The organism is Xanthomonas sp. F10 (assembly GCF_014206815.1).
GTDB classification, from domain to species: Bacteria; Pseudomonadota; Gammaproteobacteria; order Xanthomonadales; family Xanthomonadaceae; genus Xanthomonas_A; species Xanthomonas_A indica.
The window spans coordinates 394,505-448,366 of sequence record NZ_JACHNP010000001.1; the positions used below are offsets into that span (position 1 = coordinate 394,505).

Sequence of the window (53,862 nt, forward strand, 5' to 3'; positions counted from 1 at the left end):
AAGACGGTCGCACCGCTCGCCCTCACTTCGAACCCCTTCTCCTCGATGCCGCCTTGCGAATCCCTAATCCCGAATGCCGAATCCCGGCTCTTACGCCTTCTCGGCCATCTTCTTGGCCTTCTCGACCGCTTCCTCGATGCCGCCGACCATGTAGAAGGCCTGCTCCGGCAGGTGGTCGTATTCGCCGTCGACGATGGCCTTGAAGCCGCGGATGGTGTCCTTCAGCGACACGTACTTGCCCGGCGAACCGGTGAACACCTCGGCCACGTGGAACGGCTGGCTGAAGAAGCGCTCGATCTTGCGCGCGCGCGACACGGCCTGCTTGTCCTCTTCGGACAGTTCGTCCATGCCCAGGATCGCGATGATGTCCTTCAGTTCCTTGTACTTCTGCAAGGTGGACTGCACGCGGCGGGCGGTGTCGTAGTGCTCGTGGCCGATCACGTTCGGGTCCAGCTGGCGGCTGGTCGAGTCGAGCGGATCCACCGCGGGGTAGATACCCAGCGAGGCGATGTTACGCGACAGCACGACGGTGGCGTCGAGGTGGGCGAAGGTGGTCGCCGGCGACGGGTCGGTCAGGTCGTCCGCGGGCACGTACACGGCCTGGATCGAGGTGATCGAGCCGGACTTGGTCGAGGTAATGCGCTCCTGCAGCACGCCCATTTCCTCGGCCAGGGTCGGCTGGTAGCCCACCGCCGACGGCATGCGGCCCAGCAGCGCCGACACTTCGGTACCGGCCAGGGTGTAGCGGTAGATGTTGTCGACGAACAGCAGCACGTCCTTGCCCTTGCCCGAGGCGTCCTTCTCGTCGCGGAAGTACTCGGCCATGGTCAGGCCGGTCAGCGCGACGCGCAGGCGGTTGCCCGGCGGCTCGTTCATCTGGCCGTACACCATCGCCACCTTGTCCAGGACGTTGGAGTCCTTCATCTCGTGGTAGAAGTCGTTGCCCTCGCGGGTACGCTCGCCCACGCCGGCGAACACGGACAGACCCGAGTGCGCCTTGGCGATGTTGTTGATCAGTTCCATCATGTTGACGGTCTTGCCGACGCCGGCGCCGCCGAACAGGCCGACCTTGCCGCCCTTGGCGAACGGGCACATCAGGTCGATGACCTTGATGCCGGTCTCCAGCAGCTCGGTGGCCGAGGACTGGTCTTCGTAGGTCGGCGCCGCGCGATGGATTTCCCAATGGTCGGTGGCCTGCACGTCGCCGGCCTCGTCGATCGGGCGACCCAGCACGTCCATGATGCGGCCCAGCGTGCCGGCGCCGACCGGCACCGAGATCGCACGGCCGGTGTTGGTGGCGACCAGGTTGCGCTTGAGGCCGTCGGTGGAGCCGAGGGCGATCGTGCGCACGACGCCGTCGCCCAACTGCTGCTGCACTTCCAGCGTGATGGCGGTGCCGTCGACCTTCAGTGCGTCGTACACCTTCGGCACATCGGCACGCGCGAATTCGACGTCGACGACCGCGCCGATGATCTGAACGATCTTGCCCTGACTCATTTTGCTGCTCCGGTTAGCTTTAGTTCTGTCCGGATGGCCTGCGCCATCCCATGGATTTCGTGTTGGGGATTCGCGATTCGGGATTCGCAAAAGCGCGCTTCGCTGCTCTTGCCGGTCCCGATTCTCCAATCCCGAATCCCGGCACTTACACCGCCGCCGCGCCGCCGACGATTTCGGAAATTTCCTGGGTGATCGCGGCCTGGCGCGCCTTGTTGTAGACCAACTGCAAGGTGCTGATCAGCTTGCTGGCGTTGTCGCTGGCCGCCTTCATCGCGACCATGCGCGCCGCATGCTCGGAGGCCACGTTCTCCAGCACCGCCTGGTACACCAGCGACTCGATGTAGCGCGTCATCACGTGCTCGAGCACGCTCGCGGCATCGGGTTCGTACAGGTAGTCCCAGTCGTGGTGCGCGACCTGGCTCTCGGCCGCCGGCAGCGGCAGCAGCTGGTCGAAGCTGGCCTTCTGCGTCATCGTGTTGACGAAGCGGTTGTAGACCAGATACACGCGGTCCAGCTTGCCTTCGGTGAACGCATCCAGCATCACCTTGATCACGCCGATCAGCTGCTCCACGCGCGGCTGGTCGCCCAGGTGGCTGACGCTGCCGACCATGTCCACCTTGAGCCGGCGGAAGAACACCGAGGCCTTCTGGCCGATGGTGACCACGTCCACGCCCGCGCCCTGGTCCTGCCACTGGCGCACTTCGCCCAGCATCTTGCGGAACAGGTTGTTGTTCAGGCCGCCGGCCAGGCCGCGATCGGAGGAGATCACGATGTAGCCGACGCGCTTGACCGACTCGCGCTGCACCAGGAACGGATGGGTGTAGTCGGTGCTGGCCTGCGCCAGATGCCCGATCACCTGCTTCATCGCCTGCGCGTACGGACGCGAGGTCTTCATCCGATCCTGCGCCTTGCGGATCTTGGAGGCCGAGACCATCTCGAGCGCGCGCGTCACCTTGCGGGTGTTCTGCACGCTCTTGATCTTGGATTTGATTTCGCGTCCGCCTGCCATTGCTCTTCTCGGGACTCGGGACCCGGGACCCGGGACCCGTTAAGGCCCTGAATCACGGCTCGTTATTGTCACCCGGCGCCCAGGCCGAGGTCCCAGGGACCCCGCTTTCGCGGGTCCCGGGCCCCGGGTCCCGGGTCCCGGCTCTTACCAGCTACCGGTGGTCTTGAACTCGCCGATGCCCTTCTTGAACGCGGCCTCGATGTCGCCGTTCCAGTCGCCGGTGTCGTTGACCTTGGCGATCAGCTCGCCCTGGGTGTTGGCGAAGTGGGCGTGCAGGCCCTCTTCGAACGCCAGCAGCTTGTTGACCGGCACGTCGTCGAGGTAGCCCTCGTTGACCGCGTAGATCGACAGCGCCTGGTTGGCGATGGACATCGGCATGTACTGCTTCTGCTTCATCAGCTCGGTGACGCGCTGGCCGCGCTCGAGCTGCTTGCGGGTGGCTTCGTCCAGGTCCGAGGCGAACTGCGCGAACGCCGCCAGCTCGCGGTACTGCGCCAGCGAGATGCGGATGCCGCCGGAGAGCTTCTTGATGATCTTGGTCTGCGCGGCGCCACCGACGCGCGACACCGAGATACCGGCGTTCACCGCCGGGCGGATGCCGGCATTGAACAGGTCGGTTTCCAGGAAGATCTGGCCGTCGGTGATCGAGATCACGTTGGTCGGCACGAACGCGGACACGTCGCCGGCCTGGGTCTCGATGATCGGCAGCGCGGTCAGCGAACCGGTCTTGCCCTTGACCTCGCCCTTGGTGAACTGCTCCACGTACTCCTCGGACACGCGCGCGGCGCGCTCCAGCAGGCGGCTGTGCAGGTAGAACACGTCGCCCGGGTAGGCTTCGCGGCCCGGCGGGCGCTTCAGCAGCAGCGAGATCTGGCGGTAGGCCACGGCCTGCTTGGACAGATCGTCGTACACGATCAGCGCGTCTTCGCCGCGGTCCATGAAGTACTCGCCCATGGTGCAGCCGGCGTAGGCGCTGATGTACTGCATCGCCGCCGATTCGGAGGCGGTCGCGGCGACCACGATGGTGTGCGCCAGCGCGCCGTTCTCTTCCAGCTTGCGCACGATGTTGGCGACGGTCGAGGCCTTCTGCCCGATCGCCACGTACACGCACTTGATGCCGGTGTTCTTCTGGTTGATCACCGCGTCGATGGCCAGCGCGGTCTTGCCGGTCTGGCGGTCGCCGATGACCAGCTCGCGCTGGCCGCGGCCGATCGGGATCATCGCGTCGACCGACTTGTAGCCGGTCTGCACCGGCTGGTCGACCGACTTGCGCCAGATCACGCCCGGCGCCACGCGCTCCACCGGCGCGGTCTGGCTGGTGCCCAGCGGGCCCTTGCCGTCGATCGGCTCGCCCAGCGCGTTGACCACGCGGCCCAGCAGTTCCTTGCCCACCGGCACTTCCAGGATGCGGCCAGTGGTCTTGGCCACGTCGCCTTCGCGCAGGTTCTCGTAGTCGCCGAGCACCACGGCGCCGACCGAGTCGCGCTCCAGGTTCAGCGCCAGGGCGTAGGTGTCGTTCGGCAGTTCGATCATTTCGCCCTGCATCACGTCGGCCAGGCCGAAGATGCGCACGATGCCGTCGGACACGCTGGTGACCGTACCTTCGTTGCGCGACTCCGCGGCCAGCTTGACCTGCTCGATGCGGTTCTTGATCAGTTCGCTGATTTCGGAGGGGTTGAGCGTGGTTGCCATCTTGGTTTCCTTCGGATCGTCCATCGCGCAACGGCGGATGGCGACGTGTGGTTAGCTTCTTTGAGAATCGGGAATGGGGAATCGGGAATCGCGGGTGGCGTCGCCGCCGGGCCGGGTTCTCTCCTCTCTATTCGCCATTCCCGTTTCTTAGTGGGCCAGTGCGGACTGCAGACGCGAGAGCTTGCCTTTCAACGAACCGTCGATGACCACGTCGCCGGCATCGATCACCGCGCCGCCGATCAGCGAAGCGTCCACCGCCGTGGTGATCTCGACCTCGCGGCCGAAGCGCTGCTTCAGCGCCACCTTCAGCGAGGCCACCTCGGCATCGCTCAGCGCCGTCGCGGAGGTCACGTTGGCCTGCACCACGCGCTCGGCCTCGGCTCGCAGCTGGTCGTACAGACCGGCGATCTCCGGCAGCAGCGGCAACCGCTGGCCTTCGGCCAGCAGGCTCAGGAAGCGCTGGTACTGCTCGTCGGACGCTTCCGGCGCCAGCAGCGACACCGCCTGCTCCCGCTGCAGCAGCGGGTTGTGCAGCAGCGCGGCCACGCGCGGGTCGGCCGCGACCTGGGCGGAGAACGCCAGCGCCTGCGACCAGGGCGCGAGCTTGCCGGCGTCGCTGGCCGCGGCGAACGCGGCGCGAGCGTAGGGACGCGCCAGTGTGAGGGCCTGGCTCATCTCAGATCTCCGCCGCCAGCTCGTCGAGCAGCGCCTTATGGGCGTTGGCGTCGATTTCGCGCTTGAGCAGCTTCTCGGCGCCGCTCACCGCCAGCAGCGACACCTGGCGACGCAGGTCCTCGCGCGCGCGGTTGGCCGCGGCGTCGATCTCGGCCTGGGCCAGTTCCTTCTGCCGGTTGGCTTCGACGATCGCCTCGTGCTTGGCCGCCTCGACGATCTGGTTGGCGCGCGCATGCGCCTGGTCGATGATCTCGTTGGCCTTGATGCGGGCGTCCTTCAACGCTTCGTTGACCTTTTCCTGCGCCTGCGCCAGATCCTTCTGGCTGCGATCGGCGGCGGCCAGGCCTTCGGCGATCTTCTGTTGGCGCTCTTCGATGGCCTGCATCAGCGGCGGCCAGATCTTGGTCGCGACGATCCAGATCAGACCGGCGAACGCCAGCGCCTGGGCAAAGAGGGTGAGACCGATATTCATGGGGTACGCTCAGCCAATGGTGACGGGGTGGACGCGCCGCCAGCACGGCGACGCGTCCGAACCTTCATCCGTAGCGGCGGCCGCCGGTGGCGACCGCACGCCGGTACGACGGGATCAACCGCCCTGCGGCAGACGCGCGACGAACTCGCCGATCATCGGGTTGGCGAACGCGAACAGCAGGCCGACCGCGACGCTGATGATGAACGCGGCGTCGATCAGGCCGGCGGTGATGAACATGCGGACCTGCAGCACCGGGATCAGTTCCGGCTGGCGCGCGGCCGATTCCAGGAACTTGCCGGCCATGATGGCCAGACCGAGGCCGGCGCCCAGCGCGGCCAGGCCGATCATGATGCCGACGGCGAGGACGGTGGAGCTCTGGACTTGGGCGAGGTTGGTCAGGACGGCGAAGTACATGGTTTTCTCCAGGAACAAAGTTGCTTGAGGATGGTGAATCGAACGAAGGGTTGCTTAGAACGCGTGAAACAGAAACGTCAGTGGCTGTCTTCCGCCAGGCTCAGGTACACGATGGACAGCATCATGAAAATGAACGCCTGCAGCGGAATCACCAGCAGGTGGAACAGCATCCAGCCGAAGCCGAACGCGCCGCCGGCCAGCGCACCGAGGATGCCGGCACCGCCCAGCACCCAGATCAGCAGGAACACGATCTCGCCGCCGAACATGTTGCCGAACAGTCGCATCGCCAGCGACACCGGCTTGCTCAGCCATTCGACGATATTGAGGATCAGGTTGAACGGCAGCATCCACTTGCCGAACGGCGCGGTGAGGAATTCCTTGGTCATCCCGCCCACGCCCTTGGAGCGCAGCGAGAAGAACAGCATCAGGAAGAACACGCTGATCGACATGCCCAGGGTGGCATTGACGTCGGCGGTGGGCACCGGCTTCCAGTAGTGCACGCCGGCCCAGCCCAGCGGGATCGCGAGGAAGTCCGCCGGGATCATCTTGATGAGGTTCATCAACAGGATCCAGAAGAACAGGGTGATCGCGATCGGGGTCACCAGCTTGCTGGTGCCGTGGTAGGTGTCCTTGGCCTGGCGGTCGACGAACTCCAGCATGATTTCCACGAACGCCTGCCACTTGCCGGGCACGCCGGCGGTGGCCTTGCGCGTGGCCAGCCAGAAGCCGAACACCATCAGCAGGCCCATCAGCAGCGACATCACCAGGGTGTCGACGTGCAATTGCCAGAACCCGCCTTCCTGCACCTGGAAGGTGAGGTTGTGCAGATGGTGCTGGATATAGGAGGTAGGGGTTTCTGCCTCGCCCGCCATGAGTCCTGAGCCTTTTCTTGATTCGATCAACGCCTGGCCAGAGCCAGAACCTGGAACATCAGCCCGACGGCGATACCCGCCAACAGGGCCAGAGGAGGCAACCGCCACCAGGCAAAGCCCAGCGCCAGCACCGCGAACACCAACACCCACTTCAGCACCATGGCCACGATCAGCCGCGCCAGCGCCGAGCCTGCCGCCTGCACACCGCCATTGAGCGCGGTGCGTGCGGCCAACCATCCCCCTGCCACGGTCGCCAGCCCGGTTGCGGCGGCGCCCATCGCGTACTTCGGTCCCAGCAGCAGGAACAGCAGGGACACCACGGCCACCGCCACCAGCGGGTAAATCGCTGCGCGCAGCATCAGCCGCCGACCCGCATCAACGGAGTTCAGCACAGAAAATCCTGCAATTGGTGGTGGATTGAGGACGTCTTCGCGTCCGTCGAGCCGCGGAATTATAGCAATGGGACAATTTGCGAGACAACCGCCAAGGGTCCTGATGGCGTCAGCAGGCCCGTCCGCTCGTAGACGATAGCACGGCGGCCGCCCGCCACCGGCACCGAATGCGGCGTCGCAGCACGTCTTTGCGGGGGAACTTTCTGTCCACTGCCCTGTCTGATCGGACAGGGACTGCGCCCATCCTCGTCGGCCCACAGCGCAGACCCGCCGAGCCCCGGTCCTTGCCGGGGCTCTTTTGTTGCGCGTTCTGGGACGCGTGTGCCGGGTCGAGCCACCATACTTTCACGAATGGTGGACGCAGATTTAAGGATAGTGGCGCCACGCGCTGGCATTGCCATCGACGCCCTATCCAAAATCCCAAGACGACGGAGCTTGTCCCCCATGAAACACCTGCTTGCCCTGGCGCTGCCCTGCGCGCTCGCCGCCGCTTATGCCCTGCCCGCCCACGCCGAAGACGGCGACGACCGCTTCACCCTGCGCGTGGGCGCGATGAACGTGGACAACGACAACACCCTGCGCGGCAATGCCGTGATCAACGGCAACGCCATTTCCGGCTCGCAGGACTTCAACTTCGGCGGCAAGGAATGGGAGCCGCGCGTGGACGGCGTGTTCCGCCTCAGCACCCGCCAGCGCCTGATCTTCGACTACTTCAAGTTCGACAAGGACCGCCGCGAGGAACTGGGTCAGGACGTCAGCCTGGGCGGCGTGACCGTGCCGTCGGGCAGCTTCGTCAAGGGCGAGCTGAAGTACCAGGTGGCGAGCCTGGTGTACGACTACTCGGTGATCGACAACCCGCAGTTCAGCATGGGCCTGCAGATCGGTGCCGAGTGGGCCAAGGTGGAGTCCAATGCCTACGCCGACCTGGGCCCGGTCTACACCGGCACCTTCCTGGACGAGAGCGAAGACGGCGCCGCGCCGGTGGTCGGCCTGCGCTTCACCGCGCACCCGAGCGAGCACTGGCTGTTCAACATCCAGGGCCAGTACCTCAACACCAAGTGGGGCGATTTCGGCGACTACGACGGCGACCTGAGCCGCGCCAACGCCATCGTCGAGTACCGCTTCACCCGCAACTTCGGCATCTTCGCCGGCTACGACTGGTTCAAGCTGGACGTGGACCGCAAGCGCGACAACGCCAGCGTCGGCCTGAAGCAGGAGTTCAAGGGCCCGGTCGCGGGCGTGACCTTCGCGTTCTGATTCTTTCGGGACCCGGGACCCGGGACCCGCGAGCAGCTTCATGCAGAACCCCGCAGCGATGCGGGGTTCTGTCGTTTAACGGGTACGCGTGGCCGATGGCCAACGCGGTGGCAGCCGCGTTGCGGCAGCCGAAACACGCTCAAGGCGGCTTGGTCGCACCGGCCACCAGCAGGTGCCGGTGCGTCGTGCAGTAGCACTCGTCGTGCCAGCCGTAGTGCGGGTCGGTGCAGATCGCATGCTGCACCGACGCCGGCAGCGACGCCACGTCGCTGCGCAAGTCGCGCTTCAGCGACACGAAGACCGAGCCGGGATGCGGCCAGTCGGTCCGCCGCGGCGGCTCGGCGATGCGGTTGCCGCCGGCCAGTTCGCGTTGCAGCAGCGCCTGCAGTTCCGGACATAGCGTGCCCTGCCCCACCTCGACCTCCATGCGTCGGTCCACCACGGCCACGACCGCACCGCGCGCGGCGGCGCGGTCGCTCAGGGCATCACTTCTTCTTGGGGATGTACAGATCGGTGATGGTGCCGTCGTAGACCTCGGCGCTCATGCCGACCGACTCGCTCAGGGTCGGATGCGCGTGGATGGTGTGGCCGATGTCCTCGGCCTCGGCGCCCATCTCGATCGCCAGGCCGATCTCGGCCAGCAGGTCGCCGGCGTGCACGCCGACGATCGCGCCGCCGATGATGCGGTGCGTCTCCTCGTCGAAGATCAGCTTGGTGAAGCCCTCGGTACGGCCGATGCCGATGGCGCGGCCGCTGGCCGCCCACGGGAACTTGGCCACGCCGACCTTCAGCCCCTTGGCCTTGGCCTCGGTTTCGGTGACGCCGACCCAGGCGATTTCCGGGTTGGTGTAGGCCACCGACGGGATCACCCGCGCCACCCACTCCTTCTTCTCGCCAGCGGCCACTTCCGCGGCCAGCTTGCCCTCGTGGGTGGCCTTGTGCGCCAGCATCGGGTTACCGACGATGTCGCCGATGGCGAAGATGTGCGGCACGTTGGTGCGCATCTGCCGGTCGACCGGAATGAAACCGCGCTCGGTGACGTTGATGCCGGCCTTGTCGGCGCCGATCTTCTTGCCGTTGGGCGCGCGGCCCACCGCGACCAGCACGCGGTCGTAGGTGGTGGCGGCCAGCGCCGGGGTCTCGCCCGCGGTAGCGGCCTCGAAGGTCACGGTGATGCCCTTCTTGTCGGCCTTGACCTCGGCCGCCTTGGTCTTGAGATGGACCTCCACGCCCTGCTTCTTCAAGCGGTCGGCCAGCGGCTTGACCAGGTCCTTGTCGGCGCCCGGCATCAGCTGGTCCATGAACTCGACCACGGTCACCTTGCTGCCCAGCGCGCTGTACACGGTGGCCATTTCCAGGCCGATGATGCCGCCGCCGACCACCAGCAGGGTCTTGGGAATCTCCTGCAGTTCCAGCGCGTCGGTGGAGTCCATCACCCGCTTGTCGTCCCACGGGAAGTTCGGCAGCTTCACCGCCTGCGACCCGGCGGCGACGATGCAGTGCTCGAAGCGCAGCAGCTGGGTCTTGCCGTCGGCACCGACGATTTCCAACTCGTTCGGCGACACGAACGACGCCACACCGGTGACGGTGCGCACCTTGCGCTGCTTGGCCATGCTGGCCAGGCCGCCGGTGAGCTTGCCGACCACCTTCTCCTTGTACTCGCGCAGCTTGTCCAGGGTGATCTTGGGCTTGCCGAAGTCCACGCCGAAGTCGCCGGCATGGGCGACCTCGTCGATCACCGCGGCCGCGTGCAGCAGCGCCTTGGACGGAATGCAGCCGACGTTGAGACAGACGCCGCCGAGGCTGGCGTAGCGCTCGATCAGCACCGTGTCCAGGCCCAGGTCGGCGGCGCGGAACGCGGCGGTGTAGCCGCCGGGGCCGGCGCCGAGCACCACCATCTTGCACTCGATGTCGGCGGGCTTGCCGCTGGCCAGCGCCGGCTTGGGCGCCGGCGGCTCGGCCGGCGCGCGGTGCGACGGCGCCACCGGCGGCTTGCTGGCCGGCACCTCGGCCGGAGCCGCGGCGGGCGCGCCTGCGGCGGCGCCATCGGCGGTCTCCAGCAGCGCGATCACCGCGCCCTCGGACAGGGTGTCGCCGAGCTTGACCTTCAGCTCCTTGATCACGCCGGCGGCCGCGGACGGCACTTCCAGCGTGGCCTTGTCCGACTCCAGCGTCACCAGGCCCTGATCCTTCTTCACCGTGTCGCCGACGGCGACCAGCACCTCGATGACCGGAACGTCGCTGTAGTCGCCGATATCCGGGACCTTGACCTCAATGACCGCCATGCAGCTTCTCCTGTGACCCCTCGCCGCGGCGAGAGGCATTTGCAGTTCGTCGGCGCGACCGCGCAAACAGGCGGCGCGCGCAGGTGGGGGAAAACCGGCGCCGCGACGGACGCGGCGCCGTGACGACAGGGCTTACAGCAGCACGCGGCGCATGTCCGCCAGCACCTGGCTCAGGTAGGTGGTGAACCGCGCCGCGGCAGCGCCGTCGATGACCCGGTGGTCGTAGCTCAGCGACAGCGGCAGGAGCAGCTTGGGCGCGAATTCCTTGCCGTTCCAGACCGGCTGGATCGAGGACTTGGACACGCCCAGGATCGCCACTTCCGGCGCGTTGACGATCGGGGTGAAGGCGGTGCCGCCGATGCCGCCGAGCGAGCTGATCGAGAAGCAGCCGCCGCTCATGTCGGCCGGGCCGAGCTTGCCGTCGCGGGCCTTCTTGGCCAGCTCGCCGCTCTCGCGCGCCAGTTCGACCACGCCCTTCTTGTCCACGTCGCGGATCACCGGCACCACCAGCCCGTTCGGGGTGTCGGCGGCGAAGCCGATGTGGAAGTACTTCTTCAGGGTCAGGTTCTCGCCGCTGGCGTCGAGCGAGGCGTTGAACTCGGGGAACTGCTTCAGCGCCGCGGCGCTGGCCTTAAGCAGGAAGGCGAGCATGGTCAGCTTGATGCCGGCCTTCTCGTTCTCCTTGTTCAGCGCCACGCGCAGGGCTTCCAGGTCGGTGATGTCGGCCTGCTCGAACTGGGTGACGTGCGGGATCATCGCCCAGTTGCGCGCCAGGTTGGCGCCGGAGATCTTCTTGATCCGCGACAGCGGCTTGACCTCGACCTCGCCGAACTTGGCGAAGTCCACCTTCGGCCACGGCAGCAGGTTCAGGCCGTTGCCGCCCGCGGCAGGCGCGGCCCCGGTAGCGGCCGGCGCGGCGCCGGACAGCGCGGCCTTGACGTAGCGCTGCACGTCGTCCTTGGTGATGCGGCCGCCCTGCTCCGAGCCGCTGACCTGGAACAGGTCCACGCCGAGTTCGCGGGCGAACACGCGCACCGCCGGGCTGGCGTAGGGCACCTTCTGCGGCAGCACGCTGTCGGCGTCGAATGCCACCGGCGGGCTGCTCTGGGTGGCGGACGGCGCGGCCGCCTTGGCCGGCGCCGTGGCCTGGACCTGGGCGATCTCGCGCTGGGCCAGCTTGTCCGGCGCGGACGAGGCCGGCACCGGCTCCACGCCGCCGCCGGTCTCGGCGCTGGGCTGGACCGCGGATGCGGACGGCGCGTCGGCATCGCTGCCGGTCACTTCGATCAGCGCCACCACCTTGCCCTCGGACAGGCTGTCGCCGACCTTGACCTTGAGTTCCTTGACCACGCCGGCCACCGACGAGGGCACTTCCATCGTCGCCTTGTCCGACTCCAGGGTGACCAGGCCCTGGTCCTTCTTGACCGTGTCGCCGACCGCGACCAGCACCTCGATCACCGGCACGTCGCTGTAGTCGCCGATGTCCGGCACCCGCGCCTCGACCACGCCGGCGGGCGCGGCAGCGGCCGGGGCAGGCTTGACCGCGTTCTGCGCGGGCGCAGCGGCCGGGGCGGCGGCCTGCTGGGCCGGCGCGGGCGTGGCCTTGGCGGCCGCAGGCGCGGCGGGTGCGGCACCGGCACCGCCGTCTGCCACTTCGATCAGCGCCACCACCTTGCCCTCGGACAGGCTGTCGCCGACCTTGACCTTGATCTCCTTGACCACGCCGGCGAACGGCGACGGCACTTCCATCGTCGCCTTGTCCGATTCCAGGGTGACCAGGCTCTGGTCCTTCTTCACCGTGTCGCCGACGGCCACCAGCACTTCGATTACCGGGACGTCGCTGTAGTCACCGATATCGGGGACAAGTGCTTCCTTGATTTCGGCCATGCGGGCAACTCCGGCAACTAATGAGGGGGAAACCCCTATTGTGGCGGCCCGCAGCCGCAGCGCCAACCTTTGCCGGACAAAAAAGCCCGATCGCCTGCACCCGGCGCCGCTGCCGGCGGACAGTACGCCGGCGCATGTTGCGCACCAGCGCCGGTGCGCCGCCTTCACGGCGCCGCGGCTAGGCTCGCCGCAGATTTCCGGAGGGCAGGCATGCGGATCCTGGTGCTGTTGATGGCGTTGGCGATGCCGCTGGTCGCCTGGTTCGGGCAACGCGGTGCGTTCGGCCCCACCAATGGCGCCATCTCCGACCGCTACCCGACCCTGATCGTCGCCGCCGGCTACGCCTTCGCGATCTGGGGCGTGATCTTCCTGCTCGACCTGGCCTTCGGCCTGTGGCAATGCAGCGCGCGGCGCCGCCGCGGCAGCGCGCTGGCACAGGTGCGGGCACCGGCGGCGCTGGGCTTTGCGCTGACTGCGGCGTGGATGCCGGTGTTCTCCCAGCAGCACTTCCTGCTGGCGCTGGCGGTGATCTGGACCGCGCTGGCGGCGATGCTGCTGGCCGCGCTGCGGCTGTCGCGCGATCCGGCGGTCGAACCCGGCCAGACCCTGTGGGCGTGGCTGCCGCTGTCGCTGCACGCCGGCTGGCTGTCGCTGGCGGCGTTCCTGAACACCGCACAGGTGATCGTGGCCTACCGCTGGCTGCCGACCGAGCGGATGCTGCCGTGGAGCCTGGTGCTGTTCGCGCTGGCGGCGGCGCTGCTGCTGGGCATGAACCGGGCGATGCGCGGCAATCTCGCCTATGCGGCGGCGGCGCTGTGGGCGCTGGCCGCGGTCTACGTCAAACAGGCCGGGAGCACGCTGGCCGGTGCGCAGACCGCGGCATGGGTGGCCTTGCTGCTCGCCGCGCTGTTGGCGCTGCAGACGCTGTGGTTGCGCCTGCGCGCGCGCCGCTGATCCAGCGGCGTGACGCCAGGGCAGCTCCAATCACCTGTTTTTGCCACACAGCGCGCCGTCTCGCGTAGGAGCGGCTTCAGCCGCGACGAGGCGCTCTCTCGACAACGCGCTGTCGCGGCTGAAGCCGCTCCTACGCAGGTGCCGCCTGTGGGCGGCGCCTTTCAATCACCCGCCCGTCGGCGCGCGCAACCAGTGCTGCAGCGGCGACCACGCCTGCAGCAGGCGCGGCCAGGCGAAGGCGGCATTGGCCGGGCTGCTGGACGGCAGCGACAACAGCTCCAGTGGCGGATCGCGCAGCGGCAACTGCGGCTGCACGAAGCGCGCGAACGCCTGCGCCGCCGCCGCGCCGTTGCAGGCGATGGCGCGCAGCTGCGGCAACTGCGCGATGCGTTCGGGCAAGGCGTTGGGCACTTCGCTGCCGCGCACGATCGCCGCGTCCAGGCTGCCGCGGCGGCGGCACTGGCCGATCACGTCCCACAGGCCCACGCCGGCCGCATGCAGCGCCTGCACCCGCGCTGCAGCGTCCAGCGCCGGATCGACGTCGCACAACGCCGCCATCAGTGGCCAGAATCGGTTGCGCGGATGCGCGTAGTAGCGCGACTGCTGCAACGACGCCGTACCAGGCATGGAGCCGAGCACCAGCACTCGGCAATCGTCGCGTATCTGCGCGGGCAGCCCCTGCAACAGCGGCTGCGTCGTCACGTCGCGCGCATCAGGATGAACGGCCAAAAGTCTTAAAACCTCGTTATTTCAAGCATCAAGCGCAAGTGCCTGAACGTCGCCTGCATTCGTCCGACGAGGGTCGGCGACGATTCATCTTCTCATCGATACGGTGTGCGCGCCCACTCCCGTGGCCCCACAAGAAAAAGATGAGGAGATACCCCATGCGGTCCATTCAGATCCTGAGCCTGGCTGTCGTGTCCGCCCTTGCGTTTGCGCCCGCCGCATTCGCACAGGATGCCGATACCGCTTCCGGCAAGCACTTCTCCGTCGTCGGCAGCGCGACCCTGCTCGACCCGCATTCCAAGCCGGCCGCCGGCCTCGACGTCGATGGCGGCCCGGCGCCGACCATCAGCGCCAGCTGGCTGATCGACGACAACTGGGCGGTCGAACTGTGGGGCGCTGCCGACAAGTTCAACCACCGCGTCAAGGCCGATGGCATCGGCAAGGTCGGCACCGTCGAGCAGCAGCCGATCGCGCTGAGCGGCCAGTACCACTTCGGCCAGGCGGACAACGTGTTCCGTCCGTTCGTCGGCGTCGGTTACTACGAGTCCAACTTCAGCAACGAGAAGCTCGCCGGCCTCGACGCCGACCAGCACATCAGCCTGGACACCGCCAAGGGCGCCATCGGCACCGTCGGCGTGGACATGAACATCAACTCCACCTGGTTCGCCCGTGCCGATGCGCGTTACATGCACTCGCGTCCGGAGCTGAAGGTGGCCGGCGAAGGCACCGGCGAAGACCTGAAGCTGGATCCGTGGCTGTTCAGCTTCGGCGTCGGCGCGCGCTTCTAAGCGTTCCGTCTCCAGTGCTTGCGCAAACGGGCCCGACAGGGCCCGTTTGTTTTTGTGCGTGCGTTACTTGCAACAACACCAGCGAAACTGCATCGCGTACGCAGCCCTCAGCGCGGCGAGCGATCGAAACTGCGGTAGCGGGTGTAGCGACGCAGGCGACGCCGCAACAGCCAGGCGTAGGCGCAGGCATAGCCGAGCAACAAGGCCGCGGCCGCCAGCAGGCTCGCATGACTCATCCAGCCCTCGGTCGGCCAGGCGGCGCCATCGACCAGGCTGCGCCAACCCTGCCACACCCCGGCACCGATGCGGATCGCCACCAGCGCGGTCATGCCCAGCGCCAACCACAGGTTCGGCGTGTAATGCAGGCCGTGCGGCAGCGGTTCGAAGCGGGTGGCGACACTGCCGAGCGCACCCAGCAGCACGCCGATGCCCCAGCCGACCAACGCATGCGTGGCTGCTCCGGCCCACCAGTGCCCGGCGATCAGCGCGAAGACCAGCAGCACCACGCTGGACAACAGCGCCGACCACAGTTGCACTGCGACCAGCCAAGCGCGCGCCTGGCGCCGCGCCGTGCCCACGCGGAAGCGCTGCAGCAGCGACAGCGGCAACAGCACCGCGGTCACCGCCAGCGCGATCACGATCGCCAGCGGAATGGCCAGCAGCAGCGGCATGCGCGCGGGCCGATCAGAACGCCGGCAGCACCGCGCCCTGGTACTTGCGCTGGATGAAGGCCTTCACTTCCGGGCTGGTCAGCGCCTTGGCCAGCTTCTGCACGCGCGGATCGTCCTTGTTGTCGGGACGCGCGACCAGGAAGTTCACGTAGGGCGAATCCTTGCTCTCGATCGCCAGTGCGTCGCGGGTCGGATTGAGTCCGGCGTCGAGCGCGTAATTGGTGTTGATCAGCGCCAGGTCGACCTGGTCCAGCACCCGCGGCAGCATCGCCGAATCCAGCTCGCGGAACTTCAGCTGCTTGGGATTGGCGACGATGTCGCGCTGGGTGGACAGCGCGTCGCTCGGATCCTTGAGCTTGATGACCCCGGCCTTGTCCAGCAGGATCAGCGCGCGGCTGTTGTTGCTGGGGTCGTTGGGGATCACCACGTCGGCGCCCTGCGGCAGCGCGTCCAGCGACTTGTAGCGGCGCGAATAGGCGCCGAACGGCTCGATGTGCACGCCGACCACGGTGACCAGGTTGCTCTTGCGGTCGCGGTTGTAGGCCTGCAGGTAGGGCTCGGTCTGGAAGTAGTTCACGTCGATCTGCTTCTGCACCACCTGGTCGTTGGGCTGCACGTAGTCGTTGAACACGCGCACGTCCAGGGTCACGCCCTGCTGCTCCAGCATCGGCTTGACCACCTCCAGGATCTCAGCGTGCGGCACCGCGGTGGCGGCGACGCTGAGGTGGTCGCTGCCGGCACCGGCATCGGGCTTGCCGCAGCCGCCGAGGACGAGCACGGCGCTAGCGAGCAGGAGGCGGAACGGGAATCGGGTCATGGCAGGTATCCGGGAAACGTGGGGAAGGAGAAGGGCAGCAGCCAGGTCTGTCAGCACGCTAGCAGACCCGGCCTCGCGCTGCGGCGAAAGGCCGGGGATTGGCGCCCTGGCGCAGGCGCGGCGCTCGTCCCGGGGTGTGCGATCCGGCACCGCGCCCGCGCTGGCGGCAGCGGTCGCGGCTGATCCCGCAAAGGGGGCAAGCGCCGCTCCTACGCCGGCACGCGGGACATCAGCGCCGGCTGTAATGCGCGACCAGGCGATCGCCGAGCATCTGCAGCGCCTGCACCAGCAACAGCAGGATCACCACCGTCACCAGGGCCACGTCGGCATGCGAGCGCTGGTAGCCGTCGCGGTAGGCCAGGTCGCCGAGGCCGCCGGAGCCGATCGCGCCGCCCATGGCGGTGAAGCCGATCAGGGCGATGGTGGTCACCGTGGCGCCGGCGATCAGGCCCGGCCGCGCCTCCGGCAGTAGCACGCGCGTCACCAGTTGCCAGGTGGTCGCGCCCATCGCCAGGCTGGCCTCGACCACGCCGCGGTCCACTTCGCGCAGCGCGGTCTCCACCAGCCGCGCGTAGAACGGCGCCGCGCCCACCACCAGCGGCAGGATCGCGCCGCGCACGCCCAGCGAGGTGCCCATCGCCCACAGCGTCAACGGGATCATCGCGATCATCAAAATGATGAAGGGCACCGAGCGCAGCACGTTGATCACCAGCGCCAGGCTGCCGTACAGCAACGGCTTCTGATGCGTCTGGCGCGGGCCGGTGAGGAACAGCAGCACGCCTAGCGGCAGGCCGATCAGCAGGGTCAGCGGCAGCGAGCCGCCGAGCATCAGCAGCGTATCGACGGTGGCGCGGCCGATCTCGCTCCACTTGCCGGCATCGAGATTGCGGAAGAAGCCGCTGGCGGCGGTGGCGAACGGCATCATCGGCGCAACTCCTGCACGTGCACGCCGGCAGCGACGAACTCGGCCTGCGCCGCATCCATGTCGCCACCGACCAGGGCCACGGTGAGCTGGCCGTAGGGGATGTCCTTGATCCGGTCGATGCGCCCGGACAGGATGTTGTAGTCCACCGCCGTGGCGCGGGCGATGCGCCCGAGCAGCGGCGCGTAAGTGTCGGCGCCGAGGAAGGTCAGGCGCAGGATGCGCCCGTCCACCGCGGTGAGGTCGCGGTGCAGGTCGCCCTCGTCGACGTGCTCGGCTTCGGAGACGAAGCGCTTGGTGGTCGGATGCTGCGGATGCAGGAACACCTCGGTGACCGGCCCGCTCTCGACCAGGTGCCCGGCATCGAGCACCGCCACGCGGTCGCAGACCCGGCGGATCACTTCCATCTCGTGGGTGATCAGCACGATGGTCAGGCCCAGCTCGCGGTTGATCTGCGCCAGCAGCGCCAGCACCGAGGCGGTGGTCTGCGGATCCAGCGCGCTGGTGGCCTCGTCGCACAGCAGGATCCGCGGCCGCGTGGCCAGAGCGCGGGCGATGCCGACGCGCTGCTTCTGCCCGCCCGACAGCTGCGCCGGGTACTTGCCGGCATGCGTGGCCAGCCCGACCCGCTCCAGCAGCTCGGCCACCCGCGCGTCGATCTCGGCGCGCGGCGTACCGGCCAGTTCCAGCGGGAAGGCGACGTTGCCGGCGACCGTGCGCGAGGACAGCAGGTTGAAGTGCTGGAAGATCATACCCACGCGCTGGCGCAGGGTCCGCAGCCCGGCGCGGTCCAGCGCGGTGACGTCCTCGCCGTCGATGAGCAGGCGCCCGCCGCTGGGCTCCTCGAGCCGGTTGATCAGCCGGATCAGGGTCGACTTGCCGGCACCGGAATGGCCGATGATGCCGAACACCTCGCCGGCCTCGATGCGCAGGTCGAGCGGATGCAGCGCCACGACCGGCTGGCCGGCGACGGAATAGGACTTGTGCAGGCGCTCGAACTGGATCAACGCGCGGGACCGGCAGCGACGGGGGGCGCAAAGCCTAGCAGGCCAAGGTGGCGTGCGTTATTCCATTCGATTCTAACGTAGGCGCGCATTGCGGAGTGGGCTACGGCCGCGCCTGCGGCGGCGGGTGCGCCACCGCGCGGATCCGCTCGCGGTGCAGCAGGTACAGGCCGCTGGCGACGATGATCGCCCCGCCCACCCAGGTCCAGGCATCGGGCAGCTTGCGCCACAGCAGCCAGTCCCAGGGGATCACCCACAGCAGGCCGCTGTATTCCAGCGGCGCCACCAGCGAGGCGTCGCCGCGGCGGAACGCCTGGGTCAGCGCCACCTGGCCCAACGCCCCGGCCAGGCCCATGCCGGCGATCCAGCCGGTGTCGGCCGGGCGCAGCGGGGTCCAGTCCGGGAGCGCCAAGGCGCCGGCACCCAGCGCCATGAGCAGCAGAAACCACACCACCAGCGACTGCGGCGTGTCGGTGCGCGCCAGCAGGCTGACCAGCACCGAGGCCACCGCGTACGCGACGGCCGCCAGCAGCACCATCAACCCCGGCAGCGAGACGAACCCGTCCATGCCGGGGCGCAGCACCACCAGCACGCCGACCAGGCCGACGCCGATCGCCGCCCAGCGCCGCGGCCCCACGTATTCGCCCAGCAGCGGCACCGACAGCGCGGCCACCAGCAGCGGCGCGACGAAGTAGATGGTGTAGGCGGTGGACAAGGGCAGGCTGCGCAAGGCCCAGGCGAAGCAGCCGATCATGACGATGCCGAGCACGCCCCGCAGCAGATGCAAGCCCCAGCGCACCGGCCAGATCGCGCGCGGCCCGGCGCTGGCCAGCACCCACACCAGCACGAACGGCAGCGAGGCGCCGCCGCGCAGCGCCGCGACCTGCAGCGCCGGATAGTGCGCGCTGAGTTGCTTCATCGACGCATCCATCAGCGAAAAGAACGCGACCGCGGCGATCATCCACGCAGCGGCGGCGGCATTGGAACGGGAACTGGGCATCGGCGCATTATCGCCGCGATCGGCGATGTGCGTGGCGCCGGAGCGCGTCGCGTCGGGACTGAAGTCCCTCCCACATGGCTCCAGCCCCGGCTGCAGCGGCTGACACAGCCTTCTGTGAGAGCGGCTTCAAGACATCTCCGCGCATCGCGCTGTCTCGTAGGAGCGGCTCTTGTCCCCTTTTGCGGGATTAGCCGCGACAGGGCCTTCCTGGCACAGCAGTCGCGGCTAAAGCCGCTCCTACGACGGCGCCTGTCGTGTCGGCGCAGGGCACTTCTGCGAATCCCCAATCCCGAATCTCCGCCCCATGCACGACCCGCACGTCTTACGATAGGCATCTTTGCCGAGGACTCGCCCATGCCTTCCTTCGATATCGTTTCCGAAGTCGACAAGCACGAACTGACCAATGCCGTCGACCAGGCCAACCGCGAACTGTCGACGCGCTTCGACTTCAAGGGCGTGGAGGCCAAGTTCGAACTGGACGACCAGGTCATCACGCAGTCGGCGCCCAGCGACTTCCAGGTCAAGCAGATGACCGACATCCTGCGCGCGCGCCTGCTGGCACGCGGCATCGACGTGCGCTGCCTGGAGTTCGGCGACGTGGAGACCAACCTGGCCGGCGCGCGGCAGAAGATCACCGTCAAGCAGGGCATCGAGCAGAAGCTGGGCAAGAAGATCGTGGCCACGCTCAAGGAGGCCAAGCTCAAGGTGGAAGCGCAGATCAACGGCGACAAGCTGCGGGTCAGCGGCAAGAAGCGCGACGATCTGCAGGATGCGATCGCGCTGCTGAAGAAGAGCGATTTCGAGCTGCCGCTGCAGTTCGACAACTTCCGCGATTGAGCGCAGTCCGCCGCCCCTCGGATCGGAGCAGAACGCAAGACGGGCCGGACACCTGCCCCGCCGCGCCCGCCTGACGGCGACGCCTCGGCCTTGCGACTCGACAGCGTGGGCCAGGCGACAGCCACGCTGCTGTCGCAGGCCCGCGATGGCCACGCGCTGCACGGCATGCCGGGGTGGCCGCACAGCACCCGCAGGGTCAGCTTCGATGCCCTGCGTTCGTCGCGCATCACGCCACCTGCAGGAGCGGCTCCAGCCGCGATGGCGTTCCAGAAAAGGCCGCGTCGCGGCTGAAGCCGCTCCTGCGCATGCGCCAACCGGGATGATTCGGGGTGTCCTACAATCGCCTGCCTTTCCAAGCCAGCCCCGCGATGATGCACGACGAAATCCCCGGCGACGCGCCCGACTACCTGGGCGACACCCGCCGCTGGCTGGAACGCGCGGTGATCGGCCTGAACCTGTGCCCGTTCGCCAAGGCGGTGCACGTCAAGCAGCAGATCCGCTACGTGCTCAGCGACGCGAGCACGCCCGAGGCGCTGCTCGAACAGTTGGCCGAGGAACTGGTGCTGCTGCGCGACACCCCGGCCGAGCAGATCGACACCACGCTGATCGTGCACCCGGACGTGCTGCAGGACTTCCTCGACTACAACGACTTCCTCGACAACGCCGACGCCGCGGTCGAGGCGCTGGACCTGCAGGGCATCCTGCAGGTGGCCAGTTTCCACCCGCAGTACCAGTTCGCCGGCACCGCGCCGGACGACATCGGCAACTACACCAACCGCGCGCCCTACCCCACCCTGCACCTGCTGCGCGAGGACAGCGTGGAGCGCGCCGTGGCCGCCTTCCCGGACGCGGACGTGATCGTCGAGCGCAATCTCCAGACCCTGGAGAAGCTGGGGCTGGAGGGCTGGAAGCGGGCGGTTGAGGGGCGGGATTCGTGATCGGGAATTGGGGATTGGGGATTGGGGATTTGCAAAGGCAGGACGCGTGGTCGTTGCCGTTGCCAATCCGCATTCCACACATCCCGCGTAGGAGCGGCTTCAGCCGCGACCAGCCGTTACCGGTAACGCCCGGTCGCGGCTGAAGCCGCTCCTACGAGAGCTGCGCTGCTCGCATCGTTGAAACGGCCCATGCGCGCGGTTCAAGACGCCATCGTCCAGCGCAATCCGTCAACCTGGCGACGCTGGGATCGAACCGACATCGGCAAAGGCACGGCGTCGCGACGCCACGCGCCTTTGCCAATCCCGAATCCCTAATCCCTAATCCCGGCCCTCGAACAGCACCGCCACGTCCGCCGCCTCAAGCACCCGCCACTGTCCTGAAGGCAGATCGCCCAGGCCGAAGCCGCCGATGCGGCTGCGGTGCAGCGCGGCCACGTGGTTGCCGACGGCGGCGAACATGCGCCGCACCTGGTGGTAGCGGCCTTCGTGCAGGGCGACGCGCACCTGACGCGGCCCCAGCGTCTCCAGTTCCACCGGCAGCAACGGCGTGGTCTCGCCGTCGAGCATCAGCGTGCCGCTGGCGAATTGCGCCGCTTCGTCGCCGCGCAGGTCCTCGGCCAGGGTGGCCTCGTAGACCTTGGCCAGCCGCGCCTTCGGCGAGACGATGCGATGCAGCAGCGCGCCATCGTCGGTCATCAGCAGCAGGCCGCTGGTGTCGCGGTCCAGCCGCCCCACCGTGGACAGCAGCGGCGAGCGCAGGCGGAAGCGCGGCGGCAGCAGGTCGTAGACGATGCGTCCCGGATCCTTGGTCGAGCAGGTGTAGCCGACCGGCTTGTGCAGCGCCAGGATCAGCCCGGGCGGCGGGTCCAGCGGCTCGCCGTCGACCCGGATCGCCGCGTGCGGCACCTGGTCGTCGGCGTACAGCACCTCGCCGTCGGCATCGGTGATGCGGCCTTCGCGGAACATCAACGCCACCTGCTTGCGGCTGCCGTAGCCCAGGTTGGCCAGGTGCTTGACCAGTTTCATCGGCGCGCTCCGCGGCTGCGCACCGCGTGGATCAGCTTGAAGCCGTCGCGGGTGGCGAGCACCTCGGTTTCGCCGAAACTGGCGTCGAGCACCGCCTCGTAGGGCAAATGCCGGTTGGCGACCAGGAACAGCCGCCCGCCAGGCGCCAGCGCCTGCGCCGCCACCGCGATGAAGCGCCGGCCGATGTCCGGCCGTTCCATCCGCCCCGGCGCATGGAACGGCGGATTGCTGACGATGACGTCGTACTGCCCCGGCAGTCCGGTGGTCACATCGTGCCAGTGGAAGCCCAGCGTCACTCCGGCCGGCGCCTGCGCCAGGTTGGCGCGCGCCAGCGCCAGCGCGCGCGCGTCGGCCTCGAACAGGTCCAGCGCGGTCAGCTGTGGACAGCGCGCCAGCAACTCCGCGGATAGATAGCCGTAGCCGGCGCCGAGATCGGCGGCACGGCCGCGCAGGTCGGCGGGCAGGTGCTCGGCCAGCAGCGCCGAGGCCGGGTCGATGCGGTCCCAGGCGAACACGCCCGGGCGACTGCGGAAGCGCCCGTCCAGGATCGGCCGCACCGCATCCAGTTTCGCCCAGCGCTGCTGCAGCGCGGCGTCGTGGCCGCCCTGCAGCGGCGCGGTCCAGTACACCCGGCAGTGGTGCTTGGTCAGCTTGCCGCCGAGACCGGCCAGTTGCTTCAGGTCGTCCTCGCCGGAGCGCGCGCCCTCGTTGTTGGCCTGGCAGGCCACCACCACACCGCCCGGCGCGGCCAGCGCCACCGCACGCGCCAGCAGCGCCCGCGCTTCCTCGCGCTGGCGCGGCGGCAGCACCAGCACCAGCGCGTAGCCGCCGGCATCGGCATCGCCGTCCTGCTCGGCGCGTACGGTCCAGCCACCTTGCTGCAGCGCACTGGCGAACGGTCGGTAATCCTGCTCGCAGACCAGTTGCGACGGCTGCGCGTGCTGGCGCAGCGCCCAACCGTCGCGGGCGCGCAGGAACAGCACCTTGCCGGCCGGCCAGCGCAGCACGCGCTGGGCGAACGGCAGGAACAGGGTCTCGAGAGGGGCGTCTTGCGCGGCCGGCATCGGGCGTTGTCTTCGGAACAGGGACGCGCATTCTACCGGCAGCGCGCGGTGACCCTCGGTTTTGCGCGAATCCAACGCATCATTGATGTTTCGGCAACATCGCCGCGCCTAGGCTGCAAGGCACCCAACGACTGGAGAGGCAGCATGCGCGCAGTGTTCATCGGCGGCGTCGTCGACAACAGCGAAGTGGACCTGGATGGCAGCCAGCCGCCGTTGCACTACCCGGAGAACACCGGCACCGGACGTCCGCGCTACCGCCTGCACCAGCGCGGCGCACGTGACGACGGCAGCGTGGTCTACGCCGTCTACGCGGCCCCGGAGCTGGGCGATACCGAAGTGGAGCGGGTGTTCAACGAACGCGGCTACGCCCGCCGTTTCGGCGTGGAGCCGGCACCGGTGGAGCACTGATACCGGGCAGTAACCCAGTACACCCAGACGCGATACGTAGGAGCGGCTTCAGCCGCGGCCGGGCCTCCCCAGGAGTGCCCGGTCGCGGCTGGAGCCGTTCCTACGACGGCCATGACAGGCTGTGTGAACGCGCGCCGGCATCGGCGCGATTTCGACGGTAGAAACGCCGAACAAGTCCAGTGCGGGAGCGGCTTCGGGCCGCGACGGAATTTCCGTGTGCCGCCGGTCGCGGCTGAAGCCGCTCCTACGCGAGTGCATTCCGCAGGACACCGCTGCGCCTGCAGTGGGAGACGCGATCCTGGACCCTGGCGCCGCCACGTCGACCCAGTCTTTTGTAGGAGCGACCTCAGCCGCGACCGGTCTCCATCAGCCAGCCCCCGTCGCAACCAAGACGCCGCTACGATCGGTGCGGATTGGCGCAGCGGACGTCACGCCCGCTGCCGCTCATTTGCCCGGCTTCGGCGTCACCCGCCACACCACGTTGCCGACGTCGTCGGCGACCAGCAGCGCGCCGGGCTTGTCCACCGCCACGCCGACCGGGCGGCCCTGCGCGCGGCCCTCGGCGTCGAGGAAGCCGGTCAGCACGTCCTGCGGCTTGCCGCTGGGCTTGCCGTTGGCGAAGGGCACGTAGATCACCTTGTAGCCGGACGGCGGATCGCGGTTCCAGGAGCCGTGCTGGCCGATGAAGGCACCGCCGCGGTAGGTCGGCGGCAACAGGGCGCCCTCGTAGAAGGCCAGGCCCAGCGAGGCGGTGTGCGCGCCCAGCGCATAGTCGGGCTTGATCGCGCTGGCCACCATCTCCGCATTCTGCGGCTGCACGCGCTCGTCCACGTGCTGGCCGTAATAGCTGTACGGCCAGCCATAAAAGCCGCCCTCGCGCACCGAGGTCAGGTAATCGGGCACCAGATCGCTGCCGAGCTCGTCGCGTTCGTTGACCACGGTCCACAGCGTGTCGGTACCCGGCTGCCAGGCCAGGCCGACCGGATTGCGCAGGCCGCTGGCGAACACGCGGGTGGCGCCGCTGGCCGCGTCCACCTCGAGGATCGCGGCGCGGTTGAGCTCCTGCTCCATGCCGTTCTCGGCGACATTGCTGTTGGAGCCGACGCCCACATACAGCTTCTTGCCGTCGCGGCTGGCCAGCAGGCTCTTGGTCCAGTGGTGGTTGATGCCACCGGGCAGATTGGCGACGAAGCTGGGCGCGGCGGTGATCTGCGTATCGCCGTCCTTGTACGGGAAGCTGACCAGGGCATCGGCATTGGCGATGTACAGGCGGTCGCCGACCAGGGCCATGCCGAACGGCGAATACAAACCCTTGAGGAACTGGGTGCGCACCTCGGCGACGCCGTCGCCGTCGGCATCGCGCAGCAGGGTGATGCGGTTGGCGCTGGGCACGGTGGCGCCGGCCTTGGACATCATCGCGCCCTGGATCTTGTCGCGCAGGCCGCTGCTCTCCTTTTCCGGCGCCGGCGGCTCGGCGGTCTCGGCGACCAGCACGTCGCCGTTGGGCAGCACGTACAGCCAGCGCGGATGGTCGAGATCACGGGCGAAGGCCTGCACCGCCAGGTCGGCGGCGGGCACCGGCGCGGCGCCATCGGCCCAGCGCTTGACCTCGGCGATCTTGACCGTGGGGATCATGCGCTTGACCGGATCGGGCAGCACCGGATCCGGTCCCATGCCGTCCTCGATGGGGTGCTTGGCGGTGTCGCCGCAGGCGGCGAGCAGGGCGGCGCTGAGCGCACACAACACCCAACGGGCACGAATCGGCGAAGACATGGCCATGCGTCTTGGATATCCGGGAACACGGGGGAACCCCGATGATGCCCAGCCATGGCCCGGAAAAAGTGAAAGATGCGTCAAGAGGCGTCGCCGCGCGGATCGATGTCCCAGGGCCGCGCCGGCAGCTGGCGCACGCTGCGGATTTCGTCCAGCCACAGGTAGTGGTGCTCGGCGGGATCGTCCAGCCCGTCGATGCGCACCTGCGCATTGCTGCCTTCCTGCTCGTTGGCATCGCGGAACAGCTGGATGCTGGGACGGATCGTCACCGTACCGAGGAAGGTGCTGCCGTCCTCGAGTTCGATGCGCACGTTGGACTGCTCCGGCAGTTGCTTGGCCAGTTCTTCCAGTGCCTGGATCTGCGCCTGGTCGGTGTGGACACGCTTGGCGTACTTGGTCATCGGTGGACTCCGTGCGAGGGACGTTCCACCGTAGCGCCGCCGGCGTGAGCCGGCGGGCAAGAGCGCAGCTGCCCTAGCGCTGCCGCGCGAAGCGTACCGCCGAGACCAGTTGCGCCACGCTGTAGGGCTTGGCCAGGTGCTCCTGGAAGCCGGACTGCAGCGCGCGCTGGCGATCATCGGCACGCGCCAGCGCGGTCACTGCCACCGCCGGCAGTTCGTCCGCGCCCAGACCCATGTTCTCGCGCACGGTGCGGATCAGGCCATAGCCGTCCATGCCCGGCATGCCGATGTCGGTGACCATCACATCGATCGCGGCATGGCCGCCGCCGTCGAGCACCTCCAGCGCCTCGCTGGCCGAGCCCACCGCGACCACGTCGGCGCCCTGCTCCTCGAGCAGGCGCCGCAGGTAGTCGAGCATGTCCGGCTGGTCCTCCACCGCCAGCAGGCGCACGCCCTTGAGCGAATACGCCTCGACCACCTGCTCGGCCATCGCGAACGCGCGCACTTCGCGCAGCGGGCGCGAGCCCGGCGCGTCGCGGTGCAGCGGCAGGCGCACGGTGAACACCGAGCCGCAGCCACGGCCTTCGCTGGCCGCGCTGATCTGCCCGCCGTGCATCTCCACCAGTTGCTGCACGATCGCAAGGCCCAGGCCCAGGCCGCCGTGCAGGCGCGTGGTGGTGCTGTCGGCCTGGCGGAAGCGGCCGAACAGATGCGGCAGGAATTCCGGCGGGATGCCGTCGCCGGAATCGCGCACCGCCACGCTGACATGCTCGCCATCGTCCTCGAGGTCGATCGCCAGGGCAATGCGCCCGTGCGCGGGGGTGAACTTGATCGCGTTGGACAACAGGTTCCAGAACACCTGCTGCAGGCGCGTGGCGTCGCCCAGCACCATGCACGGCTGCGAGGGCGCCTGCAGGGTCAGTGCCTGGTCCTTGCCTTCGGCCACCGGCTCCTGCGCACGCATCGCCTCGCGCACCTGCTCGGCCAGGTCCAGCGCCTCCACTTCCAGTTGCACCTTGCCCAGCAGCATGCTGCTGAGATCGAGCATGTCCGAGATCAGCCGTTGCTGCGCGCGCGCGCTGCTGGCGATCACCGACAGGCCCTTGCTGCTCGGATCGCCCGGCGGCAGCCGCTGCAGCAGCAGATCGCTCCAGCCGAGGATGGTGGTCAGCGGCGTGCGCAGTTCGTGCGACAGCGTCGCCAGGAACTCGTCCTTGAGCCGCGCCATGCTCTCGGCGGCGTTGCGCGCGCTGCGCTCGGATTCCAGCAGTTGCTCCCGCGCCAGTTCGATGTCGCGGCGTTCGGTGACGTCCGGGCTGCTGCCGGCCAGGCCGATGAACTGGCCCTCGGCGGAATAGCGCGGCATCGCGGTCATTTCCAACCAGCGCCATTCGCCATCGTGGCGGCGCGCGCGCACCAGCGCGCGCAGGTTGCGCTGGTCGTGCAGCGCGCTGCGCAGCTCGTAGGCGAACACGCCCACGTCCTCCGGATGCAGCACGTCGCCCCAGCCCGGGCGCGCCCCGTCGGTGTCCAGATCGATGCCGAAGAATTCGGCATAGGCGGTGTTGGTGAAGCGCAGTTCGCCATGAGCGTCCAGCACCCACACCGGCATCGGCAGGCCCTCGGCCAGTGCGCTGAAGCGCGCCTCGCTCTCGGCGAGGTCGCGCTCCATACGCTTGCGCTCGGTGATGTCGAGGAACTGCACGGCGACCAGGTGCTGCTCGGGCGCGCCGATGCGGAAAGCATCCACCGTCCACCAACGGGCCAGCGGCGTGGAGAAATTCTCGAACTTGGCCGAGCGTCCGCTCAGCGCCACCTCGCCATACAGCCGGAACCAGTGCTCCTCATGGGTCGGCGCCAGGTCGCGCATGCGTCGGCCGAACGCGTCGTGCAACCCGGTTTCGCGCTCGAACGCCTGATTGACCTCCAGAAAAACGTAGTCCACCGCGCGCTGAGTCTCGTCGAACAGAACCTGGATCACGCAGAAGCCGGCGTCGATCTTGTCGAAGATCTCGCGGTAATGCAGATCCGTCGCCTTCACGAGCGGAGACGAGGTGGTGTCGGGGCTGGCATGCATGACGGAGTAGCTCTGAAAGCGGCCTACGGCAACGGAGTGAAGACGGTGCCCGGCATCCGCGGCGCAACAACGGCGCGCGAGGAACGGCGAGGCGGAACCCCCATCTTGTTAAGCGACTCCGCCGCCGTCAAGCCGCGACTTCCGCCGCGCCTGCCCGACCCGGCTCACCAGAAGAAGGCGACCACCAAGACGATGCCCAGCAGCGACAGGCCGATGCCGGCCAACACCATCCACTGGGTCAGGCGCGCATTGCGCAAGGCCTGTTCTTCCAGCCAGCGCTCGGCTTCCTCGCGCCACGCCGGCGGCGGCGAGGCCTCCAGCAACTGCTGCACGCGTGCCGCCCCCAACCGCCGGCATTGCCGGCGGCATTCTTCGGGAACCACGGTGCGCTCGGGCGCGCTGACGACGGACATGACGACGTTCCTGAATTGCTCAGCCGAGCGTGAAACGCGGCGCGTCGCTGGCGAGCTCGTGTTCCACCGCCATCCGCGCCAATCGCGTGTAGTTGGCGCGCGGGCCGGCACCACGGCCGACGATCAGGCCGAGGTATTCCAGGCCCGTCCACACCCGCGCCTTCCACTCCACGCCGTGCTCGGCCAGCACCAGCGTCAGCGTGTAGCGGAAGCTTTGCCCCTGCGGACTGCGGTAGTGATAGCTGGGCGGGAACTGCACGGCCACATCGCGTGCCTCGCCGAGCGAGACCAGGTAACGCCGCAACAGCTGGCGCACGTCGTCGCCAGGGTTCAGGCGCAACTGCCGCGCGGCGTCGTCCAGGTTGGCCTGGTGCTCGACGAAGGCGGCCGCACCGCTGGCCGGGCTGTGCCCGTGGCGCTTGGCCCAGTCGATGAACTGCAGGCGCACATCGCTGCCGGTGTGGGCCTGGTGGAACAACGGCGTCTTCATGCGATCCCCGCGTCACTCGAGTGGCATCCATCCTCGCGCGCGCACCGTGAAGCAGGCGGCGAGGCGATGTGAGCCGTCCGTCATGCCGCGGCGGATGAATCGGCGGCCAACGCTCGCCGCCGCGTGCCTCGCCGCGATTGCGGGCGCGCCGGCGCAGGCACACACTGGGCGTACGCCTCCTGGAGATCCGCCATGAAGATCCGCTATGCCTGGACGGCGCTGGCTGCTGCCTGCCTGTGGGCGGGCGGCGCCTCCGCCGAGATCCGCAACGTCACCGACCCGCAGGCCCCGCGCAGCCTCACCAGCGACGGCCCGGTGCAGGTCAGTTGGGCCGATCCGGCCACCTTCAGCGAACTGCGGCAGAGCCGCAATCGCTGGGAAGCCGAACGCGGCGACTGGGTGCAGGACCTGGCCGCCTACCTGCAGAAGCAGGCCGCCAAGCAACTGCAGCCCGGCCAGCGCCTGGACATCAAGCTGACCGACATCAAGCGCGCCGGCGACTACGAGCCCTGGCACGGCCCGAACTGGAACGACGTGCGGGTGATGCGCGACCTGTACCCGCCGCGGATCAGCCTCGACTTCACCCTGTACGGCGCCGACGGCCAGGTGCTGGCTCAGGGCCAGCCGAAGCTGATGGACCCGAGCTATCTGTACAACAGCTCGGTCGGCCTGAGCACCGATCCGCTGCGCTACGAAAAGCGCATGCTCGACGACTGGCTGCGCCGCCAGTTGCGCAAGGACAGCGCGGTCGCCGAACGCTGAGGCAGCACGCGCGGCGCCGGTAGCGCGCCGGCGCCGTCAGGCACGGCTCACCCGCCGAGGTAGACCCGCGGCGCGCGCTTGAGGCCGCACAGCAGCCGATAGGCGCTGGACGCGCAGCGCCCGGCCAACGCATCGATGCGCGGCTGTTCGCCCCACAACTGCACCTCGCTGCCGAGCCCCGCCTGCGGGTGCTCGGTCAGGTCCACGGTCAGCATGTCCATGGACACGCGCCCGATCAGCTCGCCGGGCGTGCCGTCGATCAGCACCGGCGTGCCGTTAGGCGCGAACTGCGGATAACCGTCGGCATAGCCGATCGCCACCACCCCGACCCGTGTCGGCCGCGCCGCGACGAAGCGTGCGCCGTAGCCGACCGGCTCGCCCGGCGCGATGTCGCGCACGGAAATGACCTTGGACTGCAGGGTCATCACCGGACGCAGTTCGCCGGGCAGCGTGGCCGCTGCGGCGAACGGGTCGGCGCCGTACAGCATCAGCCCCGGCCGCCCCCAGTCGTTGCGCAACTCTGGCCAGCCGAGCAGCGCCGGCGAGTTGCACAGGCTGGTCTCGCCGGCCAGGCCGGCGGTGGCCTGGCGGAATATCTCCACCTGCTCGCGCGTGCGTGCGCTGTCCAGTTCGTCGGCGCGGGCGAAGTGGCTCATCAGCACCAGCCGCTCGACCTGCGGCAGCGCGCTCAGCCGCGCATGCGCGGCGCGGAATTCGTCCGGCGCCAGGCCCAGCCGGTGCATGCCGCTGTCCAGCTTCAGCCACAGGCACAGCGGCTGCGGCGCGGCGAAGGCGGCGATCGCCTCCACCTGCCAGGGCGAGGCCACCGCGCACCACAGCCGGTGTGTGGCGACCAGCGGCAGTTCCTCGGCGTCGAAGATGCCTTCCAGCAGCAGGATCGGCGCGGCGATGCCGGCCTGGCGCAGTTCCAGCGCCTCCTCGATGCAGGCCACCGCGAAGCCGTCGGCCTCGCCGTCCAGCGCGCGCGCGCAGGCCACCGCGCCGTGCCCGTAGGCATCGGCCTTGACCACCGCCAGCGCCTTGCCGCCGCTCAGCCGGCGGGCCAGGCGGTAGTTGTGGCGCAGCGCGTCGAGGTCGATCAATGCACGGGCTGGGCGCACGCGACGGCCTCGGCAACGGACGCGGCGGAACCGCGGGAGTAACGGAAGATGTCCAGGCCCTCGCCGCTGATCTGCGGCTGCCGCGAGACCATCAGGTCGGCCAGGTAGCGGCCCGAGCCGCAGGCCATGGTCCAGCCCAGCGTGCCGTGGCCGGTGTTGAGGAACAGGTTGCGGTAGCCGGTGGCGCCGACCACCGGCGTGCCGTCCGGGGTGGCCGGGCGCAGCCCGGTCCAGAACTCGGCCGCAGCCAGGTCGCCGCCGCGCGGGTACAGGTCGTTGACCACCTTCTCCAGGGTGGCGCGGCGCCGTGCCGGCCGCGACAGGTCGAAGCCGGCCAGTTCGGCCATGCCGCCGACGCGGATGCGCTCGTCGAAGCGGGTGATCGCCACCTTGTAGCTCTCGTCGAGGATGGTGGAGGTCGGCGCCAGCGCCGCGTCGCGGATCGGCAGGGTCAGCGAATAGCCCTTCAGCGGGTACACCGGCAGGCGGATGCCCAGCGGCGCCAGCAGGCCGGGCGAATAGCTGCCCAGCGCGACCACGTAGCGGTCGGCACGCTCCAGCCGGCCACCGATGCGCACGCCGTCGATGCGGTCGCCGTCGGCCTGCAGCGCCTCGATGGTCTCGCCCTGGCGGAACTGCACGCCGGCCGCGGCGGCCATCGCGGCCAGGCGCTGGGTGAACAGGCGGCAGTCGCCGGTCTGGTCGTTGGGCAGGCGCAACGCGCCGACCAGGGTCGCCGGCGCGCTGGCCAGGGCCGGCTCGACCCGGGCGATGCCGGCGCGGTCCAGCAGTTCGTAGGGCACGCCGTACTCGCGCAGCACCTCGATGTCCTTGGCCGCGCCGTCCAGTTGCTGCTGGGTGCGGAACAACTGGGTGGTGCCGAGCTGGCGGCCTTCGTAGGCGATACCGGTCTCGGCGCGCAACTGGTCCAGGCAGTCGCGGCTGTACTCGGACAGGCGCACCATCCGCGCCTTGTTGATCGCGTAGCGCTCGGCGGTGCAGTTGCGCAGCATCTGCGCCAGCCACAGGTACTGCTGCAGGTCGGCGGTCGGCGTGATCGCCAGCGGCGCATGGCGCTGGAACAGCCATTTCAGCGCCTTCAGCGGCACGCCGGGCGCCGCCCACGGCGACGCATAGCCAGGCGAGACCTGCCCGGCATTGGCGTAGCTGGTCTCCAGCCCGGCCGCCGGCTGGCGGTCGACCACCGTCACTTCGCAGCCGCTGCGGGCCAGATACCACGCCGTGGCCGTGCCGATCACACCGCTGCCGAGAACCAGAACCCGCATGCGCCTACTCCGTTCGGATCAATTCCCTGGCTGGATGGCGCCAGGGCAGAAGTTCGGTGCAGTATAGGCAGCACAACCCAGGATTTTCCCCTGATTTCCACCGGCCCAGCAGGCCAAACCCCTGAGACCCGCCCGCATGGCCGCACGCCTCCGCGAACTGGACAAGATCGACCGCAAGATCCTGCGCATCCTGCAGCAGGAAGGGCGCATCTCCTTCACCGAACTGGGCGAGCGGGTCGGCCTGTCGACCACGCCATGCACCGAGCGGGTGCGCCGGCTGGAACGCGACGGCGCCATCACCGGCTACTACGCGCGGCTGGACCCGCACTACCTCAAGGCCAGCCTGCTGGTGTTCGTGGAGATCAGCCTGGCCTACAAGTCCGGCGACATCTTCGAGGAATTCCGCCGCGCCGCGCTGAAGCTGCCTAACGTGCTCGAGTGCCACCTGGTCTCGGGCGACTTCGACTACCTGCTCAAGGCCCGCATCAGCGAGATGGCGTCCTACCGGAAGCTGCTGGGCAGCACCCTGCTGACCCTGCCGCACGTGCGCGAATCCAAGAGCTACATCGTGATGGAAGAAGTGAAGGAAACGCTCAGCCTGCCGATCGCCGACTGAGCGTTTCGCGCGGGGTGCAGGTCAGGAGACCAGCAGCTTCTCCAGGTCGTCGCGCGAGGAATTGGCGTGGTTCTTGGCCAGTTCGGCCACCACCCGCTTCTGGACCTCCTTGTGCAGCAGCGGCCGCAACTGCCCCAGCGTGTGCGGGTCGGCGACCAGCATCAGGTGCTCGACATCGCCGCGCAGGGCGTCCTGGTACAGGCGCTCGGCCACCTGCCGCACGAACCCGGCCTCATCCATGGTCATCGGCCGGTCGCCGTCCTCCACGCCTTCGATCGGCGCCGGGTTCAGCACCTCGGTCTGCTCCAGCAGCGCGGTCTCGCCCGCCAGGTTGACCCGGAACAGGCGCGCGCTGGCGCGGTCGGCGACGACGATCAGGGTGTTGTCGGGAAGCTTGCTCATCGGTTCTCCTGGCGAACATGGCGCCGCGCACATCGCGGCCGGTCCGCCAGTCTAGAAACCGATTTGTGAGGATGGCGGCCACGCGGCGTTCGCCACGCGTTCGCCGTCCGCGCGCCGGCACCTCAGTCCTGGATGCGCATTCCGTCGCCGCTGGGCACGGTGTCGTAGTAACGGCCGGTGCGCGTGTCCAGCGCGCGGTTCGGCCCGACCTGCATCGCCCCGGGGATCACCTGGCCGCTGCGATCGTAGAGGCGCACCGGGCGGCGCGCGGCCGGGTCGGCGACGCCGCCGGGCAGGGCAGGGCTGGCACGCTGATCTTGCGCCGGGGCCTGCGGCCGGTCGCCCAGGTTGGACGGGATCGGAGCGATCCTTGGCGCCGGAACGGGCGCTGGCTGCGGGCGCTGATCCAGGCCAGACGGTACCGGCGTCGCGCGTGGCGACGGCGGGAGCGCGCGCAGTGCGTTGGCGTCCCGGCTGGCAGGCGGCGTGCCCGGCACCGGTTGCAGGCCTTGTGCGACGGCCAGCGCTGGCGCGAGCAGGATGACGGCGGCGACAGGGAGGGAAAAGCGGGACATGGGGCGGTCTCGCATGGACAGGGTGATCCCCACGCTACTCCAGTCGCCAGGTCGCGTCGATGCGACCGGCGGTGCGCTTGAAGCCGCGCCTGAAGCCCTCATGTTGTTTCCTCCTCCTCCAGCCCCGGGCCCCGCCATGAGCCGATTCGACCTCTCGCCTCCCACTGCTGCCGAGCGCGAGCAGCTGATCGGCGCGCTGAACGCGGAGGAACGCCGGGTGTTGCTGCAGCACGGCACCGAAGCGCCGTTCTGCGGGGTGTTCCTGGACAACAAGCTGGAAGGCGTCTACACCTGCCGGCTGTGCGGGCTGCCGCTGTTCCGCTCCAGCGCCAAGTTCGATTCCGGCACCGGCTGGCCGAGCTTCTTCGCGCCCTACCACCCCGATCACGTGCGCGAGCTGCGCGACACCAGCTACGGCATGATCCGCACCGAGATCGTCTGCGCCCGCTGCGACAGCCATCTCGGCCACGTGTTCCCGGACGGCCCGCCGCCGAGCGGCGAGCGCCACTGCCTGAATTCGGTCTCGCTGCAGTTCACCGAACAGGGCCAGGCGCTGCCCAACCCGCTGCACCGCGGCGGCGGCGAGACCGAACCGGCCTGATTCCGGCGCAGACGCGCCGCCACAGGGAGACCACCGGTATGCGAACCCCGTTGCTTCCCCTCCTGCTGCTGACGCTCGCCCTGGGCGCCTGCCAGCGCAGCTCCGCCCCGGCGCCGGCACAGGCCGCGCCCGCGGCGGCCACGCCGTCGCCCACCGCCGCCCCCGGCCTGCAGGCCGATGCCCTGCCCATGCAGTGGCGCTGCGGCGAGGAACTGGTGCAGGCGGCCGCCGATCCGGCGCGCGAGCGCCTGGCCCTGCAGGTGCGCGGGACCCGCCTGGACATGCAGCGCACCGACGCCGGCGCCGCCACCGGCGCGCGCTACGCCGATGCCCTGGGCAATACCTTCTGGCAGTCGCAGCCGGACCAGGCCACGCTGACCCTGGCGGGCCTGGGCGAAACGCTCAAATGCGTCCGCCACGACAGCGGCATGACCGGCTGAGCACCCGGCCCGCCGCCCGCGCCGCCAAAAACCCGGCACGGTTCACACCTTCAGAATGGCGCCGCGGGGCCGACATCTAGAGCGTCCCCGTTCCGGCCCGCAGGCTGCTCCGCCATGCTCATCATCGTTGGCTTCATCGTCGTCATCATCAGCGTGGTCGGCGGCTACGTGCTGTCGCACGGCAAACTTGGCGCACTGTGGCAGCCCTACGAGCTGATGATCATCGGTGGCGCGGCGCTGGGCGCGTTCCTGGTCAGCACCCCGGGCAAGATCGTCAAGGCCACCATCGGCGGCGTGCTGGGCGTGTTCAAGGGCCCGCAGTACAAGGCCGACGACTACCGCAGCACCCTGACCCTGATCTACGAACTGCTGAACAAGGCGCGCCGCGACGGCTTCATGGCTTTGGAAGACCACGTCGAGCGCCCGGCCGACAGCGCGATCTTCGGCAACTACCCCAAGGTACTGGCCGACCACCACCTGCTCGACTTCATCACCGACTGCCTGCGCCTGATGATCGGCAGCAACATCGAGCCGCACGAACTGGAACCGTTGCTGGAACTGGAACTGGAGAAGCACCACCACGAAGCGATGGCGCCGGCGCATGCGCTGAGCAAGGTCTCCGACGGCCTGCCCGGCTTCGGCATCGTCGCCGCGGTGCTGGGCATCGTCATCACCATGGGCTCGATCGGCGGCCCGATCGAGGAGATCGGCCACCACGTCGGCGCGGCGCTGGTCGGTACCTTCCTCGGCATCCTGCTGGCCTACGGCTTCGTCGCGCCGCTGTCGGCGGCGATGGAAGCGCGCGCCGAGCAGGACAGCCGCATCTTCGAATCGGTGAAGACCGCGCTGCTGGCCTGCCTGCGCGGCTACAACCCGAAGATCGCCCTCGAATTCGCGCGCAAGACCCTGCCGACCGACGTGCGGCCGAGCTTCGCCGACTTCGAAACGCATCTGAAGACGATCAAGTAACGCAGTCATGGCCGAGACCAAGCCCACCGTCGTCATCCGCCGGGTCAAGAAGGTCCAGGGCGGCGGCCACCACGGCGGCGCGTGGAAGGTGGCCTATGCCGACTTCGTGACCGCGATGATGGCGTTCTTCCTGGTGCTGTGGCTGGTCGCGGCCACCACCAAGGAACAGCGCGCGGCGATCGCCGAATACTTCCGCAACCCCAGCCCGCTGGCCGGCAAGAGCCCGGCGCCGAGCCCCGGCATGGCCGGCCCCGGCGGCGCCAGCACCTCGATGATCAAGCTCGGCGGCGCCGGCGAGATGCAGCGCGGCAACAACAAGGATCCGTTCGGCAGCAAGAGCCTGAAGGGCGACGACAGCAAGAGCAGCCAGCGCGAGAAGGAAAAGGAACGCCTGGAAACGCTGATGCAGGAGCTGAAGGAAGCCATCGACAAGAGCCAGGCGCTGGAGCCGTTCAAGGACCAGTTGCTGCTGGACCTGACCCCGGACGGCCTGCGCATCCAGATCGTGGACAAGGAGAACCGGCCGATGTTCGACCTCGGCAGTGCGGTGCTCAAGCCCTACACCCGCGGCATCCTCCACGAGCTGTCCGGCTTCATCAACCAAGTGCCCAACCACATCAGCATCACCGGCCACACCGACGTCACCCAGTACAGCACCAAGAACGGCTACAGCAACTGGGAGCTGAGCGCGGACCGCGCCAACGCCGCGCGCCGCGAACTGGTCGCCGGCGGCATGGGCGAGGACAAGGTCTCGCGCGTGGTCGGGTTGTCCTCGTCGGTGCTGTTCGACAAGCAGGTGCCGAACAATCCGATCAACCGCCGCATCAGCATCGTGGTGATGACCAAGGATGCCGAGGACGCGGCCACCGCCGATGGCGACCACAGCGTCGCCCTTGGCACCGTGCAGCCCGACGCCGACACCAAGGTGCCGGACCTGAGCGCGGCGGCGACGGAGGCGGCCGCGGCGCCGCCGCCCGGCAAGGCGGCGCCCGCCGCCGCACCTGCCGCCACCACCGGCGCTCCGTCGGCAGCAGCCCCGGCGGCGACGCCGGCCAAGGCCTCGGTGCGGATCGCCGAACCGCGCACCACCTCGCCGGAGGCGGCGGCCGCCGCCGCGCGCGACGCCTTGCGCAGCATCAACGGCGGGGCACCGGTGACGGCCGCCGCCGCCGGCACCGAAGCGGCCAGCGCACGCTGATCGCGGCGGCCCCCGGCGCGGCGCCGTGGCCGCGCGGCGATGGCCCGGCGGGACCGCATACGGCGCGGCGCTTACAATGGCCGCCACTTCGCCAACGAGACCGCCGTGTCCAAGCAATCCAAAGCCAAGCGCGACAAGCGCAAGAAGCAGCAGCCGTCGCGCCCCTTCGCCCGCCTGGGCCGCGAGCAGCCCATCGCCAACCACGCCGTGCTGCAGGACCAGAGCGGCCGCGTGCTGGCCGCGATCGGCCTGCAGGGCCGCCAGTGGCTGCTGGCGGTCGGCGGCCAGACCATGGGCAATGCCGACAATCCGGTGCCGATGCTGGCGATGCTCAAGCACCTGGCCAACCTGCAGGAGCAGGAAGGCAACACCATCACCCTGGAATACTCGACGCAGCTGCAGCAGATGATCGACGCGCTGGCGGCCGAGGCCGGCCAGACCCCGGCCGAGTACCTGGACGCGCTGGTCGCCGAGTTCGCCGCGGGCGACGGCGCGACAGAGGATGCGGCCGAGGACGAGACCGACGCGGACGCCGCGACGGAGACCGGCGATGCCGCGCCGGCGCAGGCCGACAGCAGCGCGGCGCCTGACACCGCGGCGGACGCCGACGGCACGCACAAGCCGGCCTGACCGGACCCGATGGCGGTCTACATCGACGATGCGGTGCATCCCTGGCGCGGCCAGCGCTGGGGTCACCTGCTCGCCGACACCCTGGACGAACTGCACGCCATGGCGGCGCGGCTGGGCATTCCCCGCCGCGCCTTCCAGAACAAGCTCAGCGGCGCGCACTACGACGTGCCGGCCGCCCTGCGCGAGGAAGCGATCCGCCTTGGCGCGGTGCCGGTCTCGCGGCACAGCGATCGCGAACTGCTGAAGGCGCTGATCCGCCACGCACGTGCGCAGGCGCGCGGCGAGGCCGATTGAAGCGTGATGGCGGCAGCGGCGTCCGGCGCAGTGCGGCGGCGCGGGCGTGCGGGTGCACTGGGCCAGCGCTTCCGGCAGCGGCCGGCACGGCTGCGTCTGACGGCTCTGCGCGTCGCGACTGAAGTCGCTCCCACAGGGAGCTGCAGATACGTTCTGGCGCACTGCAGGAGGGCTTCAGCTCCAACATTCACCATGGGCGGTGCGATCGCGACTTCGTTCGTCGCGGCTGAAGCCGCTCCTACAGGGCGCTGGCGGCAAGCTGCCGGGTGCACTATGGGAGGGACTTCAGTCCCGCCTGCATCCGGCGCCAGAACACCCAAACGCTGCACGCATCGCCACTGAAATCGCGCCCACAGGACGCTGCAGGTGCCTGACACGCAAGGCCGCAACACCAATCACCGATGCGTAGCGAGGGATGCCTAGAACGGATCGCTGCCCGGGCGCAGGTCGATGCCGAGGATCGCGGCCAGGCGCTGCATGTCCTGATCGTCGCGGCTGAGCGCCATCCAGCCGGCGCGGATCTCGCTGCCGGCGTCCCAGCACCAGATGCTGTAGCCGTGCTCGCGCAGGCGGTCGTAGGCCACCGCCAGCAGCGAGGCGCTGTCGTGCTCCTGCAGGAAGTCGGCATCGTCGATGTCGCCGCCCCAGTCGATGCGCAGGTTCCAGCGCGCGGCCAGTTCGTCGATCGCGCCGATCAGCGCCTCGCGGTCGTGGCCGTCGACGTAGAAGCCCGCCCGCCAGTCGATCGCGTCCTTCAGCGTCCACAGCCAGTCCGCGTCCTCGCGCTCGGCTTCGCCGGCGGCCTCGCGGTAGGCGTCGAACTGGCGCAGGGCGCTTTCCTCGTCGCCCGGGTTGATCAGCAGCAGCAGGTTCCAGATCAGGCCCTGCTGGGTGTCCGGATCGTCGTCGTCGTCGAACAGGTCGTCGGGATCGTCGTAGTCGGCGCTGTTGTCGGGCATGGCGGCGCATCGGGCATCACGAGGGAGCGCCAGTGTGCCGCGCCCGGCGCGACGACGGAAGCGCGGAACTCGGCAACGGCGCCGCGGGCGTTTATCCTTCGCAGCCCGGAAGACGGCGCTGTCCGCCGCCACGCGAAGCCACCACGATGTCCGACACGCCCCCCGACCGCCTGGCGGTCAGCCCGCAGAGCCCGTTCCACGATGCCGAGACGCTGTCGCGCGGCGTCGGCATCCGCTTCAACGGCGTGGAGCGCGACAACGTCGAGGAGTACTCGATCAGCGAAGGCTGGATCCGCGTGCAGGTCGGCAAGGCGCGCGACCGCCGCGGCAACCCGATGACCATGAAGGTCAAGGGCCAGGTCGAAGCCTTCTGGCTCGACGCCAAGTAAGCGCGGCCGCCGGCGGGCACAGCGCCCGCCGGCACATTGCGGTCCTCGGCGACCGCCTCAGGGCTTGAGCCGGTAGCCGCTGCGGAAGATCGCCCAGATCACGCCCAGGCACAGCGCCAGGAACCCCAGGGTCATGCCCACGCTGACCGCGATGTGCACGTCGGCCTTGCCGTAGAACGCCCAGCGGAAGCCGCTGACCAGGTACACCACCGGGTTGAACAGGCTGATCTTCTGCCACAGCGGCGGCAGCATGTTGATCGAGTAGAAGCTGCCGCCGAGGAAGGTCAGCGGCGTGATCACCATCAACGGGATCACCTGCAGCTTCTCGAAGCCGTCGGCCCACACGCCGATGATGAAACCGAACAGGCTGAAGGTCAGCGCGGTCAGCACCAGGAAGCCGAACATCCACAGCGGATGGGCGATCTCGTACGGCACGAAGGCGCGCGCGGTGAGCAGGATCAGCAGGCCCAGCAGCACCGACTTGCTCGCCGCCGCGCCGACGTAGCCGATCACCACCTCCCACCATGCCACCGGCGCCGACAGCACCTCGTAGATGGTGCCGGCCCAGCGCGGCATGTAGATGCCGAAGGAGGCGTTGGAAATGCTTTCGCTGAGCAGCGACAGCATCACCAGCCCCGGGATGATGTAGGCGCCGTAGCTGATGCCGTCGATGGCGCCCATGCGCGAGCCGATCGCCGCGCCGAACACCACGAAGTACAGCGAGGTCGACAGCACCGGCGAGGCGATGGACTGGGTCAGCGTGCGGAAAGTGCGCGCCATCTCGAAACGGTAGATGGCGGCGATCGCGTGCAGGTTCATGCGCGCACCTCCGCCGCGGCCGACGCCGGCCGCACCAGGTTGACGAAGATCTCCTCCAGCGAACTCTCGCTGGACTGCAGGTCCTTGATCTCCACGCCCTGCTCCTCCAGTTGCCGCAGCAGCGGGCCGATGCCGGTCTGCTCGGCCTGCGCGTCGTAGGTGTAGGTCAGCGTGGCGCCGTCGGCGGACAGTTCCAGCGGCTGCGTCGCCAGCGCCGGCGGCAACGCCGGCAGCGGCGCCTGCAGGGTCAGCGCCAGTTGCTTCTTGCCGAGCTTGCGCATCAGCGTGCGCTTGTCCTCCACCAGCACCAGTTCGCCGCGGTTGACCACGCCGACCCGGTCGGCCATGTCCTCGGCCTCCTCGATGTAGTGCGTGGTCAGGATGATGGTGGTGCCCTGCTCGCGCAGGCGCCGCACCATCTGCCACATGTCGTGGCGCAGCTCCACGTCGACGCCGGCGGTGGGTTCGTCCAGGAACAGGATGGACGGTTCGTGCGCCAGCGCCTTGGCGATCAGCACGCGCCGCTTCATGCCGCCGGACAGGGTGGAGATGCGGCTGCCGCGCTTGTCCCACAGCGACAGCTCGCGCAGCACCCGCTCCAGGTGGGCGTCGTCGCGCGGCTTGCCGAACAGGCCGCGGCTGAAGCGCACCGTCGCCCACACCGTCTCGAACGCATCGGTGGCCAGCTCCTGCGGCACCAGGCCGATCTTGGCGCGCGCGGCACGGTAGTCGCGCACGATGTCGTGGCCATCGGCCAGCACCCGGCCGCTGCTGGGCGTGACCAGGCCGCAGATGATGCTGATCAGCGTGGTCTTGCCGGCGCCGTTGGGGCCGAGCAGGGCGAAGATCTCGCCGCGGCGGATCTCCAGGTCGATGCCCTTGAGCGCCTGGAAGCCCCCGGCGTAGGTCTTGGTGAGCTGTTGCACGGAAATGATCGGCGACACGGAAACTCCCGGGGTGGCGCAGCGGCTGCGGAAACGGCCCCCAGGGTAGAAGCCGGATCGTGATGGATAAATCCCGATCCGGCGGAAGCACTCTCCCGGATGCGGGACAGTGCGCCAGCCGGTGCCTGCAAACGCTGACGACGACGCCGTGGTTGCCGCGCCGAACGTCGGCTAGCGTTCGCCGGTGCCGAGGGTACCGGCGGCCGGCCGCGCAGGGCGCGGCCACGGCAGCACGCGCCAGCCGAAATTGACCCCGGCCGCCGCCAGCAGGATCAGCAGCGCCCCGAGCACCTGCGTCCACGCCAGCGACTGCCCGAAGGCAATGCGATCGACCGCGATCGCCACCACCGGATAGATGAACGACAGCGCCCCGATCATCGCCGTGGGCAGTTTCTGGATGGCGCCGTACAGCAGCACGTACATCACCCCGGTGTTGACCACGCCGAGCACCACCAGATCCAGCCACTGGGCGGGGCGGGACGGCAAGGCATCGAAGTGCGCGAACGGCGCCAGCAACACGATGCCGATGCCGAGTTGCAGCAGCGCCAGCAGGTGCGGCGGCGTGCCTTTCAGGTGCTTGGTGACGATCGACGACACGGCGTACAGGAACGCCGCGCCCAGCGCCAGCGCGACGCCCTGCAGGTACTCGCCCGGCACCGCGAGCACCGCCGGCGCGATGCGCACCACGCCCACCAGGCCGACGAAGGCCACCGCCAACCACGCCACGGTCGAGGCGGTGATGCGCTCGCGGAACACGATCGCGCCCAGCCCGACCAGCATGAACGGCTGCGTGTTGTAGACGGCGGTGGCCATCGAAATCGAGGCGCGGCCGTAGGCGGCGAACAGCAGCAGCCAGTTGCCCACGATCGCGACGCCGCCCAGCAGCACAAGCGCCAGCATCCGCGGCGAAAACGCCTTGCGGCGCAACAGGCCCAGCGCCGCGCAGACGATCAGCAGGGTGGCCGCGCCGAACAGGCAGCGGAAGAACACCACGTTGACCGGCGATTGCCGCGACGACACCACCAGCCAGCCGATCGTGCCGGACATGAGCATGGCCACGACCCCATCTCGGCCGCACCACGGCGGATCTCGCTGGACGCCATCCCGGTTCCTTTCAATGTGTCGGATGGCAGCCATTGTAGAAACCGCGGCTTCGCGAAAACATGCTTAAACTTAGGCTATCTACAAATCTGGCCTCAGAAATTAAGCCCCTGATGCATAACCACCTTTCCGCACCCGCCGTCGCCACGCTCGACGCGATCGACCGCGCCATCCTCGGCACGCTGACGCAGGACGCGCGCATGGCGACCAGCGAACTGGCCCGGCAGATCGGCCTGTCGGCGCCGGCCACCGCCGACCGCGTGCGGCGCTTGCAGCACCAGGGCGTGATCGCCGGGTTCACGGTCGAGCTCGACCCGCGCGCGCTCGGCTACACCTTGCAGGCGATCGTGCGGGTGAAGCCGCTGCCGGGGCAGCTGCACCTGGTGGAGGAGCTGCTGCAGCGCATCCCGGAAGTCGTCGAATGCGACAAGGTGACCGGCGAAGACTGCTTCATCTGCCGGCTGTACCTGCGCACCATCCAGCATCTGGACAGCATCCTGGCAAAAGTCACCGATCGCGCCGAAACGAACTCCGCCATCGTGAAGTCGACCCCGGTCCGCAGGCGGCTGCCGCCGTTGGTCGAGGACGCCTAGCGCGATGCGCCAGTCGCGGCGAAGGCCGGGACCCGGGACCCGGGACCCGCAAGAGCCTAGCAGCGACTCGTTGTCTACGATCAGCTGCCGTCACATTTCGCGGGTAGCGACGCGTCCGCCCTGCGAAGCCCACTTTTCCGGGTCCCGGGTCCCGGCCTTTCAGCTCTTGCGCCGCGCCTCCAGCAGATCCAGGTTGCGGATCAGCCGGCGCGCGATCTCGTCGGAGATCTTGCGCTGGCGGGTCAGCTTGAACAGTTCCTGGCGCTCGGCCTGCAGGCCAGCGTTGCGCAGTTGGCGCAGCACATTGTCCAGGCGCCGCGCCTCCTCCGGGTCGCTCTCCATCGCGTCGCCGTGGTCGAGGTGGCGCTGGTACAGCGCGCTGACCCGGTTGGCCGCCTCGTTGTACAGGTCGGCGTGCTCGCTGTCCTGCACCAGCCGCTGGCGCAGCTTCTCCACCGCGGCCAATGCCGCACGCGAGGACTCGCGCCGGGCCAGGTCTTCCTCCAGGCGGTCGCTCGGCTCTTCCGGCAGCTCCAGGCCGCGCAGCAGGCGCGGCAGCGCGATGCTGGCGACCAGCAGCGAGGTGACGATCACCGCGCTGGCCAGGAAGATCGCCAGGTCGCGCGCTGGGAACGCGGCGCCGTTGGGCAGGGCCAGCGGCAGGGTCAGCACGCCGGCCAGGGTGATCGCGCCGCGCACGCCGGCCAGCGAGGTCGCCACCACGATCCGCCACGGCGGGCTCTGCCGGTCCTCGCCGCGACGGCGCGCCTTGAGCAGGGTCCAGCGCAGCGACAGCCACACCCACAGGAAGCGCAGCAGCAGCAGGCCGACGTAGATGGCCAGCGCATAGCCCAGCAGCCACCACGGATCCAGGTGCCCGGCCTCGTCCATGTTGTGCATGGCGCCCTGCACGATGCCCGGCAACTGCTCGCCGAGCAGCACGAACATGATGCCGTTGAGGGTGAACTGCACCATGTCCCACACCGCCGAGCGCTGCACGCGCATGCTGCCCGGGGCGCGGCCGCTCAGTTCCACGTAGCTCATGGCGATGCCGGCGGCGACCGCGGCGAGGATGCCCGAGGCGTTGATCGCCTCGGCCAGCAGGTAGGCGGCGAACGGCAGCAACAGGTTGACCAGGATCGCCGCGCCCGGCTCCTCGCCGACCTGGCGCCACACCCAGCGCTGCGCCAGGCTGGTGCCGACCACCACCGCGATGCCGGCGGCCACGCCGACCAGCGCCACCCACAGGAAGGTCAGCGAGGCGTCGGCCAGCGAGAACGCGCCGGTGATCGCCGCGGCCACCGCGAACTGGAAGCAGACCAGGCCGGACGCGTCGTTGAGCAGCGACTCGCCTTCCAGGATGTGCATCAGCCGCTTGGGGATGGGCGCGCGCGCGGCGATCGAGGACACCGCGATCGGATCGGTCGGCGACACCACCGCCGCCAGCGCGAACGCCACCGCCAGCGGCATGGTCGGGATCATCCAGTGGATCAGGAAGCCGGCGCCGATCACCGTGAACACCACCAGGCCCAGCGCCAGTTCCAGGATCACGCCCTTGTCGCGGAACAGGCCCTGCTTGGGGATGCGCCAGCCGTCCAGGAACAGCAGCGGCGGCAGGAACAGCAGGAAGAACAGCTCCGGCTCCAGCGCATAGCCCTTCTTGAACACGCCGGCGATGATCGCGCCCAGGCCGATCTGCACCAGCGGCAACGGCAGCGAGAACGGCAGGACACGCACGAGATAGCCACTGGCCACCACCGCCAGCAACATCGCCAAGACCACTTCGATCGAATGCATGCTCGTCCGGACGGCGGCGCCACGCGGCAGCGCCGCCCATGAATGGGGGAGCCTGCAAGCAAAGCGCACCGCGGCGGCGATGTCCAGTGGCACGACGCAGCCGGCCGCTGATGTCGCGACGTTGCCGCCCGGACAGCTGGCCCACAACCGGGGTGCAAGATGGGCAGCGCTCGCCCTGGACCCAGCGGCGTCCATCCAGCCGGATCTGGACGCCCCGGGTGCGTCGCCGATGGATGACGGCGCGGCTGGCATTGTCCGCTGGCTGCACTGCGGCGAGCGACGCTTGACCCGCCCATGTTCCTGACTCTACACAGTTGTGGAACGGCAGCGCGTCGCTCCCTGCAATTCGCCAAGGGAGCGCACGAACGCACCGTGCCGCGAGCATGCCACGCGGCAGGCACGTAACCGGATCGACTACGGCGTGTAGGGTTCGAACACCTTGTCTTTCCCCGTGGCCGTGCTGATGGTCCATATTTGCGTGCAATACGCGCGATTGATGTAGATGTAGTCGCTACGTGGATCCACGTCGTTATCGAGACTCGCGTCGTAGTCCTTTTGCTTGGTCAGAAACAGGGCGATTCCCTGCTTGCCTCTGTCCCCCTTGATGGGCGTGATCAGCACGGCAGCCCCTTTTTCCTCCCAGGCATCGGGCAAGTCCATCTCAAAGCACAGCCAGCGGTCGCCCGGCGTCGCCTTCAGGCCCAGCACCCGTGCTACCGGGCTACTGTTGTCGGCAAGTTGCTCCGGCGAAAGGCGCGTGACGTAGCACGCTTTCGGCTTTCCTTCCGACTGATCCTGTGCGCTTTCGATGAACTCCCATCCCTTGCTGCCGCCCAGTCGCTTTACCTTGCTCAGAATCGACACCGGGCCGTAGTGGTAGTACTTCATGCCATCCTCTCTTTACGTGTGATCGTGCGGTTGATTGGCATGTCCCTGCATCCCGGTCGACGGCAGATGCCGATCGCGTTCCACTGGCAACAGCGGCGGCTTCCAGTTGATCGACAGGACCGGACCGTGATTGGCGAAGGGCCATGCACTCACAGAATCGGCCGACAGCGAAGCAAGAGATGCCGGGAAAAACCTGATTTGCGGCCAGTACCCGCCCTACTCTTCCCATCTGGCGTATTGCAGCGAGCGCGACGACATGGGGAGCACTCGTTCATCATTCTCTGGGCCGCGTGATGCAACCGCGCCGGCGCTGTGCGCGTAAAGGCAGGTGCACGGTCGACTGGCCGCGCATCCCTTTCAAGGAGCAAGCCCATGAAACTCCAGTTGCTGGCCCTGGCCCTCGCCGGCCTCGTCTCCCTGCCCGCTATGGCCGACACCGGCCAGGCCGCGGCGCACGACCGCGCAGCGATGAGCACGGCCAAGCCGAATCCGATGGTCGGCGGCGCGCCGATGTACGCCACCAAGGACATCATCGACAACGCGGTCAACTCCAAGGAGCACACCACCCTGGTCGCCGCGGTCAAGGCCGCCGGCCTGGTGGACACGCTGAAGGGCGCAGGCCCGTTCACCGTGTTCGCGCCGACCAATGCCGCCTTCGCCGCCTTGCCGGCCGGCACGGTGGACACGCTGCTCAAGCCGGAGAACAAGGAAAAGCTGACCCAGGTGCTGACCTACCACGTGGTCCCCGGCAAGCTCGATGCGGCGACGCTGCTGGCGCAGATCAAGGCCGGCGGCGGCAGCGCCAAGCTGACCACGGTGCAGGGCGAAACGCTGATCGCCAAGACCCGCGGCGGCAAGGTCACCCTCACCGACAGCAAGGGCAATACCGCGCACGTCACCACCGCCGACGTGATGCAGCGCAATGGCGTGATCCATGTGGTGGACAAGGTTTTGATGCCGTAAGCACATCGGGGGTGCATTGGCATCGCGGGGACGGCTGCGGCCGTCCCCGTTTTGCGCCTCCATGCGCTCGACGACGGCAGCACGCCCCGACTGCGACGACCGCCTCGGGCGCAGGCCGTCAGTCGTCGGCACTGTCTCCATGCAGCATCGGCACCCGCTCCGCCAACACGCGCAAGTCGCGCACGAAGCCTTGATAGGCGGCCCCGCCCGCTTCGCCGCCGCGCTGGCGCAGCACCCACGACGGATGCACGGTGGCCAGGGCATGCGTGCCGTCGTCCAGCGCCTGCCACTGCCCACGCTGGGCCATCAGCGCGAACCCATTCCCCAGCACCGCGCGCGCCGCGGTCGCGCCCAGGCACAGCACGATGCGCGGGCGTACCCGCGCCAGTTCGCCAGCCAGCCACATGCGGCAGGCCTCGACATGGGCACGCTCGGGATTGCGGTGCAGCCGCGCCTTGCCGCGCTGCTCGAAGCGGAAATGCTTGACCGCGTTGGTGACGTACATGCCGGCACGTTCGACCCCCAGCTCCTGCAACGCGCGGTCGAACAGGCGCCCGGCCGGACCGACGAAGGGGCGTCCGCTCAGGTCCTCCTCGTCGCCGGGCTGCTCGCCGACCACCATCACCGCGGCATCCTGCGGACCTTCGCCGAACACGGTCTGGGTGGCCGGCTGCCACAGCGGACAGCGGCGGCAGTCGCGGGCCGCCGCGCGCAGCGCCTCGAGGCTGTCGTCGGCGGCCACCGCCGCCGGCGCCGGTGCCGGGGCGGGAATGCGCCGACGCACCGGCTCCGGCGCGCGCTCGGCCATCTCGCGCACGCGCTGCCCGGCGTCGCGGATCAGCGTGGGCAGCAACTGCGCCTCCGGCAGATGCTTCCAGTATTTCTGCGGCATCTCCTGGCGCATCATCGTCGGGTTGAGCCGCGCCGGGTTGAAGATGTTGGCGTAGTAGGTGCGCCACAGCGCGTCCTGCGCGTCGTCGGCCGGCGCATCGGCGCGCTGCGCACCGGCGCCGAACTGCAGCGTCTCGCCGTCCCAGCGCACGCTGCGGTACGGAGTGAGGATCGCCCAGCGCATGCCGGCGAAGCGCCGCGCAAAGAACGGCGCCACCCGATCGACGATGTGATGCTCCGGCTCGAACCAGGCAATGTAGGCCTCCTGCTCGCCCGGCACCTCGCGGAAGCGCACGAACGCCTTCATCTTGTGGCTGTCGCGGCGCACCGCCTGCGCCCATTGCTGGGCGCGGTGCACGTCGGCATCGGTGACCCGCTGCAGCAGCGCGCGCTCGCCGCCGGCGATGCGCCACAGCAGGCGGTACAGCAGCGCATGCCGCTGCGGATCGCGATGGCACAGCACCGCGCCGGCCAGCGCCAGGAACTCGGCCGACACCCGCGGTGGCGGCACCTGCGCAGGCAGCGTCGCGACGTCGGTCCCGGCCAGCAGGCCGCCCTGCGCATCGCCATCCCAGGCCAGCGTCTCCGGCGCCGCCTGCGCGCACCATGCCGCCCGCGCCACCGCCCGCCACGCCTCCAGGCTCCACGGCGGCACCACCTCAGCCTGGAACACGGCCTGCTCCCTGCCTCGCGCCAGCGCGTCGAACGCGACGGGCAGCGCCCACCGCGTCAGTCAAACAAGCCACCCTGGCGCGGCGCCGGCGCCAGTTGCGCGCGCAGCCGCTGCGGATCGTCCAGCCGCTGCCGCGGATGGTGATCGAGCACGCTGACGAACGGCAGCAGCTTCTTCAGCGGCACCCGCAGCCGCGCCAGGTCCTCGACCCGCAGCCGCGCGTGCCGTCGCGCCAGCAGCAGCCGCTCGACGTTGCGCGTGCCCAGCCCCGGCACCCGCAGCAGCAGTTCGCGCGCGGCGGTGTTGAGATCCACCGGGAACCGCTCGGGGTTGCGCAGCGCCCAGGCCAGCTTGGGGTCCACGTCCAGGTCGAGCATGCCGCTGGTCGTGGGCGGGGCGATCTCCTCCACCGAGAACTCGTAGAACCGCAGCAGCCAATCGGCCTGGTACAGGCGGTGTTCGCGCTGCAGCGGCGGCGCCAGCAGCGGCAGCTTGGCGGAGGCGTCGGGAATCGGACTGAACGCGGAGTAGTAGACCCGGCGCAGGCGATAGTTGCCGTAGAGATTGTGGCTGGTGTGCAGGATCGCGCGGTCGTCCGCGCCGTCGGCGCCGACGATCATCTGCGTGCTCTGCCCGGCCGGGGCGAAGCGCGGCGGCTTGGCGCGCACCCGCGCCTCGGCCTTGCGCGCCTCCTTGCTCTCCTCGATGCGCCAGCGCAACTCGCCCATCGCCGCCCGGATGCCGCCGACGTTCTTCTCCGGCGCCAGTTGCGCCAGGCCGCCTTCGGTCGGCAACTCCACGTTGATGCTGAGCCGGTCGGCGTAGCGGCCAGCGGCGGCGAGCAGCTCCGGCGCCGCATCGGGAATGGTCTTGAGATGGATGTAGCCGGCGAAGCGATGCTCCTCGCGCAACTGCCGCGCCACCTCGACCAGTTGCTCCATGGTGTAGTCGCTGTTGCGGATGATGCCGCTGGAGAGGAACAGCCCTTCGATGTAGTTGCGCTTGTAGAAATCCAGGGTCAGCTTGACCACTTCGGCCGGGGTGAAGCGCGCGCGGCGCACGTTGCTGGACACGCGGTTGACGCAGTACGCGCAGTCGAACACGCAGAAGTTGGTCAGCAGGATCTTCAGCAGCGACACGCAGCGCCCGTCGGGCGTGTACGAATGGCAGATGCCCATGCCCTCGGTGCTGCCGATGCCGCCACTGCGCAGCGAATGGCGCTTGTCGGCGCCGCTGGAAGCGCAGGAGGCGTCGTACTTGGCCGCGTCGGCGAGCACGGCGAGTTTTTCGAGGGTATTCACCGGCCGACGATGCCGGGTCCGCGTCTCAAACGGTGAGACGCGGATGCGCTGCGGCCTTCACCGCCATGAATCGCTCAGGTCGACGCGCCGGCGTTCAGGCCGCTGCGCGCGCCGCGGCGCCATCGAAGCGATAGATGTCCATCGCCAGCAGGCCGGCGTCGATCCCGGCGTCGATGCGCTGCGCTCCCAGCCCCTCCGTGCCCGCCGCGCCCACCGCCACGTAGATCGGCAACCAGTGCTCGTCGGTGGGATGCGCACGCGCGGCGAACGGCGCCTGCCGACGGTAGTCGAGCATCGCCGGCACGTCGTCGCGGCGCAACGCCTGCTCGGTCCACTCGATGAACGGACGCACGTAGGGCACTTCCTTGCCCTCGGCGTAGCGGCCGAAGTCGTGCAGGTTGTGGGTGATGCTGCCCGAGCCGATCACCAGCACGCCGTCCTCGCGCAGCGGCGCCAGCGCGCGGCCCAGCGCCAGGTGGTGCTCCGGCCCCAGTTCCGGCTGGATCGACAGCGGCACCACCGGGATGTCGGCCTGCGGGTACAGCAGCGACAGCGGCACCCACACGCCGTGGTCCAGTCCGCGGCGCTCGTCCAGCACCGGCGCCAGCCCGGCCTGCGCCAGCAGCTCGGCGACCTGGTGTGCCAGCGCCGGCGCGCCCGGCGCCGGGTACTGCATCGCGTACAGCGCCTGTGGGAAGCCGCCGAAGTCGTGGATGGTCGGCGGCTGCGCCGCGGCGCCGACCAATGGCCGCCGGCCCAGCCAGTGCGCCGAGGCCAGCACGATGGCGCGCGGCCGCGGCAGCGTCTTCGCCAGTTCGGCCAGGCGGGTGCCGACCAGGCCGGGCTGCAGCGCGGTCATCGGCGAACCGTGCGAGATGTACAGGGAGGGCAGACGGGACATGACAGGTCTCCGGAAGGGACAGGAAACACCGCGCTCAGCGCGTGCGCAACGTGAAGCGGCCGTCGCCGATCAGGAACAGCACCGCCAGCGCCAGCGCCCAGAACGCCGGGTACTCCCAGCCGCCGCCGGGATTGGCGAAGCCGAAGCCGTTGGCGCCGTGCACGCTGACGATGGTGCCGAGCAGCAGCGGGATGCCGAGCAGCCCCACCCAGCGCGCGTAGACGCCGAGCAGCAAGGCCGCGGCGAGGGTGAACTCCAGCGCCATGGCCACATAGCCCAGCGCGCCCGGCAACCCGAGCGACACGAAGTAGGCGGCGGTGCCGGCCGGGGTGAACACCAGCAGCTTGGTCAGTGCATGCACCAGGAACAGCGCGCCCAGGGCCAGGCGCAGCAGGGTGGCACCGTAGGGCGCCAGGCGGGAGACGGGAGCGGACATGGGAGACCTCACGACGGACCATGGGATGGGGAACGCTGTACAGGCTATTCCCGTCGCCGCCACGAATAAATTATCGTTATTTCGAGAATTCATTTCGGGATCCGCAACAATGGATACGCTTGATGCGATGCGGGTGTTCGTCGCCGTGGTCGACCGCAACGGCTTCAACGCCGCCGCCGAGGCGCTGGGCATGTCCACGGCCAGCGTCACCCGCCAGGTGGCGTGGCTGGAGCAACGCCTGGGCTCGCGCCTGCTCAACCGCACTACCCGCCGGGTCAGCCCGAGCAGCGTCGGCGCCGCCTACTACCAGCGCTGCCAGATGTTGCTGGCCGAGTTCGACGATATGGAGGCGGCGGTCGGCGAGCAGGCGCTGACGCCCTCGGGCACGCTGCGGATCAACGCCCCCTTCAGTTTCAGCATCGCCCGGCTCGGGCCGCGCCTGGCCGGCTACAGCGCGCGCTATCCGCAGGTGGCACTGGACCTGACCCTGTCCGACCGCCTGGTGGACATCGTCGAGGAAGGCTACGACCTGGCGATCCGCATCACCCGTCAGGTGGCGCCGACCTTGATCGCGCGCAAGCTCGGCGAAGTGCAGGCCTTCCTGTGCGCGGCGCCGGCCTACCTGGCGCGCGCCGGCACGCCGCAGTTGGCGGCCGACCTGGCCGGCCACGCCTTCCTCAGCTACAGCTACGTGCAGGACGACCTGACGCTGCACGGCCCCGAGGGCGCGACCCAGGTGCGGGTGGCCGGCACCCTGCGCGCCAATTGCGGCGACGTGCTGCGCGAGGCGGCCATCGCCGGCATGGGCATTACCATGCAGCCGGACTTCATGGCCGAGGCGGCACTGGAAGATGGCCGCCTGGTACGGGTGCTGCCCGAGCACGAGGTCGGCCCGATCGGTGTCTACGCGGTGTACGCCAGCCGCAGCCACCTGGCGCCGAAGGTGCGCAGCTTCATCGACTACCTGGTCGAGGTCGGCATCGACCGCACCATGCGCTCCCCGGCCGAGAACTGAACCGAACCGCGGCGCGCGGTCGGACACAACATCCCGCCGATGGCGCTGATCCGGGCGACCGGGCATGCGCACAATGCCCGCGCTTTCCCCCCTCACCCTCAGGAGTCCGCTTATGAGCAAGATCGCGATCGTCTACTTCAGCGGCTACGGCCACACCGTCAAGCAGGCCGAGGCCGTGCACGCCGGCGCCGCCAGCGTCGGCGAGGCCACGCTGTACCGCATCGACCAGGACGGGAACCTGCCCGACGGCGCCTGGGAGGCCATCGGCCAGGCCGACGCCATCATCTACGGCAGCCCGACCTACATGGGCGGCCCGGCCTGGCAGTTCAAGAAGTTCGCCGACGCCAGCTCGAAGCCGTGGTTCTCGCAGGTCTGGAAGGACAAGATCGCCGCCGGCTTCACCAACTCGGCCTCGGTCAACGGCGACAAGTTCGCCACCATCGAATACTTCTGGACCCTGGCCCAGCAGCACGGCCAGATCTGGGTCGGCACCGGCCTGCTGCCGTCCAACACCAAGGCGCACGGCCCCAACGACGTGAACTGGACCGCCGGCTCCGGCGGCGCGCTGGCGATCTCGCCGTCCGACGCCTCGCCGGACGAGGCGCCGCGCAGCGGCGACCTGGAGACCGCGCGCCTGCTCGGCAAGCGCGTGGCCGAGTTCGCCGCCAGGCTCAAGGGCTGAGCCCCCTCGGTGCCGCCCACGCCGGGCGGCACCCAGCGCCGCGACCGCCGCGGTGCCCGGGGCGATGCGATGCCCCCTTCGGCGCCCGGCCCCTGTCGGTCGGGCGCTTCCGCAGCACGACGCAATCGCGGCTGCGGCCCCCGCCTGGTCGCTCCCTCCCCTTTTCGCAACCGCCGGCCCTGGGCCAGCCTCGGCGATCTACGCCGTGCCGCCCGCCGGATGCGCGGCACGCAGGTGGTCGATGAACACGCGCAGCTTCGGCGGCAGGTGCTCGCGCGCCGGGTAGTAGATGTGCCAGCCGGCGAACGGCGCGTGCCAGTCGTCCAGCACCCGCTGCAGGCGGCCGGCGGCCACGTCGGCGGCAACCTGCCATTCGAACGCTTGCCCCAGGCCCAGGCCGCGGCGCGCGGCGTCCAGGCCGACCGCGGTGTCGTTGACCACCAGCCGCCCGGTGACCTCGACCAGAAAATCGTGGCCGTCGCGGGTGAATTCCCAGGCCTGCAGGCGGCCGTCGGTGCGCCGCCAGCGGATGCAGTCGTGCTCGGCCAGCTCGGCCGGCGTGCGTGGCACCCCGTGCGCGGCGAAGTACGCCGGCGCGGCCACCACCGTCTGCCGCTGCGGCGGCCCCACCGGCACCGCGATCATGTCGCGCGCCAGGCTCTCGCCCAGGCGGATGCCGGCGTCGAAGCCGCCGGCGACGATGTCGGCCAGGGTCCGGTCCGAATACAACTCCACGCTGACCTCCGGATAGCGCGCCAGGAACGCCGGCAGTTGCGGGCACACCAGTTGCTCGGCGGCCACCAGCGGCAAGTTGATGCGCAGCGTGCCGGCCGGGCGGTCGCGCAGGAAATCCAGGTCGGCGAAGGCCGCATCGATCTGCGCCAGGCCCGGCGCCACCCGCTGCAGGAAGCGCTCGCCGTGCTCGCTCAGGCCGACCCGGCGGGTGGTGCGGTTGAGCAGGCGCGCGCCCAGCTGCGCCTCCAGCGCGCGCAGCGTCTGCGACAAGGCCGAGGGCGAGACGCCCAGTTCGGCGGCAGCGCGGGTGAAGCTGCCGTGGTGGGCCACGCGGACGAAGGCGACGACGGCGGAGAGCGGCGGTGGACGGTGCATGGGAACGGGCAACAGCGGCAGGGCGGACGCGCGATGTGGCGCCCGCCATTGTTTAGCACACCTTCAAAGCACATGCAGATTCCACCGATTTATCCGTGGCGACGCGGCGCCTACAGTGCCCGCACCCCACCTGGAGACCGCTGCAATGGCCCTCGATCACTACCGCCTGCTCGGCCGCTCCGGCCTGCGCGTCAGCCCGCTGTGCCTGGGTACCATGACCTTCGGCGCCGACTGGGGCTGGGGCGCGGACGAGGCCGAGGCGCGCCGCCTGTTCGACCTGTACGTCGATGCCGGCGGCAACTTCCTCGATACCGCCAACATCTACACCAACGGCAGCGCCGAGACCCTGCTCGGCCGCTTCGTCGCCGGCCGCCGCGACCGCCTGGTGATCGCCAGCAAGTTCGCGCTCAATCCCTTCCCCGGCGACCCCAACGGCGGCGGCAACCACCGCAAGGCGCTGCTGCGCTCGGTCGACGCCAGCCTGGCGCGGCTGGGCACCGACTACCTGGACCTGCTGTACCTGCACGCCTGGGACGGCACCACCGGCATCGACGAGGTCATGCGCGGTTTCGACGACCTGGTGCGCGCCGGCAAGATCCTCTACGCCGGCATCTCCGACACCCCCGCCTGGCAGGTGGCGCGCATGCAGACCCTGGCCGACCTGCGCGGCTGGACGCCGTTCGTCGCCCTGCAGATCGAATACTCGCTGGCGCAGCGCACGGTCGAGCGCGAACTGGTGCCGATG

The 53,862-nt window shown here is 69.2% G+C and carries 59 protein-coding genes (1 of these 59 running past the window's edge); 20 read left to right on the forward strand and 39 right to left on the reverse strand.

What is annotated here, in order from left to right; all coding sequences use genetic code 11:
- Nucleotides 1–90: 90 nt before the first annotated feature.
- From atpD to FHR56_RS01730, 8 genes are all read right to left on the reverse strand, one after another.
- Nucleotides 91–1,497: a F0F1 ATP synthase subunit beta gene (atpD, locus tag FHR56_RS01695; protein WP_017910295.1), complete on the reverse strand. Its 1,407-nt coding sequence runs from the start codon at nt 1,495–1,497 to the stop codon at nt 91–93.
- Between the two features lie 145 nt (nt 1,498–1,642).
- A complete protein-coding gene (atpG, locus tag FHR56_RS01700) occupies nt 1,643–2,506 on the reverse strand; it encodes a F0F1 ATP synthase subunit gamma (protein ID WP_160946285.1) in 864 nt (287 codons plus the stop codon).
- A gap of 144 nt (nt 2,507–2,650) precedes the next feature.
- Nucleotides 2,651–4,198 carry a F0F1 ATP synthase subunit alpha gene (gene atpA, locus FHR56_RS01705; RefSeq protein WP_026143773.1) on the reverse strand — a complete coding sequence of 516 codons (1,548 nt, stop codon included), beginning with the start codon at nt 4,196–4,198 and terminating at the stop codon, nt 2,651–2,653.
- Nucleotides 4,199–4,345: 147 nt separating this feature from the next.
- Nucleotides 4,346–4,873, reverse strand: coding sequence for a F0F1 ATP synthase subunit delta (locus tag FHR56_RS01710; RefSeq protein ID WP_019796080.1), 528 nt, complete (start codon nt 4,871–4,873; stop codon nt 4,346–4,348).
- Nucleotide 4,874: 1 nt separating this feature from the next.
- Nucleotides 4,875–5,345: a F0F1 ATP synthase subunit B gene (locus FHR56_RS01715; RefSeq protein ID WP_017910291.1), complete on the reverse strand. Its 471-nt coding sequence runs from the start codon at nt 5,343–5,345 to the stop codon at nt 4,875–4,877.
- Between the two features lie 114 nt (nt 5,346–5,459).
- The gene (atpE, locus tag FHR56_RS01720) at nt 5,460–5,759 is read right to left on the reverse strand and encodes a F0F1 ATP synthase subunit C (protein ID WP_010340497.1); all 300 of its coding nucleotides are present in this window, start codon (nt 5,757–5,759) and stop codon (nt 5,460–5,462) included.
- A gap of 77 nt (nt 5,760–5,836) precedes the next feature.
- A complete protein-coding gene (gene atpB, locus FHR56_RS01725) occupies nt 5,837–6,631 on the reverse strand; it encodes a F0F1 ATP synthase subunit A (RefSeq protein WP_010340498.1) in 795 nt (264 codons plus the stop codon).
- A gap of 26 nt (nt 6,632–6,657) precedes the next feature.
- Nucleotides 6,658–7,023 carry an ATP synthase subunit I gene (locus FHR56_RS01730; protein WP_026143249.1) on the reverse strand — a complete coding sequence of 122 codons (366 nt, stop codon included), beginning with the start codon at nt 7,021–7,023 and terminating at the stop codon, nt 6,658–6,660.
- 444 nt (nt 7,024–7,467) lie between these two features.
- Here FHR56_RS01730 and FHR56_RS01735 point away from each other — a divergent pair, with 444 nt between their 5' ends.
- A complete protein-coding gene (locus tag FHR56_RS01735) occupies nt 7,468–8,280 on the forward strand; it encodes a hypothetical protein (RefSeq protein ID WP_019796081.1) in 813 nt (270 codons plus the stop codon).
- Nucleotides 8,281–8,419: 139 nt separating this feature from the next.
- Here the strand turns inward: FHR56_RS01735 and FHR56_RS01740 are convergent, their stop codons facing one another.
- The 3 genes from FHR56_RS01740 to aceF form a co-directional block, all read right to left on the reverse strand.
- On the reverse strand, nt 8,420–8,707 hold the full coding sequence (locus tag FHR56_RS01740; protein ID WP_160946284.1) for a hypothetical protein: 288 nt from the start codon (nt 8,705–8,707) through the stop codon (nt 8,420–8,422).
- A gap of 58 nt (nt 8,708–8,765) precedes the next feature.
- Nucleotides 8,766–10,565, reverse strand: coding sequence for a dihydrolipoyl dehydrogenase (gene lpdA / locus FHR56_RS01745; RefSeq protein WP_152236502.1), 1,800 nt, complete (start codon nt 10,563–10,565; stop codon nt 8,766–8,768).
- Between the two features lie 132 nt (nt 10,566–10,697).
- Entirely contained in the window at nt 10,698–12,452 is a 1,755-nt protein-coding gene (aceF, locus tag FHR56_RS01750; RefSeq protein ID WP_160946283.1) for a dihydrolipoyllysine-residue acetyltransferase, read from the reverse strand.
- A gap of 210 nt (nt 12,453–12,662) precedes the next feature.
- Here aceF and FHR56_RS01755 point away from each other — a divergent pair, with 210 nt between their 5' ends.
- Complete coding sequence (locus tag FHR56_RS01755; protein ID WP_160946282.1) at nt 12,663–13,406, forward strand: hypothetical protein; 744 nt, start codon at nt 12,663–12,665, stop codon at nt 13,404–13,406.
- Between the two features lie 165 nt (nt 13,407–13,571).
- On the opposite strand, the gene FHR56_RS01760 is transcribed toward FHR56_RS01755, so the two are convergent.
- Complete coding sequence (locus FHR56_RS01760; RefSeq protein WP_160946281.1) at nt 13,572–14,108, reverse strand: DNA-deoxyinosine glycosylase; 537 nt, start codon at nt 14,106–14,108, stop codon at nt 13,572–13,574.
- 182 nt (nt 14,109–14,290) lie between these two features.
- On the opposite strand from FHR56_RS01760, the gene FHR56_RS01765 reads away from it, so the two are divergent.
- Nucleotides 14,291–14,920 carry an OmpW family outer membrane protein gene (locus FHR56_RS01765; RefSeq protein ID WP_019796411.1) on the forward strand — a complete coding sequence of 210 codons (630 nt, stop codon included), beginning with the start codon at nt 14,291–14,293 and terminating at the stop codon, nt 14,918–14,920.
- 107 nt (nt 14,921–15,027) lie between these two features.
- Here FHR56_RS01765 and FHR56_RS01770 read toward each other — a convergent pair whose 3' ends face one another.
- From FHR56_RS01770 to FHR56_RS01790, 5 genes are all read right to left on the reverse strand, one after another.
- Nucleotides 15,028–15,591, reverse strand: coding sequence for a DUF1453 domain-containing protein (locus tag FHR56_RS01770; protein ID WP_160946280.1), 564 nt, complete (start codon nt 15,589–15,591; stop codon nt 15,028–15,030).
- Nucleotides 15,592–15,604: 13 nt separating this feature from the next.
- Nucleotides 15,605–16,408: a MetQ/NlpA family ABC transporter substrate-binding protein gene (locus FHR56_RS01775; protein WP_160946279.1), complete on the reverse strand. Its 804-nt coding sequence runs from the start codon at nt 16,406–16,408 to the stop codon at nt 15,605–15,607.
- A 229-nt stretch (nt 16,409–16,637) separates the two neighbouring features.
- Entirely contained in the window at nt 16,638–17,333 is a 696-nt protein-coding gene (locus FHR56_RS01780; RefSeq protein ID WP_160946278.1) for a methionine ABC transporter permease, read from the reverse strand.
- On the reverse strand, nt 17,330–18,337 hold the full coding sequence (locus tag FHR56_RS01785) for a methionine ABC transporter ATP-binding protein (protein ID WP_160946277.1): 1,008 nt from the start codon (nt 18,335–18,337) through the stop codon (nt 17,330–17,332). The genes FHR56_RS01780 and FHR56_RS01785 overlap by 4 nt, the downstream gene beginning before the upstream one ends.
- Before the next feature lie 100 nt (nt 18,338–18,437).
- A complete protein-coding gene (locus FHR56_RS01790; RefSeq protein WP_160946276.1) occupies nt 18,438–19,334 on the reverse strand; it encodes a DMT family transporter in 897 nt (298 codons plus the stop codon).
- Between the two features lie 354 nt (nt 19,335–19,688).
- On the opposite strand from FHR56_RS01790, the gene FHR56_RS01795 reads away from it, so the two are divergent.
- Both FHR56_RS01795 and FHR56_RS01800 read left to right on the forward strand, forming a co-directional pair.
- Nucleotides 19,689–20,171, forward strand: a complete 483-nt coding sequence (locus tag FHR56_RS01795; RefSeq protein WP_019798247.1) for a YajQ family cyclic di-GMP-binding protein — start codon at nt 19,689–19,691, stop codon at nt 20,169–20,171.
- A 371-nt stretch (nt 20,172–20,542) separates the two neighbouring features.
- Nucleotides 20,543–21,109 (forward strand): DUF1415 domain-containing protein, encoded by a 567-nt coding sequence (locus FHR56_RS01800; protein ID WP_184502580.1) that lies wholly within the window; start codon nt 20,543–20,545, stop codon nt 21,107–21,109.
- A 318-nt stretch (nt 21,110–21,427) separates the two neighbouring features.
- Here FHR56_RS01800 and FHR56_RS01805 read toward each other — a convergent pair whose 3' ends face one another.
- Both FHR56_RS01805 and FHR56_RS01810 read right to left on the reverse strand, forming a co-directional pair.
- Nucleotides 21,428–22,135 carry a pseudouridine synthase gene (locus FHR56_RS01805; RefSeq protein WP_160946275.1) on the reverse strand — a complete coding sequence of 236 codons (708 nt, stop codon included), beginning with the start codon at nt 22,133–22,135 and terminating at the stop codon, nt 21,428–21,430.
- Nucleotides 22,132–23,199 carry a methyltransferase gene (locus FHR56_RS01810; RefSeq protein ID WP_160946274.1) on the reverse strand — a complete coding sequence of 356 codons (1,068 nt, stop codon included), beginning with the start codon at nt 23,197–23,199 and terminating at the stop codon, nt 22,132–22,134. The genes FHR56_RS01805 and FHR56_RS01810 overlap by 4 nt, the downstream gene beginning before the upstream one ends.
- A gap of 144 nt (nt 23,200–23,343) precedes the next feature.
- Here FHR56_RS01810 and FHR56_RS01815 point away from each other — a divergent pair, with 144 nt between their 5' ends.
- The gene (locus FHR56_RS01815) at nt 23,344–23,607 is read left to right on the forward strand and encodes a hypothetical protein (RefSeq protein ID WP_017908770.1); all 264 of its coding nucleotides are present in this window, start codon (nt 23,344–23,346) and stop codon (nt 23,605–23,607) included.
- Nucleotides 23,608–24,051: 444 nt separating this feature from the next.
- Here the strand turns inward: FHR56_RS01815 and FHR56_RS01820 are convergent, their stop codons facing one another.
- The 5 genes from FHR56_RS01820 to FHR56_RS01840 all read right to left on the reverse strand — a co-directional run bounded on the left by FHR56_RS01820 (nt 24,052) and on the right by FHR56_RS01840 (nt 28,761).
- Nucleotides 24,052–25,386 carry a sorbosone dehydrogenase family protein gene (locus tag FHR56_RS01820; RefSeq protein ID WP_160946273.1) on the reverse strand — a complete coding sequence of 445 codons (1,335 nt, stop codon included), beginning with the start codon at nt 25,384–25,386 and terminating at the stop codon, nt 24,052–24,054.
- 74 nt (nt 25,387–25,460) lie between these two features.
- Nucleotides 25,461–25,781, reverse strand: coding sequence for a DUF3247 family protein (locus FHR56_RS01825; RefSeq protein WP_160946272.1), 321 nt, complete (start codon nt 25,779–25,781; stop codon nt 25,461–25,463).
- Nucleotides 25,782–25,854: 73 nt separating this feature from the next.
- Entirely contained in the window at nt 25,855–27,858 is a 2,004-nt protein-coding gene (locus FHR56_RS01830) for an ATP-binding protein (protein ID WP_160946271.1), read from the reverse strand.
- A 164-nt stretch (nt 27,859–28,022) separates the two neighbouring features.
- Nucleotides 28,023–28,271, reverse strand: coding sequence for a hypothetical protein (locus FHR56_RS01835; protein WP_184502623.1), 249 nt, complete (start codon nt 28,269–28,271; stop codon nt 28,023–28,025).
- Nucleotides 28,272–28,290: 19 nt separating this feature from the next.
- Nucleotides 28,291–28,761 carry a hypothetical protein gene (locus FHR56_RS01840; protein ID WP_160946270.1) on the reverse strand — a complete coding sequence of 157 codons (471 nt, stop codon included), beginning with the start codon at nt 28,759–28,761 and terminating at the stop codon, nt 28,291–28,293.
- Nucleotides 28,762–28,953: 192 nt separating this feature from the next.
- Between FHR56_RS01840 and FHR56_RS01845 the strand changes: the two genes are divergently transcribed.
- Nucleotides 28,954–29,523: a DUF3016 domain-containing protein gene (locus FHR56_RS01845; RefSeq protein WP_160946269.1), complete on the forward strand. Its 570-nt coding sequence runs from the start codon at nt 28,954–28,956 to the stop codon at nt 29,521–29,523.
- 47 nt (nt 29,524–29,570) lie between these two features.
- Here the strand turns inward: FHR56_RS01845 and alr are convergent, their stop codons facing one another.
- Nucleotides 29,571–30,644 carry an alanine racemase gene (alr, locus tag FHR56_RS01850; protein WP_160946268.1) on the reverse strand — a complete coding sequence of 358 codons (1,074 nt, stop codon included), beginning with the start codon at nt 30,642–30,644 and terminating at the stop codon, nt 29,571–29,573.
- On the reverse strand, nt 30,623–31,930 hold the full coding sequence (locus FHR56_RS01855) for a D-amino acid dehydrogenase (protein ID WP_160946267.1): 1,308 nt from the start codon (nt 31,928–31,930) through the stop codon (nt 30,623–30,625). The genes alr and FHR56_RS01855 overlap by 22 nt, the downstream gene beginning before the upstream one ends.
- A gap of 136 nt (nt 31,931–32,066) precedes the next feature.
- On the opposite strand from FHR56_RS01855, the gene FHR56_RS01860 reads away from it, so the two are divergent.
- The gene (locus tag FHR56_RS01860; protein WP_017908762.1) at nt 32,067–32,546 is read left to right on the forward strand and encodes an Lrp/AsnC ligand binding domain-containing protein; all 480 of its coding nucleotides are present in this window, start codon (nt 32,067–32,069) and stop codon (nt 32,544–32,546) included.
- A 21-nt stretch (nt 32,547–32,567) separates the two neighbouring features.
- Here FHR56_RS01860 and FHR56_RS01865 read toward each other — a convergent pair whose 3' ends face one another.
- Nucleotides 32,568–32,948: a host attachment protein gene (locus FHR56_RS01865; RefSeq protein WP_160946266.1), complete on the reverse strand. Its 381-nt coding sequence runs from the start codon at nt 32,946–32,948 to the stop codon at nt 32,568–32,570.
- 122 nt (nt 32,949–33,070) lie between these two features.
- Nucleotides 33,071–33,556 (reverse strand): hypothetical protein, encoded by a 486-nt coding sequence (locus FHR56_RS01870; RefSeq protein WP_343160742.1) that lies wholly within the window; start codon nt 33,554–33,556, stop codon nt 33,071–33,073.
- Nucleotides 33,557–33,659: 103 nt separating this feature from the next.
- Here FHR56_RS01870 and msrB point away from each other — a divergent pair, with 103 nt between their 5' ends.
- From msrB to FHR56_RS01900, 6 genes are all read left to right on the forward strand, one after another.
- Nucleotides 33,660–34,124 (forward strand): peptide-methionine (R)-S-oxide reductase MsrB, encoded by a 465-nt coding sequence (gene msrB / locus FHR56_RS01875; protein WP_160946265.1) that lies wholly within the window; start codon nt 33,660–33,662, stop codon nt 34,122–34,124.
- A 38-nt stretch (nt 34,125–34,162) separates the two neighbouring features.
- Nucleotides 34,163–34,564 (forward strand): MliC family protein, encoded by a 402-nt coding sequence (locus tag FHR56_RS01880; protein ID WP_184502393.1) that lies wholly within the window; start codon nt 34,163–34,165, stop codon nt 34,562–34,564.
- A gap of 114 nt (nt 34,565–34,678) precedes the next feature.
- The gene (gene motA, locus FHR56_RS01885; RefSeq protein ID WP_160946263.1) at nt 34,679–35,533 is read left to right on the forward strand and encodes a flagellar motor stator protein MotA; all 855 of its coding nucleotides are present in this window, start codon (nt 34,679–34,681) and stop codon (nt 35,531–35,533) included.
- A 7-nt stretch (nt 35,534–35,540) separates the two neighbouring features.
- Complete coding sequence (motB, locus tag FHR56_RS01890; RefSeq protein WP_160946262.1) at nt 35,541–36,731, forward strand: flagellar motor protein MotB; 1,191 nt, start codon at nt 35,541–35,543, stop codon at nt 36,729–36,731.
- Nucleotides 36,732–36,836: 105 nt separating this feature from the next.
- Nucleotides 36,837–37,361: a hypothetical protein gene (locus FHR56_RS01895; RefSeq protein ID WP_160946261.1), complete on the forward strand. Its 525-nt coding sequence runs from the start codon at nt 36,837–36,839 to the stop codon at nt 37,359–37,361.
- 9 nt (nt 37,362–37,370) lie between these two features.
- Nucleotides 37,371–37,655, forward strand: a complete 285-nt coding sequence (locus tag FHR56_RS01900) for a DUF4031 domain-containing protein (protein WP_160946260.1) — start codon at nt 37,371–37,373, stop codon at nt 37,653–37,655.
- A 419-nt stretch (nt 37,656–38,074) separates the two neighbouring features.
- On the opposite strand, the gene FHR56_RS01905 is transcribed toward FHR56_RS01900, so the two are convergent.
- Complete coding sequence (locus FHR56_RS01905) at nt 38,075–38,614, reverse strand: hypothetical protein (protein WP_160946259.1); 540 nt, start codon at nt 38,612–38,614, stop codon at nt 38,075–38,077.
- Between the two features lie 146 nt (nt 38,615–38,760).
- Between FHR56_RS01905 and FHR56_RS01910 the strand changes: the two genes are divergently transcribed.
- On the forward strand, nt 38,761–39,003 hold the full coding sequence (locus FHR56_RS01910; RefSeq protein ID WP_048492240.1) for a DUF3297 family protein: 243 nt from the start codon (nt 38,761–38,763) through the stop codon (nt 39,001–39,003).
- A gap of 57 nt (nt 39,004–39,060) precedes the next feature.
- Here the strand turns inward: FHR56_RS01910 and FHR56_RS01915 are convergent, their stop codons facing one another.
- The 3 genes from FHR56_RS01915 to FHR56_RS01925 form a co-directional block, all read right to left on the reverse strand.
- Nucleotides 39,061–39,822: an ABC transporter permease gene (locus FHR56_RS01915; RefSeq protein WP_019798936.1), complete on the reverse strand. Its 762-nt coding sequence runs from the start codon at nt 39,820–39,822 to the stop codon at nt 39,061–39,063.
- Nucleotides 39,819–40,766: an ABC transporter ATP-binding protein gene (locus FHR56_RS01920; protein ID WP_160946258.1), complete on the reverse strand. Its 948-nt coding sequence runs from the start codon at nt 40,764–40,766 to the stop codon at nt 39,819–39,821. Before FHR56_RS01920 ends, FHR56_RS01915 begins: the two co-directional genes overlap by 4 nt.
- 171 nt (nt 40,767–40,937) lie before the next feature.
- A complete protein-coding gene (locus FHR56_RS01925) occupies nt 40,938–41,819 on the reverse strand; it encodes a DMT family transporter (RefSeq protein WP_160946343.1) in 882 nt (293 codons plus the stop codon).
- A gap of 161 nt (nt 41,820–41,980) precedes the next feature.
- Here FHR56_RS01925 and FHR56_RS01930 point away from each other — a divergent pair, with 161 nt between their 5' ends.
- Nucleotides 41,981–42,460 (forward strand): Lrp/AsnC family transcriptional regulator, encoded by a 480-nt coding sequence (locus tag FHR56_RS01930; RefSeq protein WP_160946257.1) that lies wholly within the window; start codon nt 41,981–41,983, stop codon nt 42,458–42,460.
- 159 nt (nt 42,461–42,619) lie between these two features.
- On the opposite strand, the gene FHR56_RS01935 is transcribed toward FHR56_RS01930, so the two are convergent.
- Nucleotides 42,620–44,257, reverse strand: coding sequence for a Na+/H+ antiporter (locus FHR56_RS01935; RefSeq protein WP_160946256.1), 1,638 nt, complete (start codon nt 44,255–44,257; stop codon nt 42,620–42,622).
- 414 nt (nt 44,258–44,671) lie between these two features.
- Nucleotides 44,672–45,145 carry a hypothetical protein gene (locus FHR56_RS01940; RefSeq protein ID WP_160946255.1) on the reverse strand — a complete coding sequence of 158 codons (474 nt, stop codon included), beginning with the start codon at nt 45,143–45,145 and terminating at the stop codon, nt 44,672–44,674.
- Between the two features lie 372 nt (nt 45,146–45,517).
- Between FHR56_RS01940 and FHR56_RS01945 the strand changes: the two genes are divergently transcribed.
- The gene (locus FHR56_RS01945; RefSeq protein ID WP_160946254.1) at nt 45,518–46,108 is read left to right on the forward strand and encodes a fasciclin domain-containing protein; all 591 of its coding nucleotides are present in this window, start codon (nt 45,518–45,520) and stop codon (nt 46,106–46,108) included.
- Between the two features lie 118 nt (nt 46,109–46,226).
- Here the strand turns inward: FHR56_RS01945 and FHR56_RS01950 are convergent, their stop codons facing one another.
- The 4 genes from FHR56_RS01950 to FHR56_RS01965 form a co-directional block, all read right to left on the reverse strand.
- Nucleotides 46,227–47,672 (reverse strand): UdgX family uracil-DNA binding protein, encoded by a 1,446-nt coding sequence (locus tag FHR56_RS01950; protein ID WP_160946253.1) that lies wholly within the window; start codon nt 47,670–47,672, stop codon nt 46,227–46,229.
- Between the two features lie 56 nt (nt 47,673–47,728).
- Nucleotides 47,729–48,973 (reverse strand): putative DNA modification/repair radical SAM protein, encoded by a 1,245-nt coding sequence (locus FHR56_RS01955; protein ID WP_160946252.1) that lies wholly within the window; start codon nt 48,971–48,973, stop codon nt 47,729–47,731.
- Between the two features lie 94 nt (nt 48,974–49,067).
- Nucleotides 49,068–49,874, reverse strand: a complete 807-nt coding sequence (locus tag FHR56_RS01960) for a class III extradiol ring-cleavage dioxygenase (protein ID WP_160946251.1) — start codon at nt 49,872–49,874, stop codon at nt 49,068–49,070.
- A gap of 34 nt (nt 49,875–49,908) precedes the next feature.
- The gene (locus FHR56_RS01965; RefSeq protein WP_160946250.1) at nt 49,909–50,310 is read right to left on the reverse strand and encodes a DoxX family protein; all 402 of its coding nucleotides are present in this window, start codon (nt 50,308–50,310) and stop codon (nt 49,909–49,911) included.
- 109 nt (nt 50,311–50,419) lie between these two features.
- On the opposite strand from FHR56_RS01965, the gene FHR56_RS01970 reads away from it, so the two are divergent.
- Both FHR56_RS01970 and FHR56_RS01975 read left to right on the forward strand, forming a co-directional pair.
- Nucleotides 50,420–51,325 carry a LysR family transcriptional regulator gene (locus FHR56_RS01970; RefSeq protein WP_160946249.1) on the forward strand — a complete coding sequence of 302 codons (906 nt, stop codon included), beginning with the start codon at nt 50,420–50,422 and terminating at the stop codon, nt 51,323–51,325.
- Between the two features lie 112 nt (nt 51,326–51,437).
- Complete coding sequence (locus tag FHR56_RS01975) at nt 51,438–52,007, forward strand: flavodoxin family protein (protein ID WP_160946248.1); 570 nt, start codon at nt 51,438–51,440, stop codon at nt 52,005–52,007.
- A gap of 198 nt (nt 52,008–52,205) precedes the next feature.
- Here the strand turns inward: FHR56_RS01975 and FHR56_RS01980 are convergent, their stop codons facing one another.
- Nucleotides 52,206–53,117: a LysR family transcriptional regulator gene (locus FHR56_RS01980; RefSeq protein ID WP_160946247.1), complete on the reverse strand. Its 912-nt coding sequence runs from the start codon at nt 53,115–53,117 to the stop codon at nt 52,206–52,208.
- 145 nt (nt 53,118–53,262) lie between these two features.
- Here FHR56_RS01980 and FHR56_RS01985 point away from each other — a divergent pair, with 145 nt between their 5' ends.
- Nucleotides 53,263–53,862 carry the 5' portion of an aldo/keto reductase gene (locus tag FHR56_RS01985; protein ID WP_160946246.1) on the forward strand. 468 nt of this gene lie beyond the right edge of the window, so 600 of the gene's 1,068 nt are visible here — the first part of the coding sequence; it begins with the start codon at nt 53,263–53,265; the stop codon falls past the right edge of the window.

Excerpts from the sequence above, each read along its gene's own strand:
- FHR56_RS01795 (WP_019798247.1), top strand. The coding sequence starts at position 19,689 with ATGCCTTCCTTCGATATCGTTTCCGAAGTCGACAAGCACGAACTGACC.
- FHR56_RS01860 (WP_017908762.1), top strand. The coding sequence starts at position 32,067 with ATGGCCGCACGCCTCCGCGAACTGGACAAGATCGACCGCAAGATCCTG.
- FHR56_RS01755 (WP_160946282.1), top strand. The coding sequence starts at position 12,663 with ATGCGGATCCTGGTGCTGTTGATGGCGTTGGCGATGCCGCTGGTCGCC.
- FHR56_RS01800 (WP_184502580.1), top strand. The coding sequence starts at position 20,543 with ATGCACGACGAAATCCCCGGCGACGCGCCCGACTACCTGGGCGACACC.
- FHR56_RS01715 (WP_017910291.1), bottom strand. The coding sequence starts at position 5,345 with ATGAATATCGGTCTCACCCTCTTTGCCCAGGCGCTGGCGTTCGCCGGT.
- atpA (WP_026143773.1), bottom strand. The coding sequence starts at position 4,198 with ATGGCAACCACGCTCAACCCCTCCGAAATCAGCGAACTGATCAAGAAC.
- atpD (WP_017910295.1), bottom strand. The coding sequence starts at position 1,497 with ATGAGTCAGGGCAAGATCGTTCAGATCATCGGCGCGGTCGTCGACGTC.
- FHR56_RS01810 (WP_160946274.1), bottom strand. The coding sequence starts at position 23,199 with ATGCCGGCCGCGCAAGACGCCCCTCTCGAGACCCTGTTCCTGCCGTTC.
- FHR56_RS01880 (WP_184502393.1), top strand. The coding sequence starts at position 34,163 with ATGCGAACCCCGTTGCTTCCCCTCCTGCTGCTGACGCTCGCCCTGGGC.
- FHR56_RS01825 (WP_160946272.1), bottom strand. The coding sequence starts at position 25,781 with ATGACCAAGTACGCCAAGCGTGTCCACACCGACCAGGCGCAGATCCAG.
- FHR56_RS01840 (WP_160946270.1), bottom strand. The coding sequence starts at position 28,761 with ATGAAGACGCCGTTGTTCCACCAGGCCCACACCGGCAGCGATGTGCGC.
- FHR56_RS01900 (WP_160946260.1), top strand. The coding sequence starts at position 37,371 with ATGGCGGTCTACATCGACGATGCGGTGCATCCCTGGCGCGGCCAGCGC.
- FHR56_RS01815 (WP_017908770.1), top strand. The coding sequence starts at position 23,344 with ATGCGCGCAGTGTTCATCGGCGGCGTCGTCGACAACAGCGAAGTGGAC.
- FHR56_RS01980 (WP_160946247.1), bottom strand. The coding sequence starts at position 53,117 with ATGCACCGTCCACCGCCGCTCTCCGCCGTCGTCGCCTTCGTCCGCGTG.
- FHR56_RS01965 (WP_160946250.1), bottom strand. The coding sequence starts at position 50,310 with ATGTCCGCTCCCGTCTCCCGCCTGGCGCCCTACGGTGCCACCCTGCTG.
- FHR56_RS01930 (WP_160946257.1), top strand. The coding sequence starts at position 41,981 with ATGCATAACCACCTTTCCGCACCCGCCGTCGCCACGCTCGACGCGATC.
- FHR56_RS01865 (WP_160946266.1), bottom strand. The coding sequence starts at position 32,948 with ATGAGCAAGCTTCCCGACAACACCCTGATCGTCGTCGCCGACCGCGCC.
- FHR56_RS01905 (WP_160946259.1), bottom strand. The coding sequence starts at position 38,614 with ATGCCCGACAACAGCGCCGACTACGACGATCCCGACGACCTGTTCGAC.
- FHR56_RS01925 (WP_160946343.1), bottom strand. The coding sequence starts at position 41,819 with ATGCTCATGTCCGGCACGATCGGCTGGCTGGTGGTGTCGTCGCGGCAA.
- motA (WP_160946263.1), top strand. The coding sequence starts at position 34,679 with ATGCTCATCATCGTTGGCTTCATCGTCGTCATCATCAGCGTGGTCGGC.
- FHR56_RS01975 (WP_160946248.1), top strand. The coding sequence starts at position 51,438 with ATGAGCAAGATCGCGATCGTCTACTTCAGCGGCTACGGCCACACCGTC.
- FHR56_RS01910 (WP_048492240.1), top strand. The coding sequence starts at position 38,761 with ATGTCCGACACGCCCCCCGACCGCCTGGCGGTCAGCCCGCAGAGCCCG.
- FHR56_RS01820 (WP_160946273.1), bottom strand. The coding sequence starts at position 25,386 with ATGGCCATGTCTTCGCCGATTCGTGCCCGTTGGGTGTTGTGTGCGCTC.
- FHR56_RS01845 (WP_160946269.1), top strand. The coding sequence starts at position 28,954 with ATGAAGATCCGCTATGCCTGGACGGCGCTGGCTGCTGCCTGCCTGTGG.
- FHR56_RS01945 (WP_160946254.1), top strand. The coding sequence starts at position 45,518 with ATGAAACTCCAGTTGCTGGCCCTGGCCCTCGCCGGCCTCGTCTCCCTG.
- aceF (WP_160946283.1), bottom strand. The coding sequence starts at position 12,452 with ATGGCCGAAATCAAGGAAGCACTTGTCCCCGATATCGGTGACTACAGC.
- FHR56_RS01835 (WP_184502623.1), bottom strand. The coding sequence starts at position 28,271 with ATGTCCGTCGTCAGCGCGCCCGAGCGCACCGTGGTTCCCGAAGAATGC.
- motB (WP_160946262.1), top strand. The coding sequence starts at position 35,541 with ATGGCCGAGACCAAGCCCACCGTCGTCATCCGCCGGGTCAAGAAGGTC.
- FHR56_RS01775 (WP_160946279.1), bottom strand. The coding sequence starts at position 16,408 with ATGACCCGATTCCCGTTCCGCCTCCTGCTCGCTAGCGCCGTGCTCGTC.
- FHR56_RS01765 (WP_019796411.1), top strand. The coding sequence starts at position 14,291 with ATGCGGTCCATTCAGATCCTGAGCCTGGCTGTCGTGTCCGCCCTTGCG.
- FHR56_RS01710 (WP_019796080.1), bottom strand. The coding sequence starts at position 4,873 with ATGAGCCAGGCCCTCACACTGGCGCGTCCCTACGCTCGCGCCGCGTTC.
- FHR56_RS01735 (WP_019796081.1), top strand. The coding sequence starts at position 7,468 with ATGAAACACCTGCTTGCCCTGGCGCTGCCCTGCGCGCTCGCCGCCGCT.
- lpdA (WP_152236502.1), bottom strand. The coding sequence starts at position 10,565 with ATGGCGGTCATTGAGGTCAAGGTCCCGGATATCGGCGACTACAGCGAC.
- atpE (WP_010340497.1), bottom strand. The coding sequence starts at position 5,759 with ATGTACTTCGCCGTCCTGACCAACCTCGCCCAAGTCCAGAGCTCCACC.
- FHR56_RS01935 (WP_160946256.1), bottom strand. The coding sequence starts at position 44,257 with ATGCATTCGATCGAAGTGGTCTTGGCGATGTTGCTGGCGGTGGTGGCC.
- FHR56_RS01940 (WP_160946255.1), bottom strand. The coding sequence starts at position 45,145 with ATGAAGTACTACCACTACGGCCCGGTGTCGATTCTGAGCAAGGTAAAG.
- FHR56_RS01740 (WP_160946284.1), bottom strand. The coding sequence starts at position 8,707 with ATGGAGGTCGAGGTGGGGCAGGGCACGCTATGTCCGGAACTGCAGGCG.
- msrB (WP_160946265.1), top strand. The coding sequence starts at position 33,660 with ATGAGCCGATTCGACCTCTCGCCTCCCACTGCTGCCGAGCGCGAGCAG.
- FHR56_RS01790 (WP_160946276.1), bottom strand. The coding sequence starts at position 19,334 with ATGCCCAGTTCCCGTTCCAATGCCGCCGCCGCTGCGTGGATGATCGCC.
- FHR56_RS01780 (WP_160946278.1), bottom strand. The coding sequence starts at position 17,333 with ATGATGCCGTTCGCCACCGCCGCCAGCGGCTTCTTCCGCAATCTCGAT.
- atpB (WP_010340498.1), bottom strand. The coding sequence starts at position 6,631 with ATGGCGGGCGAGGCAGAAACCCCTACCTCCTATATCCAGCACCATCTG.
- FHR56_RS01770 (WP_160946280.1), bottom strand. The coding sequence starts at position 15,591 with ATGCCGCTGCTGCTGGCCATTCCGCTGGCGATCGTGATCGCGCTGGCG.
- FHR56_RS01855 (WP_160946267.1), bottom strand. The coding sequence starts at position 31,930 with ATGCGGGTTCTGGTTCTCGGCAGCGGTGTGATCGGCACGGCCACGGCG.
- FHR56_RS01970 (WP_160946249.1), top strand. The coding sequence starts at position 50,420 with ATGGATACGCTTGATGCGATGCGGGTGTTCGTCGCCGTGGTCGACCGC.
- FHR56_RS01805 (WP_160946275.1), bottom strand. The coding sequence starts at position 22,135 with ATGAAACTGGTCAAGCACCTGGCCAACCTGGGCTACGGCAGCCGCAAG.
- atpG (WP_160946285.1), bottom strand. The coding sequence starts at position 2,506 with ATGGCAGGCGGACGCGAAATCAAATCCAAGATCAAGAGCGTGCAGAAC.
- FHR56_RS01960 (WP_160946251.1), bottom strand. The coding sequence starts at position 49,874 with ATGTCCCGTCTGCCCTCCCTGTACATCTCGCACGGTTCGCCGATGACC.
- FHR56_RS01830 (WP_160946271.1), bottom strand. The coding sequence starts at position 27,858 with ATGCATGCCAGCCCCGACACCACCTCGTCTCCGCTCGTGAAGGCGACG.
- FHR56_RS01915 (WP_019798936.1), bottom strand. The coding sequence starts at position 39,822 with ATGAACCTGCACGCGATCGCCGCCATCTACCGTTTCGAGATGGCGCGC.